This window comes from Streptomyces sp. MCA2, from assembly GCF_023544705.1.
GTDB classification, from domain to species: domain Bacteria; phylum Actinomycetota; class Actinomycetes; order Streptomycetales; family Streptomycetaceae; genus Streptomyces; species Streptomyces decoyicus.
The window spans coordinates 1-57,671 of the sequence record NZ_JAMJFM010000005.1; the positions used below are offsets into that span (position 1 = coordinate 1).

The window sequence follows — 57,671 nt, forward strand, 5'->3', positions numbered from 1 at the left end:
GTTCAGCCGGGCCGCCCGGCGGGCCGGCCAGAGCGCGGCCAGCACGCCCACGACCAGCGCGATCAGCAGGAACAGCCCGAGCCGGCCCCAGGGCAGCAGCAGTTCGTAGGTCGGGAGCCCCTGGCTGACCAGGTTGCCGCCGGCCCAGGAGAGGAAGACGCCCACGCCGATCCCCAGGACCGCGCCGAACAGCGAGATGACCACCGACTCCAGCCGGACCATCTGCTTGATGCCGCTGCGGGCCAGTCCGATCGCCCGCAGCATCCCGATCTCGCGGGTCCGCTCGAAGACCGACATGGCCAGGGTGTTGACGACGCCCACCACCGCGATGATCACGGCCATGCCCAGCAGCCCGTAGACGATGTAGAGCACGGTCTCGATCTGCCCGGCGTTCTCCTTGCGCAGGTCGGCGTGGTCCTGGACCTTCAGCAGCGGGCTGTCGCCGAGGGCGTGCCGGATCTGCTTCTCCAGCTCTTCCTTCGGGCCGTCAGCGGCCTTGACCAGCAGCTCGTCGTTCTTCAGCTCGGTCAGGTGCGGGTCCACCAGGGACGTGGCGCCGATCGCCTCGCCGATCACCGGGTTGTCCGCGTAGATTCCGACGATCTTCAGCTTCGTCTTCTTCTTGTCGAAGAAGGTCCCGTCGAAGGTGTCGCCGGTCTGCCAGCCGTGCTCCTTGGCCGCGGTCCGGGAGACCGCGATGCCGTCGGCGCCGGGTGCCGTCAACGAGCCGCTGGTGAAGTCCAGTTGGGCGACCTTGCCGATGGCCGCGAGATCGGTGCCGACCAGGTTCAGGGAGGAATCGCCGGTCTCGACACCGGAGTTGCGCAGCGGGGCCATCGCCTCGACGCCCGGGATCTGCGCCACCTTCTGCGACAGCTTGGTGTCCAGACCGATGAACGTCGAAGTCGCGATCTTGTAGTCGGCCTTCAGCCCGTTGGCCGTCATCTTGTCCATGGCCTGCTGCGCCGAGTTCCCGACGACCGTCATGCCGGTGATCAGCGTGAGGCCGATCATCAGGGCCGACGCGGTGGCCGCCGTACGGCGCGGGTTGCGCAGCGCGTTCTCCTTGGCCAGCTTGCCGCCGATGCCGAAGAGCCGGGTGGTGACGACGCCCGCCAGCGAGACCAGGGGCCGCGACAGCAGCGGCGCCAGGATGATGACGCCGGTCAGCGTCAGCATCGAGCCCGCCATGGCGACCGGCAGGTCGTCGGAGGACTTGAGGGTGGTGACGTAGAACATGACCGCGACGCCTAGGCCGGTGACGACCGTGCCGAGGGAGTTGCGGATCACCAGACTGCGCAGCGCCGGCGGCGCCTCGACGGTGTTGAGCGCCTCCACCGGGGCGATCTTCGCCGCCTTGCGGGACGGCAGCCAGGCGGCCAGTACGGTCACCACGACACCCACGCCGAGCGCGGAGAGCACCGCGGTCGGGCTGACGATGACCGGCCCGTCCGGGAAGCCCGCGCCGTTGGCGTCGAGCACCGCCCGCAGGCCCACGGCGATCCCGGCGCCCAGCCCGAGCCCGATGACGGACGAGACCAGGCCCAGCAGACCCGCCTCGGCGAGTACCGAGCGCACCACCTGCCGGCGGGAGGCGCCGACCGCGCGGAGCAGGGCGATCTCCCGGCTGCGCTGGGAGATCAGCATGGTGAAGGTGTTGGCGATGATGAAGATGCCGACGAACAGCGCGATACCGGCGAAGACCAGCAGGGTCTGGCTCAGCGACTTGTTCTGTTCGGTGATCATCCGGGACTGCTCGGCGGCGAGTGCGGTGCCGCTGGTCGCCTCGGCGCGGTCCTTGGGCAGTACCTCACGGACCTTGGCGGTCAGGGCCTGCTGATCGGTGCCGGGCGCGGCGCCCACCACCAGCTCGTCGAACTGGCCCGGGTGCAGATACAGCTTCTGTGCGGTGGCGGTGTCGAAGAGCGCGAGGCTGCCGCCCGCGGTCACCTGCGGGTCCTCGGTGGTGACGATGCCGACCAGCTTCTTCGTCAGCACCGGGCCGTCGGTGGCGAACCGCACCGAGTCGCCGACCTTGTGTCCGGCCGCCTTCGCGGTGGCCTCGTCCAGCGCGATCTCGTTCGCGGCGGCCGGTCCGCGGCCCTCCATCAGCGGATAGCGCTCGTCGTAGCCGTCCTTGTCCGGCTGGAAGTTGGTGGCGATGTTCTGCCAGCCCTTGCCGATCGGTATGCCGTCCGGGCCGGCGAGGGTCGCCGTGCCGGCGACGTTGCGCCGTACGGACTGCACGCCGGGCAGGGCGCGGACGGTGTCCACCAGCTTGTCGTCGAGGAGGGTGGTGCGCTTGCCGTCCTTGCCGGTCGGCGGGGCGTTGTCGTCGGAGACGGCCTGGACGGAGACGGCCACCCCCTTGAGGTTCTTGGCGGAGGCCTTCTTGATGGCCTCGCCGACGGTGTCGCTGAAGATGAGGGTGCCGGCGACGAAGGCGACGCCGAGCAGGACCGCGAGCGCGGTCATCATCAATCGGGCTTTGTGCGCAAGGACATTGCGCAGGGCAGTACGCAGCATGGTGGTGGTGTCAGTCCTGGGTCCGGTGGCTCGGGATGAAGGGCAGCGCCCCGGGGGGCGGAGAACGGCGGGGCGCGGTGCGCCGGGGTCAGCGCGTACGGCCCTTGGCGTCGAACAGCCGCATCCGGTCCAGGACGGCGTCCGGGGTCGGGTCGTGGAGCTCCTCGACGATCCGGCCGTCCGCGAGGAAGACCACCCGGTCCGCGTAGCCCGCGGCGACCGGGTCATGGGTGACCATCACGACCGTCTGCTCCATCGCCTGCACCGACTCCCGCAGGAAGCCCAGCACTTCGGCGCCGGAGCGGGAGTCGAGGTTGCCGGTCGGCTCGTCCGCGAAGATGATCTCCGGCTGGGCGGCCAGCGCCCGCGCCACCGCGACCCGCTGCTGCTGGCCGCCGGAGAGCTGGGCCGGCCGGTGCGCGAGCCGCCCGGACAGGCCGACGGTCTCGATGACGGCGTTGAGCCACTCGCGGTCGGGCTTGCGGCCCGCGATGTCCATCGGCAGCGTGATGTTCTCCAGCGCGGTGAGCGTGGGCAGCAGATTGAACGCCTGGAAGATGAAGCCGATCTTGTCCCGGCGCAGCCGCGTCAGCTGCTTGTCGTTCAGCGACGCCAGCTCCACGTCACCGATCCGGGCGGAGCCGGAGGAGATCGCGTCCAGGCCGGCCATGCAGTGCATCAGCGTCGACTTGCCGGAGCCGGACGGGCCCATGATCGCGGTGAATCGGGCCTTGCCGAACTCGACCGAGACGGAGTCCAGCGCGACCACTCGCGTCTCCCCCTGGCCGTAGACCTTGCTCAGATCCGTGGCGCGGGCGGCGACGGCGGCACGGGTGGGGGCGGGGGAACCGGGGAAACCCGGAAGGGCGGCCGCGTGGGACACGGGAACTCCTGGAGAGGGGACGGAAGATTCGATGTCCTCATTCTCGAATGCACAGGTCAGCCTGTGCCTCGGCCGCAAGGACCGAAAGCCGCACCGGCCGGAAGTGCCATCACCGTGCCCGGCGTCATTCTCTGGACGGACGGCCGTCCGACCTCTGGCCGACGGGGAGTCTCGGGGTCGCGCGGGCAACTCAGGGGTGCTCGGTGCCGGCCCGCGCCCAGAATTCCGCCAGAATGCCGTCGAGAAAGGCGCGTCCCGCCCTGCCGGATTCATCGGCGCTGCCCGAACCGCCCCAGTTGAGCGTAGCGGTCATGGTCGCCTGGTAGTCGGCGTGCAACTCCTGGAGCACGTCCTGGAGCCGGTGCTTGGGCAGCGGTACGACCTTGCCGACCGGCCGGACATAGGCCTGCCAGCGGGTGGTGGCGGCGCTGGTCAGCAGCTCGGTCAGCTTCCCGTCCTGGCCGGTGAAGCGGATCAGTGCCGGCAGCGGCAGGTCCAGCACCTCGGCGAGCGCCGCGGCCTGCCGGTCGTTGCCGCTCCACCTCCCGCCCGCCTCCAGACGCTCGTACGCGATCTGGTCCATGCCGGTCCGCAGCGCGAGGTCCGCCGGGGCGAGGCCCCGTGTCATCCGGAATTCGCGCAGCGTGTCCGGTGCGCCGAGGAGTTCGCCCGGCGCACACCACAGGGCGCCGGCCAGCGCGGTCAGTTCGGCCTCCGTGGGGGTGCTCCGGCCGTCTTCCCAGGACACCACCGTCGCGGGCGATATCCGTATGCCGAACGCGGCCCCTATTCCATAGGCGACATGGGCAGGGGTCATGCCGAGGGCCTCGCGGAGCCGTCGGGCGGCTTCGGCGTCGAAAGGGGGCCGGCGTGGCTCCCCGGCTTGCGTATTCACCGGCACACGGTAAGTGACGAGGCGGCTCCGCTCCTATCGTGCGGATACCCAAGCCGGAAAGTCGTAGGAAGCTACTAGCCGGCCGGTTTTCCGTCCCGGCCTCGCGGGCTTTCCCCGCACGAGCTGCGCTCAGCCCTTCACCGCGCCACCGAGCGCAAAGCCGCCGCCGAGCCGCCGGGAGATAAGGATGTACAGCACGAGCACCGGTGTCGAGTACAGGATCGAGAATGCCGACAGTTCACCGAAGGCAATGGCCCCGTAATTGCCGAAGAAATTGAAAATGCTCACCGAGGCGGGCAGTTGCTCCGGGGAGAGCAGCAGCATGAAGGGCACGAAGAAGTTGCCCCACATCATGATGAAGGTGTAGATCGCGACGACGGCGACCCCGGGGCCCATCAGCGGCAGGATCACCCGCAGCAGGGTCTGCGGCCAGGAGGCGCCGTCCGTCCAGGCCGCCTCCTCCAGCACCTTCGGGACCCCGTCCATGAAGTTCTTCATCAGCCAGATGGCGAACGGGAGTTGGGCGGCGGCCAGGAACAGTGCGGTGCCGTACCGGGTGTCGATCAGGTTCACCTGCACGAACAGCCCGTAGACCGGGACCATGACCGCGGTGATCGGCAGACAGGTGGAGAACAGGATCGTCAGCAGGTACGGGCGGGAGAAGCGCGAGCGGAAACGGGACAGCGGATAGGCGGCGAGCGCCGCGCAGAGCACCGTGAGCAGGGTCGCGCCCCCGCAGATCAGCAGGCTGTTGAGCATCGGGGTGAAGGTGATCTCGCCGGTCAGCACCGCCGAGAAGTTGTCCGGCGACGGGGACGTGGGCAGCCGCACCCGCAGCGTCGCCTCCGTGTCCAGCGACGACAGCACCAGCCACACCAGCGGAATCGCGAACGCCACCGCGACGGCCAGCAGCCCGGCGTCGGCGGCCAGCCGATGGCGGTTCCCCCTGCGCGGAGCGTGCCAAAGAGCCCGGGGCAGGAGGCGGCGGGAAGGCGGCACGGCTCAGACCTCCTCGCGCATCAGGCGCAGGTAGACCGCCGAGAACAGCGCGCCCACCAGCAGCAACAGCAGCGCCACCGCGGTCCCGTAGCCGATCAGGGACTTCAGGAACGCCTGGTCGTACATGAACACCGGCAGCGTCTGGCTGCGGTTGCCCGGACCGCCCCGCGTCATCGCCCAGATCAGCCCGAAGACGGAGAGTGTCTGGAGGGTGTTGAGCATCAGATTGGTGCCGATGGAGCGGCGGATCATCGGCAGCGTGATGTGCCACAGCCGCCGTACCCCGCCCGCCCCGTCGACCTCGGCGGACTCGGTGACCTCCTGGGGGATCTCGGCGAGCGCCGCGGAATAGATCAGCATCGAGAAGGCCGTACCGCGCCAGACGTTGGCGAACGACACGGCCAGGACGGGCAGCGTGAACAGCCAGTTCTGGGTGGGCAGATGGAGCCACTCCAAGAGGGCGTTGAGGGTGCCGCGCCGCTCGAAGAAGGTGTAGAGCAAGAAGCCCGCGACGATCTCCGGGAGCACCCAGGCGCAGATCACCAGCGCGCCGGTCAGCGACCGTACGGGCCGCGAGGCGCGGCGCATCAGACCGGCCAGCGCCAGGCCCAGGGTGTTCTGCCCGAGGACCGAGGAGAGCACGGTGAACACCAGGGTCAGCACCACGGCGTTGCGGAAGGCCGGATCGCCGAAGGCATGCCGGAAGTTGGCCAGACCGACGAAGGACGCCGACTCCTGGCCGGTCAGCTGGGTGTCGGTGAAGGCGATGAAGACGCAGTAGCCGATCGGGCCGACGAGGAAGAGCAGCAGCAGGACGGTGGCCGGGGCGAGCGGGGACCAGCGCAGCAGACGGGTGCGCACCCTGCCGGGCGACGGTGCGCCGGGCGTCCGGGCGCGGGCCGCGGCCTTCCCGGCGACGGCGCCGGTCATGGCTTGGCGACGGTCCGGCCGCCGACCAGGGACGTCAGCGCCGCGTCATAGTCCGCGGCGGCCTTGTCCGGCGAGGCGTCACCGGCGGTGACCGCCTCCATCGCCTCGCCGATCGCCGAGGCGACCCGGGGGTACTCGGGGAGTGCGGGCCGGTACTGGCTGATCTTGACCAGACCGGTGAAGAAGCCGATGCCGGGCACCGAGGTCCGGTAGCGCGGGTCGGCCGCGACGTCCTTGCGCACCGCGATCTGGGCGCCCCGTACGCACCATTCCAGGGCGTTCGGCTTCGACTGGAAGGTCTTGATCAGCTTCCAGGCCAGTTCGGGCTGCCGGGACTTCTGCGGCACCGACCAGGTCCAGCCGCCGGCCAGGCTGACCTTGCCGGGCGGGGTGCCGTGCTGGGTGGGGAACGGCGCCTGGCCGAGCGTGGCCGACCAGGCGGGCCAGGGGTTGCCGCCACCGGTCTTCTGCCACTGCTGGCCCAGCCACGAGCCGTCGAGGTCGATGGCGAGCTTCTCCTCGGGCAGCAGCTCGGCGGCCACATTGGTCTGGATGTTGGGGCTGAGCGCGTCGGAGACGTCGGGGCCGAGCTTCTCCTTGTAGACCGTGTCGAGGAAGCGCAGGCTGTCCTTGAAGCCCTTGGTGCCGGTGGCCCACTTCTCGGCCCCCGGGTCGTAGAGCTGGTGCTCGCCGGTCCCGTACAGCAGCATCTCGAAGCCCTGCATGACGGCGGCCTCGCCCGCGCCCTTGCCGGTGAAGACGTTCAGCGGGATGACGCCGGGGACCTTGCGCTTGATGGTCCGGGCCGCGTCCAGCACCGCGGCCCAGTCCCTGGGCCGCCAGTCCGCCGGCAGCCCGGCCTTCTTGAAGATCTTCTTGTTGAACCACAGCCCGCGGGTGTCCGTACCGTCCGGGACGCCGTAGGTCCTGCCGTCCTGTCCCTTGGCCGCGGCCTGCGCGGCCGGCTCGAACTGCCGCCAGTCGTCCCAGGTCCCGAGGCGGTCGTCCAGCGGACGCAACAGCCCCGCCTTGATATCGGAGTTGACCAGGAAGGTGTCCTCGTAGACCACGTCCGGCGCGGTCCGCGGGGAGCGCATCATCTGCTGGATCTTGGTGTAGTAGTCGTTCTCCGACGCCTGGATCGGGATCAGCCGGACCTTCTTGCCGGGGTGGTTCTTCTCGAACTGCCGTGCCACGAGGCGGACATAGTCGTCCCGGACGGTGACCTTGCCGTTGGTGTCCTTGATGAAGGCGAGCTTGACGGTGTTCTTGTCGCTCCCGGACCCGCTGCCGCAGGCGGTGAGCGTGCCGGCGGCCACGACGGCGGCGGCCAGAAGAATCAGCGGGGCGGTGGGGCGCACGGCGACCTCCAACTAACCACGGCGGGCTGCCCGCTGAAAGTAGGTCAGCTGTCACGGCCGGTCAATGGCCCGACCACCGATAGCGCAATTCGGGGCGGCCGACCTGGCCGTACTGGGGCGCGCGGGCGGCCCGGCCGCTCTCCACGAGATGTTCGAGATAACGGCGGGCGGTGATCCGGGAGATGCCCACGTCGGCGGCCGCCTCGGCCGCCGTCAGCCCGCTCCCCGCGGCCCGCAGCACTTCGGTCACCGCCCGCAGGGTGGCCGCGGTCAGCCCCTTGGGCAGCGAGGCCGGACGCGGTGCGCGCAGTGCGGCGATCGCCCGGTCCACCTCGTCCTGTCCGCTGGCCTCGCCCGTGGTGGCACGGAACTCGGCATAGCGGGTGAGCCGGTCGCGCAGGGTGGCGAAGGTGAACGGCTTCAGCACGTACTGCACCACCCCGAGCGAGACGCCCTCGCGCACCATCGCCAGATCGCGGGCGGAGGTGACCGCGATGACGTCCGCGGTGTGACCGGCCGCGCGCAGCGTCCGCACCAGCTGGAGCCCGTGGCCGTCGGGCAGGTAGAGGTCGAGCAGGAGCAGATCGACGGCGTGCTGTTCGAGGTGGCGGCGGGCGCCGGCGCCGGAGTGCACGGTGCCGGAGACGGTGAAGCCGGGCACCCGGCCCACGTACAGGGCGTGTGCGTCGGCGGCGACCGGATCGTCCTCGACGACGAGGACCCGGATGTCGGAGGGGGTCACCGGGCACATCCTCTCGCCGCCGGACGGGCCGCGCCCGCCGCCGCGCTCATGCCGTCGCCCCCGTGCGCAGCGGCAGCCGTACGGTGAACCGCGCGCCGCCCTCCGGTGCCCGGTCCAGGGTGACGGTGCCGCCGTTGCGGCGTACCGCCTGCTGAACCAGGGCCAGGCCCAGGCCGCGGCCCCGGGCGGGCGCGGTGGTGCTCTGCTTGGTGCTCCAGCCCCGCTGGAAGATCTCCTCGACGGCGTCCGCGGCCACCCCCGGACCGTTGTCCGCCACCCGCAGCAGCAGCTCGTCGCCGTCCGCCCGTGCGGTGACGTGGACCCGCGGCGGCTCGGTGGGGGTGTGCTCCGGGGTGGGTGCGGCGGCGTCGAGGGCGTTGTCGAGGAGATTGCCCAGCACCGTCACCAGATCGCGGGCCGGCAGACCGGGCGGCAGCAGCCCGTCGTCGATCCGGCTGTCGGGGGTCAGGGTCAGTTCGACGCCGCGCTCGTTGGCCTGCGCGGCCTTGCCGAGCAGCAGCGCGGCGAGCACCGGCTCGGCGACCGCGCCGACCACCTGATCGGTCAGCGCCTGTGCCAGTTCCAGCTCCGCGGTCGCGAACTCCACGGCCTCCTCGGCCCGCCCCAGCTCGATCAGCGAGACCACGGTGTGCAGCCGGTTGGCGGCCTCGTGCGCCTGTGAGCGCAGTGCCTCGGTGAAGCCGCGTACCGAGTCCAACTCCCCGGACAGCGCCTGGAGTTCGGTGTGGTCGCGCAGGGTGACGACGCTGCCGCGGCGCTCCCCGCCGGAGACCGGTGCGGAGTTGACGACCAGCACCCGCTCGCGGGTCAGCTGGAGCTCGTCGACGCGCGGTCCGGGCGCCAGCAGCGCCTCGGTCAGCGGCTCCGGCAGCCCCAGCTCGGTGACGAGACGGCCCACCGCGTCGTCCGACAGCCCCAGCAGCTCCCGCCCGCCGTCGTTGATCAGGGCGACCCTGCGCCGCCCGTCGAGCATCAGGAGCCCCTCGCGTACGGCGTGCAGCGCGGCCTGGTGGTACTCGTGCATCCGGCTGAGCTCGGCCGCGTTCATCCCGTGGGTGTGCCGCCGCAGCCGGGCATTGATCACATACGTCCCGAGGCCGCCCAGCGCGAGCGCCGCCGCGGCCACGCCGACCAGCGCGAGGACCTGGTCGCGCAGCTGCGCACTGATCGTCTCGATGGTGATCCCGGAGCTGACCAGGGCCGTGATCCGGCCGCCGCGCTGCGGGTCACGGACCGGCGCGACAACCCGTACGGACGGTCCGAGCACCCCCATGTGCGTCTCGGGGAAGACCCTGCCGTGCAGTGCGGGCCCAATGTGCCCCAGGTACTTCCGGCCGATCGCGGACGGCTCGGGGTGCGTCCAGCGGGTCCCGTCCCGGGCCATCACCACCACGAAGTCGACGCCCGCATCGCGCCGCAGCCGCTCGGCATAGGGCTGGAGCGCGGCCGTCGGGTCCTTGCCGCGCGCCGCCGCCACCACTGCCGGGGAGTCGGCGACGGCGGTGGCCGCCGCGGTCGCCTGCCGCCGCGCGGTCTCCTCCGCCTGCCGTCCCGCGCTGACGTACGCAAAGAGCGCGCAGCCCATGACGACCACCGCCACCAGCACCACCTGCATGGCGAAGAGCTGTCCGGCGAGGCTGCGGGGACCGCGCAGCCGGCGGGACGGGCGGGGTCGGGGGAGTCGCATACGCAACAGTCTGCACGGTCGCTTTCGGAACCGTCTGCACGGTCAGTTTTACGTGAACGAAATGTACGCAAGGGTGACGGGCGCCACAGCGGCGTGCATAGTCGCCGGAACTTGTTGTGTGACAGAGCCGCAGATCAGCGCACAGCCGTAGACCGAGGAGGCAGCCGTGGCTGCACAGACCCCGTCCACCGGGGGCACCACCGAGGAGACCGCACCGGCGAAGCGGGACCGGACCCATTTCCTGTACATCGCCGTGATCGGGGCGGTGCTGCTCGGCATCATCGTGGGGTTCGCGGCCCCCGGTGTCGCCGTCCAGCTCAAGCCGCTGGGCACCGGGTTCGTGAACCTGATCAAGATGATGATCTCGCCGGTCATCTTCTGCACCATCGTGCTGGGCATCGGCTCGGTGCGGAAGGCCGCCAAGGTCGGCGCGGTGGGCGGGCTGGCCCTCGGCTACTTCATGGTCATGTCCACCGTCGCGCTGGCCATCGGCCTGGTCGTCGGCAACCTGCTGGACCCCGGATCGGGTCTCCATCTGACCGAGACCGTCCGGCACGCGGGCCATGCCCAGACCGAGGGCGGCGGGGAGTCCCTGTCCGAGTTCCTGCTCGGCATGATCCCCACGACGCTGGTCTCCGCCTTCACCCAGGGTGAGGTGCTCCAGACGCTGCTGGTGGCGCTGCTGGTCGGCTTCGGGCTCCAGGCGCTGGGCTCGGCGGGCGAGCCGGTGCTGCGCGGTGTCGGTCACCTCCAGAAGCTGGTCTTCCGGGTGCTGTCCATGATCATGTGGGCGGCACCGGTGGGAGCCTTCGGCGCCATCGCGGCCGTGGTCGGCGAGACCGGCCTGGACGCACTGAAGTCCCTGGCCGTCATCATGGTCGGCTTCTACACGACCTGTCTGCTGTTCGTGATCGTGGTGCTCGGCGCGCTGCTGCGGCTGGTCGCCGGCGTCAACATCTTCCTGCTGCTGAAGTACCTCGCCCGGGAATTCCTGCTGATCCTGTCCACCTCCTCCTCGGAGTCGGCGCTGCCCCGGCTGATCGCCAAGATGGAGCACCTGGGCGTCAGCAGGCCGGTGGTCGGCATCACCGTCCCCACCGGCTACAGCTTCAACCTCGACGGCACCGCCATCTACCTGACGATGTCCTCGCTGTTCGTGGCCGAGGCGATGGGCAAGCCGCTCCCGCTCGGCCAGCAGATCTCGCTGCTGGTGTTCATGGTCATCGCGTCGAAGGGCGCGGCGGGCGTCACCGGCGCGGGCCTGGCGACGCTGGCCGGCGGCCTCCAGTCGCACCGCCCCGAACTGGTCGACGGCGTCGGCCTGATCGTCGGCATCGACCGCTTCATGAGCGAGGCCCGCGCCCTGACGAACTTCGCCGGCAACGCGGTGGCCACCATCCTGATCGGCACCTGGACCAAGGAGATCGACAAGGCCCGGGCCTCGGAGGTGCTGGCCGGACGGGTGCCGTTCGACGAGAAGACGCTGGTCGACGACGCGGCCGCCACGCCGGTCGCCGCGGAGGTCATCGAGCCGCGGGACGGGCTGGAGAAGACGTCCGTCAAGGTCTGAACCCCCGGCGCAGGAGGGGAGAAGGGGCGGGTGCCGGATGCGGCATCCGCCCCTTCGGCGCGACCGGGCGGCACACTGCCCCGCACCCTACGCCGCAGCCCCTCTCAAACCCCTCTGACCTGCGGTTTTCCTGACCCGGACCGATTGTCAGTGCCCTCTGGCAGTATGCAAGTGGCAGGGAAGGCGCGGCCGGTCGGGACCGGGTGCGCGGGGGTGCGAACGAGGAGGAAGCGGCCATAGCGACGTGGGGGACGGATCTGTTCGGCGGGGGTGCCGCAGTTGCGGGAGAAGGGTCCGACAGTCATCAGCCATGAGGTGGTCAGGAGGGGCGTAGCCAGAGGGTGGCCAGCGGGGGGAGGACGGGGGAGACGGACGAGGCGCGGCCGTTCCAGGGGGTGGGTTCGGCCTTGAGGACGTCGGCGTTGGTGACGCCACTGCCGCCGTAGCGCGGGTCGTCGGTGTTGAGGACCTCCCGCCAGGCGGGAACCGTGTCGGGCACGCCGATCCGGTAGGCGCGGCGGACGACGGGCGAGAAGTTGGTGACCGAGATCAGCGGAGTGCCGTCGGCGGCGAAGCGCAGGAAGGAGAAGACGTTGTCCTCGTGCGCGTCGCCGTCGATCCAGGCGAAACCGGCCGGGTCGGTGTCGCGCTCCCACAGCGCGGGGGTGGCGGCGTACCGGCGGTTCAGCTCACGGACGAGATCGCGTACGCCCCGGTGGTCCGGCTCCGCCTCGTACGACGGGTCGAGCAGCCACCAGTCCGGTCCGTGACTCTCCGCCCACTCCGCGCCCTGGGCGAACTCCTGCCCCATGAAGAGGAGTTGCTTGCCGGGGTGGGCCCACATGAACCCGAGGTAGGCCCGGTGGTTGGCGCGCTGCTGCCACCAGTCACCGGGCATCTTCGACACCAGTGCGCGCTTGCCGTGCACCACCTCGTCGTGCGAGATCGGCAGCACATAGTTCTCGGAGTAGGCGTAGATCATCGAGAAGGTCATCTCGCCGTGGTGGTACTTGCGGTGCACCGGCTCCTTGGAGACATAGCCGAGGGAGTCGTGCATCCAGCCCATGTTCCACTTCAGGCCGAAGCCCAGACCGCCGAAGCCGCCGGGGCCCACATGATGCGTGGCGCGGGTGACGCCGTCCCAGGCCGTGGACTCCTCGGCGATGGTGACGACACCGGGGCAGCGGCGGTAGACCGTCGCATTCATCTCCTGGAGGAAGGCGACCGCGTCGAGGTTCTCCCGGCCGCCGTGGACGTTCGGGGTCCAGTCGCCGTCCTCGCGGGAGTAGTCGAGGTAGAGCATCGAGGCTACGGCGTCCACCCGCAGGCCGTCGATATGGAACTCCTCGCACCAGTACACGGCGTTGGCGACCAGGAAGTTACGGACCTCGGTGCGGCCGTAGTCGAACTCCAGGGTGCCCCAGTCCGGGTGCGCGGCCCGTGCCGGGTCCTGCGGTTCGTAGAGCGGCCGGCCGTCGAACTCCGCCAGCGCCCAGTCGTCGCGCGGGAAGTGCGCCGGCACCCAGTCCATCAGCACGCCGAGGCCGGCCCGGTGCAGGGCGTCGACCAGGAACCGGAAGTCGTCCGGGGTGCCCATCCTGGCGGTGGGTGCGTAGAACCCGGTCACCTGGTAGCCCCAGGAGCCGCCGAAGGGGTGCTCGGAGACCGGCATGAACTCGACGTGGCTGAAGCCCAGGTCCTTGACGTAGGCGGGGAGTTGGACGGCCAGCTGGCGGTAGGTGAGGCCGGGGCGCCAGGAGGCGAGATGCACCTCGTAGACGGAGAACGGCGCCTCGTGCACCGGCCGCTCGCCGCGCCGGGCCATCCAGTCGCCGTCCGTCCAGCGGTAGTGCGAGGCGTCGACGACCGAGGCGTTGGCCGGCGGGCACTCGGTCCGCCGGGCCATCGGGTCGGCACGCACGGTCCGGGAGCCGTCCGGCCGGGTGATCTCGAACTTGTACAGCTCGCCCTCACCGATGCCCGGCACGAAGAGCTCCCAGACGCCCGAGGAGCCCAGCGAGCGCATCGGGTGGCCGGTCCCGTCCCAGTAGTTGAAGTTGCCGACGACCCGGACCCCCTGGGCATTGGGCGCCCAGACCGTGAAGCGGGTGCCGGTCACGCCCTGATGGTCCATGATCCGCGCACCGAGCGCCTGCCACAGCTGCTCGTGCCGGCCCTCGCCGAACAGATGCAGGTCCAGCTCGCCGAGCGTGGGCAGGAAGCGGTAGGGGTCCTGCACCGTCAGGGCGTTGTCGCCGTAGTCGACGAGCAGCTCGTACTCCGGGACGGTGCGCAGCGGCAGCACCCCGGCGAACAGCCCGTCGCCCTCGGCGGGCAGGTCGGCGCGCAGCCCCTTCGCCAGGACGGTGACGCGCTCGGCGTACGGCCGCAGGACCCGGATGAGCAGCCCGCCGCGGACGGGGTGGGCGCCGAGCAGCCCGTGCGGATCGTGATGGGCACCGCCCAGGAGCCGGCCGCGGTCCGCCTCGGACAGCGGGGCGGCGGCTCGGACACCGTGACTGCCGGACCCCGGCCGCGCCGCCTGTGACGGGCCCGCGGGACCGGCAGCCGGGCCGGGCGCGGCTGCCGTCTCGCGGGGCGCGGCGGCCGTCGGGCGGGGTGCGGCCGGCCGGGTGAAGGAGGCGGCACCGGCCGCGCTGCCGGCGAAGGTGCCCTGCTGGGCGGTGGCCGGCGGCCGGGGCGCCGCCGCGTGGCCGGGCCGCCCCGCCGCGCTGTCGTCGGTCGCGCCCGGAGCGGGTGCGGTGTCGGGAGTGGTGGGGCGGGACGGCGGGCGGGCGGTCACGAGAGGGCCTCCTCGGGCGGGGCGGGGCGTCGGTCGGGTTCAGGGGCGTACGGGCGGCGGATCGGCGGTTCGTCTGCGGCCCCTCACCCCCGGCCGTTGTCGGGCCCGGGGGACCGGGCCGGACCGGACCCGTCCGCGCCCACGGCCGGCTCCCCGCCGGCCGCCAGCCGCCGGATGGCGGCCATCGGGACGGACAGCCAGTCGGGCCGGTGCCGGGCCTCGTAGAGCACCTCGTAGACGGCCTTGTCGGTCTCGTAGGCGCGCATCAGTTCGGGTGCCGAGCGCGGATCGAGCCCGCCGGCCTCCGCATAGCCCCGGCAGTAGGCGTCGCGGGTGCGCCGGGCCCACTCCAGCGCCCAGGGGTCGCCGCCGGCCGGGCCGCTGCGCGCGGCGTAGTCGAAGGAGCGCAGCATCGCCGCGATATCGCGTACGGCCGGCTGCGGCCGGCGCCGCTCGGCCAGCGGGCGGGCGGGTTCGCCCTCGAAGTCGATCAGCGACCAGCGGCCCTCGTCGGCGGAGCGCAGCGTCTGGCCCAGATGCAGATCGCCGTGGATGCGCTGGGCGGCCCAGCCGCGGCCGTCGTGGCCGAGGGTGGCGAGCGCGTCGAAGGCGGTGCGCAGCCGGGCGCGGTAGGGCTGGAGTACGGGCACGGCGCGGGCGGTGGCCTCCAGCCGCTCGTTCATCTGGGCGGCGATCACATCGAGCTGCGGGCGGCGCAGCTCGGTGGTCGGCAGCGTCTGGGCGAGCGCGGTGTGCACCTCGGCGGTGGCATGGCCGAGCGCCCGCGCCGAGCCGGTGAAGTCCGCGCGGACGGCCAGCGCGTTCAGCGCCAGCTGCCAGCCGTCCGCCGAGCCCGGCAGGAAGGGCTGGAGCACGCCCAGCGTCGTCGCCTCGCCGCCCTCCTCGGCGGCCGCCGACTCGTACCAGGCGGCGGGCGCGGGCACCCGCGCGCACTTGGCGTCCGCCAGGGCCCGCGGCAGCTCCAGATCCGGGTTGATGCCCGGTTCGATCCGCCGGAAGACCTTCAGGATGAAGGAATCGCCGTAGACGATCGAGGAGTTGGACTGTTCGACGGCGATCGGCCGGCCCGCCAGTCCGGAGGGGATGTCGGCATCGGGCTCCCGGCAGAAGCGCAGCGCGCCGAGCCGGCCCGGCACCCGCAGCCGCTCCAGCAGCAGCCCGCACAGCCGGTTGTCGAGCAGCGCGTCATAGACGGTGCGACCGCGCAGCGGGCCGCCGCCCGGACGGCCGATCGCCGCGTGCGCCAACTGCGGCGACAGCGCCGGATGCACTCCCAGCAGGAGCTGGTAGCAGTCACCGCCGGACGGCGTACGGCTCGGTGGCGCGCTCTGCTGGGCGCGGACGAGCAGCAGCAGCAGGCCGGGCGCGCTCGCGTCGGTGCACGGCAGCAGCTCGGTCGCCGAGAGCAGAGTGAAGCCGGTGATCAGCCGTCCCTTGCCGGCGAACCAGCGCTGGCGTGGTACCCATGCGGCGAGCAGGGGCGCCAGCGAGGACAGCAGATCCGGTGCGGCGACGAGCGGGCGGTGATCAGGGGTGTTTCGGGTGGCACGGGTCGAGGCGGTGTCCGACATGGCGTCGCGTCCTTTCCCCGGGCACACGACATATAGGGCAAAGTGTCCCGGAATACGGCCTTGACTGTGCGGTGGCGCGGTGGGGGTACCCCCAGACGGGGGGTGCCGGCGGTGCCCCTGGACGGGGTCCGGGGGCGGGCACCGGGCGAGCGCGTCTGGTGCGGCAGCGGCGATTACCGGCGTGCCCTGCTCCGCTGCGCGGCGGTCTCCCTCCCGAGCCGGGGGGACCGACGATGGCTCACCCGGCCCGTGCGGTAGTAGGGAGACTGCCCGAACGAAAGGTCAAAAAACGCCCGTACGCGCCGTGCGGCCGCGTACGGGCGAGTCTGCGGCGCCCGTGCCCGGTCAGGGCACCGGCGGCCGGCCGGAATTCCTGCGCAGCCGGAACCAGTAGAACCCGTGGCCCGCGAGGGTCAGCAGATACGGCAGCTCTCCGATGGCCGGGAAGCGGACGCCGCCGATGAGTTCCACCGGATGGCGGCCGCTGAACGACCGCAGGTCCAGCTCCGTCGGCTGGGCGAAGCGCGAGAAGTTGTGCACGCACAGCACCAGGTCGTCGTCCGCGCCGCCGGTGCCCGGCGCCTCCCGCAGGAAGGCCAGCACCGCCGGATTGCTGGAGGACAGCTCGGTGTAGCTGCCGAGCCCGAACGCCGGGTTCTGCTTGCGGATCTCGATCATCCGGCGGGTCCAGTGCAGCAGCGAGGAGGGCGAACTCATCGCCGCCTCGACGTTGGTGACCTGGTAGCCGTAGACCGGATCCATGATGGTCGGCAGCGAGAGCCGGCCCGGGTCGCAGGAGGAGAATCCGGCGTTGCGGTCCGGCGTCCACTGCATCGGGGTGCGTACCGCGTCCCGGTCGCCGAGCCAGATGTTGTCGCCCATGCCGATCTCGTCGCCGTAATAGAGAATCGGCGAACCCGGCAGCGACAGCAGCAGGGCCGTGAAGAGCTCGATCTGATTGCGGTCGTTGTCGAGCAGCGGGGCCAGCCGCCGGCGGATGCCGATATTGGCGCGCATCCGCGGGTCCTTGGCGTACTCCGCGTACATGTAGTCGCGCTCTTCGTCCGTGACCATTTCGAGGGTCAGCTCGTCGTGGTTGCGCAGGAAGATGCCCCACTGGCAGCCGGACGGGATCGCCGGGGTCTTGGCGAGGATTTCCGAGACCGGATAGCGCGATTCGCGCCGTACGGCCATGAAGATGCGCGGCATGACCGGGAAATGGAAGGCCATATGGCATTCGTCGCCGCCGACGCCGTAATCGCCGAAGTAGTCGACGACGTCCTCCGGCCATTGGTTGGCCTCGGCCAGCAGCACGGTGTCCGGGTAGTGCGCGTCGATCTCCGCGCGGACCCGCTTGAGGAAGGCGTGCGAGGCGGGCAGGTTCTCGCAGTTGGTGCCCTCCTCGGCGTAGAGGTACGGCACCGCGTCCAGCCGGAAGCCGTCGATCCCCAGGTCGAGCCAGAAGCGCAGGGCGGAGATCATCTCCTCCTGGACCGCCGGGTTCTCGTAGTTGAGGTCCGGCTGGTGGGAGAAGAAGCGGTGCCAGAAGTACTGCTTGCGGACCGGGTCGAAGGTCCAGTTGGAGGCCTCGGTGTCGACGAAGATGATGCGGGCGTCGCCGTACTGCTTGTCGTCGTCGGCCCACATGTAATAGTCGCCGTACGGCCCGTCGGGGTCGGTGCGCGACTCCTGGAACCACGGGTGCTGGTCGCTGGTGTGGTTCATCACCATGTCGATGATCACCCGCATGCCGCGATGGTGTGCGGCATCCACGAATTCCACGAAGTCGGCCAGATCGCCGAATTCGGGAAGCACGGCGGTGTAATCGGCGACGTCGTAACCGCCGTCCCGCAAGGGGGATTTGAAGAACGGCGGCAGCCAGAGACAGTCCACCCCCAGCCATTGCAGATAGTCGAGTTTCGCCGTGATGCCCTTGAGGTCGCCGATGCCGTCGCCATTGCTGTCCTGGAAGGAACGCACCAGGACTTCGTAGAAAACGGCCCGTTTGAACCAGTCGGGATCGCGGTCCTTTGCCGGGGTGTCCTCGAACGTGTCGGGGACAGGCTCATTGACGATCAATTGGGTGACCCTCCGATCGGTGAGGACGGTCGCAGCGACAGCACATGGGCGGGCGCGAGCGAGCGGCCCGGCTCCAGGCGCACATAGTTGTCTCTGCCCCAGTGGTAGGTATCGCCGGTGAGCTCGTCGCGCACCGGAAAGGACTCGTGCCGGCCGAGGCCGAGTACCGGCATGTCCAACGACACCGTCGCCTCGTGGGTGTGGTGCGGGTCGAGGTTGACCACCGTGAGCACCGTGTCCGCCCGGTCGCCGTGCCCCTCGTGCTTGGAGAAGGCGAGCACGGCGTCGTTGTCGACCGGGTGGAAATGCAGATTGCGCAGCTGCTGAAGGGCAGGGTGCCGGCGCCGGATGCGGTTGAGCGTGGAGATCAGAGGGGCGAGGGTGCGCCCCTCTCTGGCCGCGGTATCCCAGTCGCGCGGCCTCAGTTGGAACTTCTCCGAGTCGAGGTACTCCTCGCTGCCGCGGCGCAGCGGCGTCGACTCGCAGAGCTCGTACCCGGCGTAGACCCCCCAGGTGGGGGAGAGGGTGGCGGCCAGGACGGCGCGTACCTCGAAGGCGGGGCGTCCGCCCTCCTGGAGGTAGGCGTGCAGGATGTCCGGGGTGTTCACGAAGAAGTTGGGGCGCAGGTAGGCGGCGCTCTCCCCGGACAGCTCGGTGAGGTAGTCGGTGATCTCCTGCTTGGTGTTGCGCCAGGTGAAGTAGGTGTACGACTGGTGGAAGCCGATCCGGGCGAGGGTGTGCACCATGGCGGGGCGGGTGAAGGCCTCGGCGAGGAAGAGCACATCCGGGTCGGTGCGGTTGATCTCGCCGATCACCTTCTCCCAGAAGGCCACCGGTTTGGTGTGGGGGTTGTCCACCCGGAAGATCCGTACGCCCTTGGCCATCCAGAAGCGCAGCAGGCGTTCGGTCTCGCGGACCAGCCCGCGGAAGTCGGCGTCGAAGGCGAGGGGGTAGATGTCCTGGTACTTCTTCGGCGGGTTCTCGGCGTAGGCGATCGAGCCGTCCGTGCGGTGGTGGAACCACTGGGGGTGCAGGGTGACCCAGGGGTGGTCGGGGGAGCACTGGAGCGCGAAGTCCAGGGCCACCTCCATCCGCAGCTCCTGGGCGGTGCGCACGAAGTGGTCGAAGTCCTCGAAGGTGCCCAGGTCCGGGTGGAGCGCGTCATGGCCGCCGGCCGGCGAGCCGATGGCCCAGGGGGAGCCGACATCGTCCGGGCCGGCCGAGAGCGCGTTGTTGGGGCCCTTGCGAAAGGAGGTGCCGATGGGGTGGACCGGCGGCAGATAGACGACGTCGAAGCCCATGGCGGCGACGGCCGGGAGCCGTTCGGCGGCGGTGCGCAGGTTCCCGCTGACGGCCGTCCCGCCCGGGGTGACGGTGGCGCCCTCGGAGCGCGGGAAGAGCTCGTACCACGAGCCGTACAGGGCCCGCCGGCGCTCGACGACCAGCGGCATCGGACGCGAGACGGTGAGCAGTTCGCGCAGCGGATGGCGGTCCAGTGCCGCGGTGACCTGGGGGGAGAGCGCCGCGGCCAGTCGGGTGGCGGCGGGCAGCTCGGCGTTGCGCAGGGTGTCCACGGCGGCGAGCACGGACTCCCTGCCGTCGCTCTTGGGGACCTCGGAGGCCGCCCGCTCATGGAGCTCGGCGCCCTCGGCGAGCACCAGCTCGGTGTCGATGCCCGCCGGGATCTTGACGGCGGCGTGGCGCCGCCAGGTGGCGACCGGGTCGGACCAGGCCTCGACGGTGAACGACCAGCGGCCCTCGATGCCGGGGGTGACCTCGGCGCTCCACCGGTCGGAGCCGGGTGAGTGCTCCCGCATCGGGGTCCACGGGCCGCAGCGGCCGGCCGGATTGCGCAGCACCACATTCGCCGCGACCGCGTCGTGCCCTTCGCGGAAGACGGTGGCCGAGACTTCGAAGGTCTCACCCACCACCGCCTTCGCCGGGCGGCGGCCGCAATCGATCTGCGGGCGGATGTCCAGAACAGGAATGCGACCGATCATGGGCTCACCTGGGCTTGTGACGCTTTGCGGGGTTTTGTCCTTTGTATCCGCTCCACGGCCAGGGGACCGGTTGCGGGCATGGGCGCTCCTGTCCGCTTTCACTCGGCTGGCGGATGGCACGGCGGGGCGGGTCGGTGCTCCGCCGGCCTCCGGTCGGTGGTTCCCCCGGTGGATCCTGTGCAGGTGTGCGACGCGGGCGAGGAACGGCGTACCCGACGGGCCTTCCCGCGGGCGGCGGCCGGGCGATCCGGCGGAAGGTGCACCACGGGTACGTGGCCACCGGTCCGTCGTGACCCGGCGGACACCTCCCCGTCCCCTCGCGGGAGACTGCGGCGCTGCGCAGACACGGTCGGCGTTCGCCTCCTCAACTCGTTGTGATCACAGCGGAGTTGCGGTGTGCGGATGTCCGGTGCCGGGCCGGGTTCCCTCGGCGCCACACGCAGCCTCCCTCTAGGAGGGAGTCCGTACAAGAGCGCATGAGGGGGTGGAATCAGCCATATCAGCTGATGCCGGGACCAGGGCGGGGTGCCGGTTGCGGAGAGTCGCCGAACTTCGCCTGTGAGCAGGTGAGTTGACGCGACGGCCGGTGCGCGGAGCCCGGCTCCAGGCGTGCTTCCGCCGCGGGAGGGCCGCGCCGGGCCGTGCGGAGCGGGCGCGCGGGGGGCAGGGCATACGGGTGACCGAGTGAGGCGGGGCCGGAGGGCGCGGGCCGCCGGCCGTGTTCGCCCACGGGATCCTGACCTGGGGAGACGGCGCCCGCTACGGCTTCGCCGCGCGGCGCCCGCTCGCCTGCCGTCGCCGCCTGCTCCTGACGGACCGCCGGGCCACGGCCGCGGTCCCGACGCCGCCCACAGCGACTACGGGGCGGACGCCGACGACCTGATCCGGCTCCCGCACCTTCCTCCGGCCGGGCGCGCCACGGCCCGCGGCCGCGCACCCGGTGGCCGCGGCCGCCCCGTGACGCGCGAAGGCGGTGCCCGGAGAAGTGCTCTCCGGACACCGCCCGCTCCGGGGTGGTTCACCCCGGGACGATCAGCGCGTTCCCGCGCGGTGCGTCACTTGACGGCGACGCCGTCCCACGCGGCCTCGACACCCTTGACCTCGGGGCTGCCGGCCTTGTACAGGTCGGTGGCCGCCTTGACGGTCGCCTCACGGGCGGCCTTGTAGTCGGTGTTCGAGGTCATGTACTCGGTCAGGGCCTTGAACCAGATCTTCTCGGCCTTGTCCCGGCCGATGCCCTCGACCTTGGTGTTGTCCTTCGTCGGGCTGTCGTACTTCACGCCACCGATCTCCTTCGGGCCGCTGCCCTCGGACAGCAGGTAGAAGAAGTGGTTGGCGACGCCCGAGGAGTAGTGCGGGTCGAGACCACCGGTGCTGGAGTCCCAGAAGTCCTTCGACTGACCGTCCTTGGACGGCTTGTCCATGTAGCGCAGCGGCGTGCCGTCACCGTTGATGTCGATCTTCTCGCCGATGAGGTAGTCGCCCGGGTCCTTGTCGTTCTTGGCGTAGAACTCGACCGAGGTACCGAAGATGTCCGAGGTGCCCTCGTTCAGGCCGCCGGACTCACCGCTGTAGGTGAGGTTGGCGGTGGCGGAGGTGACACCGTGCGACATCTCGTGCGCCGCGACGTCGATGGCGGTGAGCGGGGCCTTGTTGCCCTCGCCGTCGCCGTACGTCATGCAGAAGCAGTCGTCGTCCCAGAAGGCGTTCACGTAGTTGTTGCCGTAGTGGACGCGCGAGGAGGCACCCTTGCCGTCACCCTTGATGCCGGCGCGGCCGTGCACCGTCTTGTAGTAGTCCCAGGTCTCGGCGGCACCGTAGTGCGCGTCGACGGCCGCGGTCTGCGGGTCGTCGGGCTTGCCGGTGCCCCACTTGTCGTCCTCGTCCGTGAAGGCCTTGCCCTCACCGGACTCGGAGTTCTCCAGGTTGGTGGTCTTGTGACCGCCGCGCTCCTTGTCGGTCAGCGTGAAGCCGCTGCCCTCCTTGGTGGTGCCCAGCTCGACGCTGCCGCTGAACTCGCTCTCGCCCTTGCCGGTGTGAATGTCGTCGTACGAGAACAGCTTCTTGCCGCTGTTGGCGTCGGTGATGACGTGCATCCGGCTGGGGGTGCCGTCCTTCTTGACGCCCTTGACGATGGTGTCGTAGGCGAGGACGGGCTTGCCGGAGGCGGCCCAGACGACCTTCTTGGGGGCCTGCGCGTCGGCCTTCTTCGCGCTGAGCGACTTCGCCGCGGTGCCCTGCGCCGACTGTGCGGCGGCCGTCGGGGCGATCTTCGCCGTGGTGGAGGCCACCTTGACCGACTTGTCGGTCGACTTGGTGGTGCTCTTGACCGCGCCGCCCTTGGCGGTGTGCACGATCAGGTCGCCGCCCAGCACCGGCAGGCCGGCGTAGGTGCGGTCGTAACGGGTGTGCGTGGTGCCGTCGGCGTCCTTGATGACGTCCTTGACGACCAGCTTCTCCTGGGCGCCCAGACCGAGTTCCTTGGCGGTCTGCGCCTTGGTGGCGCCCGCGTCGCGCAGCAGTTCCGCGCGGTGCGAGGCACTGAGCTTGAGGGGCGAACCGTCCGCGGTGGGGGCCTGGACGGGCGAGGCGCCGGCGGTACCTGCGGTGATGCCGGCGGCCAGGAGGGCCGCTGCGGCTATGGCGGTACCGGCGACACGGGTCTTACGGGACATGTGGGGGGTCACGCGTGCTCCTTCAACTTTGCCAAGAGGTGGGGGTGCAAAGCGATGCGGGTGTGACGTGCGTTCGGGAAGACTGCCAGTTCGAACGCGTGCATGTCAGGAGGGTGTTCGGAGTTTGGCTGAAAAATGTCCGTAGAGAGGAGATCGCTGTTCGCATAACGGAGCTGGGCGCCACCCCCGAGGATCCGGGAGTGACGCCCAACAGGCTTGCCCTGACAGGTCAGTTGCGAGGTTCTCGAACCACCGGCCCGCCTATGTCACACGAGAGTGAAGGCCGAGTGGCGACGTCCGGTCAGAACGTCAGCTTCCAGCCGTTGATGTAGCCGGAGTCCTGAGAGTAGACGTCCTGGACCCGGAGTTTCCAGGTCCCGCTCGCCTTCTCCGAGGAGGCGTTGACGGTGTAGGTCGTCTTCACGTTGGCCGCCGAGTCGAAGGCGCTGGAGTTCTTCAGCCGGTAGGCCGTGCCGTCCGGGGCGATCAGGTCCACGACCAGGTCACCGCGGTAGGTGTGCACGATGTCCACCGCGACCTTCAGCGTGCTCGGTGCGTTGCCGGTGCGGCCGACATTGAGCGGTGAGGTGACCGCCGCGCCCGCGTCCGGGATCGCCACGTCGTCGGTGTTCTCGAAGACGTTGCTGCCGCCGGCCGGGTTGATGGTCCAGGTGAAGGCGGTGTTACCGGTCTTCTTCGCGGCGTCGGTGACCGTGACCGTCACCGTGCCGGTGCCGGCCGTGGTCGGCGTACCGGAGATCAGACCGGTGGTCGCGTTGAGCGACAGCCCGGCGGGCAGCCCGGTCGCCGCGTACGACAGTGCGCCCGCGGTGCCGCTGCTCGCCTTGATCTGGAGGCTCGCCGCCTGGCCCACGGTGCTGGTCTGGCTGCCCGGGTTGGTGACGGAGACCGCGCCGCTGTCCGGGACGCGGGATCCGACGTTGACCGCCGCCCAGGTGTTGGCGACCGTGTTGTACGAGGCGCTGCCCTCACCGAACAGGTCGGCGGCGGCCTTGAGGGTGGCGGTGCGGGCGGCCGCGTAGTTGGTGTTGGCGCTCATGTACTGGCTGAGTGCCTTGAACCAGACCTTCTCGGCGTTGGCCCGGCCGATGCCCGGGACCGGCAGATTGTCGGAGGTCGGGCTGTCGTAGTGGACGCCGCCGATGTCCTTCGGGCCGCTGCCCTCGGACAGCAGGTAGAAGAAGTGGTTGGCGACACCGGACGAGTAGTGCACGTCCTTGTTGCCGACGTTGCTCGACCAGTAGTCGGCCGACGCACCGTCCTTGGACGGCTTGTCCATGTAGCGCAGCGGGGTGCCGTCGCCATTGATGTCGATCTTCTCGCCGATGAGGTAGTCACCGGGGTCGGAGGAGTTGTTGGCGTAGAACTCCACCGCCGTACCGAAGATGTCGGAGGTCGCCTCGTTCAGGCCGCCGGACTCACCGCTGTAGGTGAGGTTCGCGGTGGCCGCGGTGACACCGTGCGACATCTCGTGGCCGGCCACGTCGATGGAGGTCAGCGGGGCGGAGTTGCCGCTGCCGTCGCCGTACGTCATGCAGAAGCAGCCGTCGTCCCAGAAGGCGTTGACGTAGCTGTTGCCGTAGTGCACCCGGGAGTACGCGCCGACGCCGTCGCCCTTGATGCCGCTGCGGCCGTGCACGTTCTTGTAGTAGTCCCAGGTCACCTGGGCACCGAAGGCCGCGTCGGCACCCGCCGTCTGGGTGTTCTGCGGGGTGCCGTCGCCCCAGGTGTCATCCGCGTCGGTGTACAGCGTGCCGGTCCCGGAGGAGCCGTGCTTGAGGTCGTAGGTCTTGTGGTTGCCGCGGGTGGGGTCGGTCAGCGAGAAGTTCGGCGCCGAGCCCGACGATCCGATGGTGACCTTGCCGCTGTACTGGGTGTTGCCGACGCCGTTCTCGATGCCCTGGTACTGGAAGAGCTTGGCGCCGGTCGTGGCATCCGTGATGACGTGCAGCTCGTTGGGGGTGCCGTCGTCCTGGAGCCCGCCGACCACGGTTTCGTACGCGAGCAGCGGCTTGCCGTCGGCGACCCAGACCACCTTGCGCGGCGCCTTCGAGGCCTCGGTCTTCTTCGACCCGAGCGCCTGCGCCGACTTGACGGCCTTCGCCTCGGCCGCGGCCGGCTTCACCTTCGCGGTGGTGCCGGCGACCTTGATCTGGGAGCGCACGGCCTTGGTGACGCCCTTGAGCGTGCCGCCCTTGCTCTCGTGCACCACGAGGTCGCCGCCGAGGACGGGCAGTCCGTCGTAGGTGCGCTCGTAGCGGGTGTGGACGGTGCCGTCGACGTCCTTCGAGACGTCCTTGACGACCAGCTTCTCCTTCGCGCCGAGCTTCAGCTGCCGCGCGGTCTCGGCGGTGGTGGCGCCGGCTGCCCGTATCAGCTCCGCACGCTGGGACGGGGACAGCTTGGCCGGCAGGGCGCCGGGATCGGGGGTGGCATGCGCGGTGCCCGGCCGCGGGGCGGCCGCCGTGCCGGTGCCGGCCTGGACGCCGACTGCCAGCATCGCCGTGACGGCGACGAGTGCGCCGGTCGCAACGGCGCGTCCATGGGGGGTGCGTCTCACACTGACTCCTTCTGCGGTGGCCGCTGCGTGGCGAGGCGGCCGAGGGGGACCGGGCGGCGAAGCGGCCGTCCGGGCAGAGCGAGGCAGAACTCTTGGAGCGTGTGGGGGGAGACGTACGGGAGGTGCTGGACGTACGAGAGGTGCTGGACGTACGGGTGGTGCCGGTGGAGCAGGCGGTACCTGCGGCCGCGGGATGTGGTGCTGTGGGGATCCGTGCGGCGGTTGCCGGGAAGAGTCCCACCACAAGTGGCTTGTTGTCAGGGTCCGTTCAACGATTGGCCGGAAACCGTCCGTTGCGCGAAATCGGTGTCCGGTAGCCGGACGGCCCGTGATCGGCCGCGCGACCCGTCCACGCCCTTTCAAACCTCCGGAAGCCGCTCCCACCGCAGCTCATAGCCGTCCGGATCCCGTCCCCGGAAGATCCGACCCGCCGGGCGCCTCGGGGCACCGGGGGCGTGACTTTGCCGACTGCCCTAGCTGTGCCAGGAGCGCCACAGGGCGGCATACGCGCCGTCCGCCGTCACCAGCTCGTCGTGGGTGCCGAGTTCGGTCAGCCGGCCGGCCTCCATGACGGCCACCCGGTCCGCGTCGTGTGCGGTGTGCAGGCGGTGCGCGATGGCGATGACCGTACGGCCCTTCAGGACGGCGGCCAGCGCGCGTTCCGTGTGCCGTGCCGTACGGGGGTCGAGCAGCGCGGTCGCCTCGTCCAGGATCAGGGTGTGCGGATCCGCCAGCACCACCCGGGCCAGGGCCAGTTGCTGGGACTGGGCGCCGTCTGGGTGGTGGCCGCCGGCGCCCAGTTCGGTGTCCAGACCGGCCGGCAGCCCGGCGGCCCAGTCGGCCCCCACGGCGGCAAGTGCGCCGCGCAGCGTGGCGTCATCGGCATCCGGCGCGGCGATCCGCAGATTGTCCCGGACGGTGCCGAGGAAGACGTGGTGCTCCTGCGTCACGAGGACGATCTGCCGGCGCAGCACCTCCGGATCCAGCGCGGCGACCGGCACCCGCCCGACGGTCACCGAGCCGCTGCGCGGCGCGTCGATGCCCGCCAGCAGCCGCCCCAGGGTGGATTTGCCGGCCCCCGACGGGCCGACCAGGGCGAGGCGTTCGCCGGGACGGACGGTCAGGTCCACACCGCGCAGGACATCGCGAGGGGCGGCGGGACGCGGGCCGCCGCCCCCGGGGTCGTAGGCGTAGTGGACGGCGGTGACGTCGATGCGGTCGTCGGCGGGGACGGCGGGGACGGGGGAGGGCTCCGGGGAGGGGCGGGGCAGGAGGGCCGCGGGGGCGGCCCCGGTGGTCCGCGGCGCCCGGCCCAGGCCCTCGACACGGGCGAACGCGGCGCCGCTGCTCTGGAGTTGTTCGACCCAGAGCAGGATCGTCTGAAGCGGTTCGGACAGCTGCCGCAGATACAGCGCCGCGGAGACCACCACGCCCAGGCTGATCCCGCCCCGTCCCTGCATCGCCCCGCCGACCAGCAGCACGCCGACCACCGGGAGGACGTACGAGAGGTCCACGGCGGGCAGCAGCACACTGCGCAGGAACAGCGTGCGGGTGCGGGTGCGGCGGCACCGCTCGATGGCCTGCTCGCTCGCCGCCGTCCGGCGCTCCTCGAGCCCCAGGGCCTCGACGGTCCGGGCGCCCGCGGCGGTGGCCGCCAGCAGCTCGGCCAGCGCCGAGGTCGCCGCCCCCTCCGCCAGATACGCGGTGCGGGCCCGGCGCAGATACCACCGGACCGCGACCAGGCCGCACAGCAGCCCCAGCCCGCACGCGCCGAGCAGCGGATCGAGCACCACCACCGCGGCCAGCAGGAACAGCGCCTGCGACGCGGCGATGAACACCTCCGGCGCGGCGTCCCGCAGCGTCTGTGCGACCGCGGTGACATCCGTCGTGCCGCGGGCCGTCAGATCGCCGGTACCCGCCCGCTCCACCGCCGCGGCGGGCAGCGCCAGCGCCCGGTCGACGTACTGCTCGCGGACCCGCGCCACGGTCCGTTCGCCGAAGCGGTGCCCGACGAACCGGGCGTACCGCGCCAGCAGCAGCTGCGCCACCGCGCACACCACCAGGGCCGCCGCCAGCCGGTCCACCGTGCGCACCCCGCCGCCGTCCCGGACCGTGTCGACGATCCGGCCGAGCAGCCAGGGCCCGGCCAGGCCGGCGCCGGCGGCCAGTGCGTTCAGCGCGAGCATCAGGGCGAAGGCCCGGCCGTCCCGCCGGACCAGTCGCAGCGCGGCCCGCCGGGTGGTGGCCCGATCGGCCACCGGGAGCGCCGCACCGTCCGGCAGGGCGTCATCCGCCCGTCCGGGCCTGCCGGGGGACGTCGTCATCGCGCACCCTCCTCCGCCACGGACTGCCCGGCGGCGCCCACGGTGCCGGTGCCGTCGACGTCGTCCTCCGCGCCCTCGCCACGGGATACCAGGCGGCGGTATCCGGGCTGCCCGTCGAGGAGTTCACGGTGGCTGCCGACTGCCGCGACCGTGCCGTCGACGAGGAAATACACCCGGTCGGCCCGGTCGAGCAGCAGTGGTGAGGTGCTGGTGACCACCGTCGTCCGGCCCGCACGGGCGGTGTGCAGCCGGGTCGCGAGGGCCGCCTCGGTGTGTGCGTCGACGGCCGAGGCCGGTTCGACGGCGAGCAGCACCTCGGGGTCGGCCAGCAGTGCCCGCACCAGGCGCAGCCGCTGTCGCTGTCCGCCGGAGAGATTGCGGCCCTGCGCCTCGACCGGGGCGCCCAGCCCGTCCGGCAGAGCGCGGACGATGTCCTCGGCCACGGCCGTCCGGAGGGCGCGGCCGATCGCCTCCTCGGACGGGTCCCGGCGCCCGGCGACCACCTCGCGCAGTGTCCCGGCGAACAGATCCGCTTCGTTGTCCGCGACCAGGATCCGCTCACGGAGCTGCCGTGGCGCGATCTCGTCGAGACGTACCACGCCCCAGGTCGCGGCCGAATCCGCGAACCGGCCGAGGCGGTCGACCACCGCCGCCGATTCGGCCGGCCGGGCGGTGACCAGTGCGGTCAGCAGCCCGGGAACCACCTCGACACCCGACGCCGGATCACGCAGCACGGAGGCGGCGCCGGGAGCGTCCCGTGCCGCACGGGGATCCCTCGCGCGCTCCGGCTCCAGCGCCAGGAACCGTACGACCCGCCGGGCGGCCACCAGCCCCCGGGTGAGGTCGTAGCCGCCCTCGATGAAGAACGACACCGGCACCACCAGGGCCGCCGCATAGCCGTAGACCGCCACCAACTCGCCCACCGTGATGGTCCCTTGGGCCGCCATCCGGGCCGCCGGCCAGGTCACCGCGGCCAGGAACAGCGTCGGCAGGCCGACCCCGAGGGCCTGGACCCAGCTCGTCACCGACCCGACGCGGTACCCCTCGCCGCGCAGCGCCTGGGACGCGCGCCGGTAGCGGTCGGCGAACACCTCTTTGCCGCCCAGGCCGTTGAGCACCCGCAGTCCGCCGACCAGGTCCGTCAGCCGTGCCGCCAGCCCGCTCTGCCGCTCGCGGTACCGCGTCTCCGCTCCCTGCAACCGCCCCAGCAGCGGCCCGACCAGCACCGCGAGCAGCGGCACACCCAGCAGCACCACGGCGGCCAGCAGCGGCGAGACGGCCAGCAGCAGCACGGCGACGACCGCATACGCCAGCACCCCGCCGACGCCGGGCCCGGTCATCGTCAGCGTCTGGCTGATCACCGCGACATCGCCGATCCCGATCGTGACGACCTCCCCGGCGGTCACCTTGTGGGGCAGCGACGCTCCCAGCCGCAGCGTCTGGGCCACCACGGCCCGCACCGTACGGAAGGTGGCGTCCATCCGGATACGGGTCATCGTGCGATGCCGCAGGACCGCCAGCCAGGCGTTCACCGCCCCGACCGCCAGCAGCACCGCCACCCAGCCGGCCAGTACCGGCATCCGGCCCGGCACCAGCCCGTCGTCGATGGCCCGCGACAGCACATACGGCGGCAGCATCAGCCCCACCATCCACAGACTTCCGTACGAGGCGCCCGCCGCCACCCGCCACCGCTGGCTCGCCACCAGCCACCACAGATACCGCCCGGCACCGCGAGGGCGGGGAACTCCCGGCCCGCCCGCCGTCTCCGTCATGCCGTCCGCCCCCTCATGCCGTGCGTCCCCTCACGCCGTGCCCCCTCATGCCGTCTGGGCCCCCTACCCCACGCTGTCCCGCCACGCCTGATGCAGCTCGGCGAACCGGCCCCGGTCGGCGATGAGGTGCGCCGGCGGGCCGTCCTCGACGATCCGGCCGTCGGCCATCACCAGGACCCGGTCGGCGATGTCGACGGTCGAGAGGCGGTGCGCGATCACCAGGGCCGTACGGCCGTGCAGCACCGTGGTCATGGCGCGCTGCACCGCACGTTCACCGGGGATGTCCAGGGAGCTGGTGGCCTCGTCGAGGATGAGCACGGCGGGGTCGGCGAGCAGGGCGCGGGCGAAGCCGACCAGTTGGCGCTGGCCGGCGGAGATCCGGCCGCCGCGCTTGCGGACATCGGTGTCGTAGCCGTCGGGCAGGGCGGCGATGAAGTCATGGGCGCCGATGGCCTTCGCGGCGTGTTCGATCTCCTCACGGGTGGCGTCCGGGCGGCCGAGGGCGATGTTGTCGGCGACCGTGCCGGAGAACAGGAACGCCTCCTGGGTGACCATGACGACGCCGCGGCGCAGCGTGGTGGTGGACAGCGCGCGCAGATCGACGCCGTCGAGCAGCACCTGGCCCTCGGTGGGGTCGTAGAAGCGGGCCAGCAGCTTGGCGAGGGTGGACTTGCCGGCCCCGGTGGCGCCCACCACGGCGACGGTGGTGCCCGCCGCAAGGGTCAGATCGAAGCGCGGCAGCACCTCGCCGCCGGTGCGGTAGGCGAACCGGACGCCGCGGAAGACGGCCTCGCGGCCCGGCCGGCCGGGCGCGACGGCCGGCAGCGTGGCGGGTGCCCCGGGCTCGGGGACGCCGGGGCGCCGGGCGAGCAGTCCGGCGATCTTCTGGAGGGAAGCGGCCGCGGATTCATAGGCGTTGAGGAACATCCCGAGGCGGTCGATGGGGTCGTACAGCCGCCGCAGATAGAGCACCCCGGCGGCCAGGACGCCGAGCGCCAGACCGCCCGTGGCCACGCGGTAGGCGCCCCACAGGACGATCGCGGCGACCGCGGTATTGGCCGCCAGCCGGGAGAGGACGACATAGCGCGCCATCTCCAGGAAGGTGTCGCCGTTGATCCGTGCGTGCTCGTGGTTGAGCCGGGCGAAGGCGGCGTCGTTCGGCCGCTCACGGCGGAACGCCTGCACCGGACGGATGCCGTTCAGGGTCTCGGTGAACTTCACGATGACGCCCGCCATCGCCGTGGACTTCGCGCTGTAGACCCGGTGCGAACGGCGCCGGAAGGAGCGTACGAGGAGGGCGAGCGGCACGGCGGAGGCGAGGGCGGCCGCGCCGAAGCCCCAGTCCAGGTAGACCAGGGTGGCGGTGATGTAGACCGTCGACAGGATGATGGTGACCAGCTCCTGGAGCCCCTCTTCGAGGAGTTCGCGCAGCGACTCCACGTCCGTGGTGGCCCGCGAGATCAGCCGGCCGGACGTATAGCGCTCGTGGAAGTCCAGGCTCAGCGCCTGCGCATGCCGGAAGATCCGCCCGCGGAGGTCGAGCAGGACTTCCTGGCTGACCCGCGCGGAGAGCTGGATGAAGCCGAACTGGAGCCCGCCGGACGCCCCCGCGCACAGCACCGCCGCCACCGCCACGGCGATCAGCGGCCCGTGATCGCCCGCCCGCAGCGCCGGGACCGCGCGGTCGAGCGCGTAGGCGACCAGCAGCGGCCCGGCCTGCACGGCGGCCTGCTGGAGCAGCAGCAGGACGGCCACCGCCCGGACCCGGCGCCGCTGCGGCGCCAGGAGCGAGCCGAGGAGGGTGCGCGAGGCGCCCTTGGGGGTGGGGAGCTCATCGAGGGCGAAGGAGTCGGCTGCGGGGGAGTTCCCGGCCTCCGGCCGCCGCGGTGCGGAAGGGGGCTGCTGCTGCGGGCCGGGGCGGCCCTCGGGGTCGTCGGGCGGGAGACCGGTCGCGGTGGTGGTCATCGGGCGGCCTCTCCCTCGCCGGACATCAGGGCGGTGTACTCGGGGTTGTCCCGCAGCAGTTGGTGGTGGGTGCCGACGGCGGCGATCCGGCCGCCGGAGAGCAGCGCCACCCGGTCGGCGAGCAGGACCGTGGACGGCCGGTGGGCGACGACCAGGGCGGTGGTGGTCGCCAGGACCCGGCGCAGCGCCGCCTCCACCAGGGCTTCGGTGTGCACATCGAGGGCGGAGAGCGGATCGTCGAGGATCAGGAAGCGCGGGCGGCCGACCACGGCACGCGCCAGGGCGAGCCGTTGCCGCTGCCCGCCGGACAGGCTCAGCCCCTGCTCGCCGACCTGGGTCGCACTGCCTTCGGGGAGCGCGCCGACGAAGCCCTCGGCCTGCGCCACCGCCAACGCCCGCCCAAGATCGCTCTCCTGGGCGTTCTCCCCGCCCATCAGCACGTTCTCCGCGACGGTCGCCGAGAAGAGCGTCGGCTCCTCGAAGGCCACCGCGACCAGCGCACGGACCTCGTCCCGGCCGAGCGTCGCCAGATCGCGCCCGTCGAGGCGGATCCGGCCCGCCGTGGGGTCGTACAGCCGCGGCACCAGCGCCGTGAGGGTGGTCTTCCCGCTGCCCGTCGCCCCGACCAGCGCCATCGTCTCGCCGGGCCGGATGTGCAGGGTGATGTCCTTGAGGAGGGGCGGGGAGTCCGGCGGCGCGTCGGGGTAGCGGAACTCGACACCGGAGAAGACCAGCCCGCCGGTACCGGCGGATGCCGGGTCCTGCGCGGCCGGTTCCTGTGCGGCCGGTTCCGTCAGGGCTGGTTCCTTCAGGGCCGGTTCCTTCAGAGCCGGGTCCTCCGGGATCGGTCTCTCCGTGGCCGATTCGCGCCGGTCCGGAGCGTCCGTACCCGGAACGCCCGTCCCTGGAGCGCCCGCACCCGGTGCGCCCGTACCGGGTGCGTCCGTACCCTGTGTGTCCACCGCCGGCACGTCCATGACCTCGAAGTACCGGTCGCTTGCCGTCGCCGCCTCGTTGCCCATGGCCAGCAGGAAGCCGATCGACTCCACCGGCCAGCGCAGCGCCAGCGCGGTCGACAGGAAGGCGACGAGGGTGCCCGCGGACAGCACGCCGTCGGCCACCTGGAGCGTGCCGAGCACCAGGGCGCCGCCGATCGCGATCTCCGGGAGCGTGGTGTTGAACCCCAGGATCCAGGCCAGCAGCCGCGCCTTGCGGAGTTCGGACGTACGCAGCGCGTGCGTCAGCTCCCGGAAGGCCCGGGCCTGGCTGCGATGGCGTCCGAAGCCCTTGATGATGCGGATGCCGAGCACCGACTCCTCGACCACCGTCGTCAGATCGCCCAGCTGGTCCTGGGTCCGGCGCGCGGCGCGACCGTACTTCGCCTCGAAGACCGAGCACAGCACCATCAGCGGCACCACGGGCGCCAGCAGCACCAGCCCCAGCGACCACCGCTGGACCAGCAGGAGCACCGCGCCCACCAGGATGGTGGTGGCGTTGACCAGCAGAAACGTCAGAGGGAAGGCGAGAAACAGGCGCACCAGCTGAAGGTCTGTCGTGCCGCGCGACAACAACTGGCCCGAGGGCCAGCGGTCGTGGAAGGCGACCGGCAGCCGCTGGAGATGGCGGTACAGCGCGTCACGCATCGCCGCCTCCACCCCGGCCAGCGGACGCGCCACCAGCCGGCGCCGCAGCCCGAACAGCAGCGCCTCCGCGACCCCGAGCAGCAGCAGGTAGGCGCCACCGAGCCACACGCCGCCCGGATCGCGCTCCGCCACGGGCCCGTCCACCATCCACTTGAGCACCAGCGGGATGACCAGGCCGATGCACGAGGCGAGCACGCCCACGAACGCAGCGGTGAACAGGCGCACCCGCACGGGCCGGGCGAACGGCCACAGGCGCAACAGCGAGCGCACTGCGGAGGGTTGAGGTAAGGCGGTCCGGTCGGGCGGGGGCGAGGTGTGCGCGGTATCGGCCATCACTCGCGAGCGTAAGGCGCGTCACTGACAACGCTCATGCGGTTTTTCCCGACCGGCGCCCCGCCCGCCGTTTCGAGCCGCCCCGCCGCTGGCCGGCCGGAGCCGCCCCCCTCGCAGGTCCGGCCGCCCCACCGCCGACGGCCCCATGGCGCCGCCGCCCTCGCCTCAGCCCGGCACCGCCCGGAACAGCACCACCGACCGCCCGGCCAGCGTGACCGTGCTGCCGGCCGCGTACGGCGGCTCCGCCGCCCCCGGCTGCTCCTCCCTGGCCGTGTCGACGAGGAGCTCGTAGGCGCGGGCCCAGGGCGGCCCCGGGAGGGTGAACGGGCGGGGGTGGGCGGCGGCGTGGAGCACGGCGAGGAAGCTGTCGTCGACGATGCGGATGCCGCGGGCGTCGCGCTGGGAGATGTCGTTCCCTGAGAGGTACATGCCCAGCGTGGCTCCCGGGGTGTACCAGTCCTGCTCGGCCATCTCCGTACCGTCCGCGGTGAACCAGGCGAGATCGCGCAGACCGCCCTGCTGATGCGGCCGCCCGGAGAAGAACGCCCGGCGGCGGAGCACGGGGTGGGCGCGGCGCAGGGCGATGAGCCGGGCGGCGAGGTCGGCCAGCGGCCGCCACCGGGGGTCCTCCAGCAGCGACCAGTCGAGCCAACTGGTCGCGTTGTCCTGGCAGTAGGCGTTGTTGTTGCCGTGCTGGGTGCGGCCCATCTCGTCACCGGCGACCAGCATCGGCACGCCCGTCGACAGCAGGAGCGTGGTCAGCAGATTGCGCAGCTGGCGGTGGCGCAGTGCGGTGACGTCCGGGTCGTCGGTCTCGCCCTCGGCACCGCAGTTCCAGGACCGGTTGTCGTGGGTGCCGTCGCGGTTGCCCTCGCCGTTGTCCGCGTTGCGCTTGTGCTCGTAGGTGACCAGGTCGCGGAGGGTGAAGCCGTCGTGCGCGGTGATGAAGTTGACCGAGGCGTACGGGCGGCGGCCGCCCCAGGCGTACAGGTCGCTCGATCCGGAGAGGCGGTAGCCCAGGTCGCGGACATCGTGCTGGGCACCGCGCCAGAAGTCGCGGACGGTGTCGCGGTAGCGGTCGTTCCACTCCGTCCACAGCGGCGGGAAGGCGCCGACCTGGTAGCCGCCCGATCCCACGTCCCAGGGCTCGGCGATCAGCTTGACCCGGCGCAGCACCGGGTCCTGGGCGATCACCGCGAGGAACGGGGAGAGCATGTCGACGTCGTGCATGGAGCGGGCCAGTGCGGCCGCCAGATCGAAGCGGAAGCCGTCCACGCCCATCTCGGTGACCCAGTAGCGCAGCGAATCGGTGATCAGCCGCAGGACATGGGGCTGGACGACATGCAGGGTGTTGCCGCAGCCGGTGTAGTCGGTGTAGCGGCGGGCCTCGTTCGCCAGGCGGTAGTAGCCGCGGTTGTCGATGCCCCGCAGGGAGAGCGTCGGGCCCAGCTCGCCGGCCTCCGCGGTGTGGTTGTAGACGACGTCGAGGATCACCTCGATGCCCGCGTCGTGCAGCGCCCGCACCATCCGCTTGAACTCGCCGACCTGCTGCCCCCGGGTCCCGGTGGCGGCGTATCCGGCATGCGGCGCGAAGTAGCCGAGGGAGTTGTAGCCCCAGTAGTTGCGCAGCCCCCGGCGCACCAGATGGTCCTCGTGCGCGAACTGGTGGACGGGCAGCAGCTCGACGGCGGTGACACCGAGCCGGACGAGGTGCTCCAGCGCGGCGGGGTGCGCGAGCCCCGCGTACGTGCCGCGCAGCCGCTCCGGAACACCGGGGTGACGCATCGTGAAGCCGCGCACATGCAGTTCGTAGAGGACGGAATCCGGCCACGGCGTCTTGGGCCTGCGGTCGTCCTCCCATTCGTCGGCGCCGCCCTCGTCCCCGGTGTCCTCGCCGACCACGACGCCCTTGGGGACGTACGGCGCCGAGTCCCGGTCGTCGCGCACGGTGTCGGCGGCCTGCTGCTGCGGCCAGTCGCGGACATGCCCGTAGAGCTGGGCGGGCAGTGCGGACCCCGCCCCGGACCGCTCCGTACGGGCGCCGAAGTCGCCGTCCACAGCCCTGGCATACGGGTCCAGCAGCAGCTTCGCCGGGTTCCAGCGGGCGCCGCTCCAGGGGTCCCAGCGGCCGTGCACCCGGTAGCCGTAGCGCTGGCCGGGGCGGACGCCGGGCAGGAAGCCGTGCCAGATCTCGTGGGTGAGCTCGGTCAGCGCATGGCGCGTCTCGCGCTCCGCGTCGTCGAACAGACACAGTTCCACGGCCTCGGCGCCGCCCGCCCACAGGGCGAAGTTGGTGCCGGCGATGCCATCGGGGCCGGTGCGGTATCGGGCCCCTAGGGGCGTGGGGTTGCCGGGGCGGATGTCAGCGGGTGGGGCGAGTGGTTCATCTGCCACCGCCTCCTGCTCGGGTGCGCTCGACACGTGCCGGCCTCCTGCGGCTCATGGCTCGGTCGGGCGGCGTCCCCGGCATGGGGGTACCGCCCAGCGTCAGCTGGAGGAGTCCCGGCCGTGCAGGTGTCCCCGCCCTCCCCGTTGTTCTGCCCGCAACCGGGCGTTGCCGCACGCTTCTCGCGGCGAGGGCTGATTGTTCCGCCTTACGTGTCCGTGACATTCCGTTACGCGGCATACCTCCTAACTTGAGCATCATCCGTCACAATCCGGTATATGACCGCCCATCAGCAGGACCGAGCAGGGGACCGAGCGAAGCACCGCCAGGGAAACCGTGTGCGGGGCCGGGTGCCGGACCGGGCGCAGGTCCGGACGGGCGGTCGGGCGGCGGCGCGGGCGGCCCGCCGTACCCGCGTCGTCCTCGCCGCCGTGGCCGGGCTCGCCGGGGCGGTGGCGCTGGCCGGCTGCGCGGACGCGGAGGAGTTCGTCGGCGGCAAACCGCGCTCCCCGGAGGAGACGATCAGGGTCATCCCGCACAACGGCGCGCACGGCGTGCGCGCCGACGGGCGGTTCGAGGTCCGGGTGCCCCAGGGGCGGCTGGAGCGGGTCGAGGTCAGCCGGACCGGTGACGCCGGCCGGCAGCCGGTCGCCGGGCGGATCTCGCCGGACGGCATGGCCTGGCGGCCGGTGCCCGGACGTCTCCAACTCGGCGCGAAGTACACCGTCGACGCGGTGGCGCTGGACGGCGCAGGCCACCGCTCGGCCCGCCACACCACCTTCACCACCTCCGTACCCGCCCGCCGCTTCACCGGCCACTTCTCCCCGCAGAGCGACGCCACGGTCGGCACCGGCCTGATCTTCTCGCTGGTCTTCAACCGGCCGCTCGCCGACCGCGCGGCCGTCGAGCGCGCCGTCAAGGTCAGCGCCCGGCCCGCCGTCGAGATCGCCGCCCACTGGTTCGGCCACCGCCGGCTGGACTTCCGGCCCCGTGAGCGCTGGCGCCCGGGCACCGAGATCACGGTGGAGCTGCGGCTGCGCGGGGTGAAGGCCGGACCGGGCGCCTACGGGACGCAGCGCAGGACCGTCCACTACCGGGTGGGCCGGGACCAGGTCAGCGTCATCGATGCGGCCCGGCACACCATGACGGTGCACCAGGGCGGCCGGGTGGTGGCGGTGCTGCCGGTCACCGCGGGCGACGACGAGAACCCCACCTACAACGGGAAGATGGTGATCCTGGAGCGGCACTCGATGACCCGGATGGACGGCGACACCGTCGGCTTCGGCGGCGAGTACGACATCCCGGACGTGCCGCACGCCATGCGCCTCACCAGGTCCGGGACCTTCCTCCACGGCAACTACTGGGCGCCGCCCGAGATCTTCGGCGGCCTCAACACCAGCCATGGCTGTGTCGGGCTCAAGGACATCAAGGGAGGCGGCCCGCACACCCCGGCGGGCTGGTTCTTCGGCCGCTCGATCGTCGGCGACACCGTGGTGGTGCAGCATTCCCCGGAGCGTACGGTCGCGCCGGACAACGGCCTCGGCGGCTGGAACATGCCCTGGGAATTGTGGCGGGCCGGGTCCGCGCTGGACTGACCGGAACACCGGCCCGCGGGACCGCCCGCCCCCTGCCCCCGCACCACCCCCGCACTTGGGACTAAACGGTGACGTTCACGGGGAGTTCACTGTCACCGCGGTGTGGTTATCTAACGGCAAGCGCGCGGCTGTCCGCACCCGCGCGCGGGGGACTGCGGGCCGTGCGAGGGGAAAAGGGGCCAGTTGTGAACGTCCAGCCGAATTCGGGGGAGCCGGCTCGCCGGCGTCGGTGGCCGCACAAGGGCGGGGGCCCGCTGGCCCTGGTGCTCGGAGCGGTGTTGCTGCTGGTGACCGCATGTGGCGGCGACGGCGACGAGGACAGTCCGGCCGGCAAGGCGGGCGGGGACAAGGCCGCCTCGCAGGCCGCCGTGACGATAGCGCCCAAGGACGGCGCGCATGACGTCGCCACCAGCGGCGCGCTGAAGGTGACCGCCCAGAAGGGCAGGCTCAAGTCCGTCAAGGTCAAGGACGGCAAGGGCAACGAGGTCGACGGGAAGATAGCGGGCAGCGGCGCCCTGTGGCAGCCGAGCGGCCATCTGGGCGCCTCGACGGAGTACACCGTCGACGCCATAGCGGTGGACGGCAAGGGCCGGGAGGCCGCCGAGCACTCCAGCTTCACCACCCTCGTCCCCAAGAACACCTTCATCGGCCAGTACAGCCCCGAGAACGGCCAGCAGGTCGGCGTCGGGATGCCGGTATCGATCCACTTCACCCGCGGCATCACCGACCCGAAGGCCGTCGAGGACGCCATCAAGGTCACCGCGAAGCCGTCGGTCCCGGTCGAGGGCCACTGGTTCGGCAACGACCGCCTCGACTTCCGCCCCGAGAAGTACTGGGCGCCCGGCACCAAGGTCACCCTCAAGCTCGACCTCAACGGCGTCGAGGGCCGGCCCGGTGTCTACGGCACCCAGGCCAAGGAGGTCTCCTTCACCGTCGGCCGCAGTCAGGTCAGCACGGTCGACGCCGAGTCGAAGGAGATGACCGTGGTCCGCGACGGCAAGAAGATCAAGACCATCCCGATCACCTCGGGCGCGCCGGGCACCGAGACGTACAACGGCAAGATGGTGATCAGCGAGAAGCATCTCGTGACGCGGATGAACGGTGACACCGTCGGCTTCGGCGGCGAGTACGACATCAAGGACGTCCCGCATGCGCTGCGGCTGAGCACCTCCGGCACGTTCCTGCACGGCAACTACTGGTCGGGCAGCGCGACCTTCGGCAACCGCAACGCCAGCCACGGCTGTGTGGGCCTCTTCGACCAGCGCGGTGGCGGCGACAGCTCCACCCCGGCGGCGTGGTTCTTCCGCAACTCCGTCGTCGGCGATGTGGTCATCGTCAAGAACTCGCATGACGAAACGATCCAGCCCGACAACGGCTTCAGCGACTGGAACCTCTCCTGGGAGAAGTGGAAGGCCCGCCAGTAGAGCGGCCGGAGGACGACCGGGCCCGGTGCACTGTGACGGAGTGCACCGGGCCCGACGGCGTTAACGCGTACTAACCTTCCCGCATGACTGTGAATCTCGAGGTCGCCGACGGCGTCGGCACCATCCGCCTGGACCGTCCGCCGATGAACGCACTGGACATCGCCACCCAGGACCGGCTGCGCGAGCTGGCCGAGGAGGTCACCCGCCGCGACGATGTGCGTGCCGTCGTCGTGTGGGGCGGCGAGAAGGTGTTCGCGGCCGGTGCGGACATCAAGGAAATGCAGGCCATGGACCACCCGGCCATGGTCGTGCGCTCCAAGGCCCTACAGGACTCGTTCACCGCCGTGGCCCGGATCCCCAAGCCGGTCGTCGCCGCGGTCACCGGCTATGCGCTCGGTGGCGGCTGCGAGTTGGCGCTCTGCGCCGACTTCCGGATCGCGGCCGACAACGCCAAGCTCGGCCAGCCGGAGATCCTGCTGGGACTGATCCCGGGGGCCGGCGGCACCCAGCGGCTGGCGCGGCTGGTCGGCCCGTCCAAGGCCAAGGACCTGATCTTCACCGGCCGTCAGGTGAAGGCCGACGAGGCGCTCACCCTCGGCCTGGTCGACCGGGTGGTGCCGGCCGCCGAGGTCTACGAGCAGGCGCACGCCTGGGCGGCACGGCTGGCGGCCGGCCCCGCACTGGCGCTGCGGGCCGCCAAGGAATCCGTCGACGCGGGCCTGGAGACGGACATCGACACCGGCCTGACCATCGAACGCAACTGGTTTGCGGGGCTGTTCGCGACCGAGGACCGGGAGACCGGTATGCGCAGCTTCGTCGAGGAGGGGCCCGGCAAGGCCAAGTTCCTCTGAAATTGCTGGTGTTGGTGAGACGTCTGAGGTTTGCCCGGGAGGCAATGCCTCGTGTGGGCGACAAGGAAAAGGCTTAATTGCGCCTTAAGGGCACCTTGTTGATCTCCTCGGTCGTTCCTTCGCGGGCCCGGTGTCGTCGCAGGTCAGCCGGGGCGCACCGGAACCTTAACTGCCGTTGGCATATGTCTCACCCGGGGGCTGGAACCGACGATTCCGGACAATCGATTCCGTCGGTTCCGCCCCCGTGGACGCCACGCAGCAGCCATGATGGGGGGCATGGCGGGCCTCGAAGGAATGGAGCAGCCGCGGCCGCGGAGGGATACGGCCGCCGCGCGATGGGGCATCCCCGAGGGGGGCGAGGACACCGCGCCGGCTCCTCGCAAACCGGTGTCCGCGGCCCTCGATCTGGTCGGTGACCCGACCCTCGGCGAGGTCCGGCTCCCCTCGCGCCCCCAGTCCGCCGGCATCGCCCGCCGGCTGACCGCCGCCGTACTCCTCAAACAGTGGTCCCTGACCCCCCAGCTCGCCGAGCACGCCGTGCTGCTGGTCTCCGAGCTCGTCGGCAACGCCGTGCGGCACACCGGCGCCCGCACGTTCGGGCTGCGGATGCTCCGCCGCCGTGGCTGGCTCCGTATCGAGGTGCGCGACCCGTCCCGCGGTCTGCCCTGTCTCATGCCGGTCCAGGAAATGGACATCAGCGGCCGTGGCCTCTTCCTCGTCGACAAGCTCTCCGACCGCTGGGGCGTGGACCTGCTGCCCCGCGGCAAGACGACCTGGTTCGAGATGCGGATCGCCGACCGCTGAGAACCGGTTTCCCCGCCCGGCCGCAGGGCCCCGGGCCCTCCGACCGCCCCCCGACGGCCCCGACGCCGGTCGGTGCTCCGCTCGCGCGGTGACGATCCGTAGGATGGGTTGTTCATGCTCGCGCAGGTACGGAGAGGAGGGACATGCACCACGTGCGCCGGTCGGCCACGCTGACGCTGCTGCTCCTCCTCGCCGTCACCTTCGGTCCGCTGCTGTGCCGCATCGGCGGCGACCAGGCCTGGCTCTCGGGCCGGGCGGCGACGGCCGCGGCGACATGGCGCACCGGTGGCGCACCGGCGGCCGCACCGGACGCGACGGCGGTTTCACCGGACACGGCGGCGGTTTCACCGGACGCCGCGAACCCGGCGGGCGGTGGCACACCGGCCCGGCCGGCCGCCGCCGACAGCGGCCCGCACCTCGATCCCGACGCCCCCGTCGCCGTGGCCCACGCGCCCAAGAAGTGCTCGGGCCGGCATGCGCCGGGGCCCGACGAGTCCGCCCCGCTGCCCACCCCGCACCGCGGTGAGCCCCTCGCCCCCGCCACCACCGGCCCGGGGCCGCTCTCCGCGGATCCGCCCGCGCAGTACGCGCTCGCCCGGCCACCGACCGACGGCGCGTCCGCCACCGACCCCACCACGCTCCTGCCCGTACTGCGGATATAGGCCGCTGCCCCGACGCACACGGCCTGAATTCCCCCTCCGTACGTCTGGAGCTTCCGCATGCCCGTTTCCGCCTCTCCCACCCGCAAACTGGCCGCCATCGGCGCGGTCATCGCCCTCGTCGTGGCCGTCATCGCCATCGGCGTCGCCATCGGCAAGTCCGCCGAGGGCGACCGCGGCACCGACCGCGGCGCCCCCGAGGCCGCCGCCTCCGTCGAGCCCGAGGAAGATCCCGCACAGCAGAAGATGTTCGACGACCTCGCCGAGCGGACCAGCCGGCGCCAGGACGGCGACCCACTGGCCGTCGGCAAGAAGGACGCCCCGGTGGTCCTGGTCGAATACGCCGACTACCAGTGCTCGTTCTGCGGCCGCTTCACCCGCGAGACCCAGCCCGGACTGATCAAGAAGTTCGTCGACGCGGGCACCCTGCGCATCGAATTCCGCAACTTCACCGTCTTCGGCGCCGACTCCGAGCGCGCCGCCCGCGCCTCCTGGGCCGCCGGGCAGCAGGGCAGGTTCTGGCAGCTGCACGACGCGCTGTACGCCAAGACCCGCAAGGGCAAGGCGCTCGCCGAGGACAAGCTCGTCGACCTGGCCCGCACGAGCGGTGTGCCCGACATCGAGAAGTTCCGTGCGGACATGAAGAGCGCGGACGCCGCGCGGGCACTGAAGAAGGACCAGGACGAGGGCTACCAGCTCGGGGTGCAGTCCACGCCGTCCTTCCTCATCAACGGCCGGCCGGTCGCCGGCGCCCAGCCCGCCGAAGTCTTCGCGCAGGGCATCAAGGACGCCGCGGCGCGCGCGGCCAAGAAGGGGCCGGAGGCCAAGAACGGGCCGGCGGACAAGGGGGCCGGGCAGTGACCGACATCGGCTACCTCGCGGCGTTCCTGGGCGGGGCGCTGGCCCTGCTCAGCCCGTGCAGCGCGCTGCTGCTGCCGGCCTTCTTCGCGTACTCCCTCTCCACCCCGGGCCGGCTGATGGCCCGTACCGGCGTGTTCTACCTGGGGCTGGCCACGACGCTGGTGCCGCTCGGCGCGGCCAGTACGGCGGCCAGCCGGCTGTTCAACGGCCACCGCGATCTCTTGATCGCCGTCGGCGGCTGGGTCGTCATCGCGATGGGGCTCGCCCAGATCCTCGGCCTGGGCTTCGCCTCCCGGCGTGCCCAGACCGCCGCCGCGCGGATCACCCCGCGGTCGGCCGTCTCCACGTTTCTGCTCGGCTGTGTCTACGGCCTCGCCGGCTTCTGCGCGGGCCCGATCCTCGGCGCGGTGCTGACGGTGACGGCGGTCAGCGGCTCACCCGTGTACGGCGCCTCGATGCTGGCCGTCTACGCGCTGGGGATGGCGCTGCCGCTGTTCGTGCTGGCGCTGCTGTGGGACCGCTGCAAGCTCGGCACCCGGGGCTGGCTGCGGGGCCGTGAATTCGCCCTCGGCAAGCTGCGGTTGCACACCACCTCGGTGCTGTCCGGGGTGTTCTTCATCGGCATCGGCGTGCTGTTCCTGCGCTTCAACGGGACCAGTGCGCTGCCCGGGATTCTCGACGCGGACGCCGAGTTCCGGGCCGAGGAGTGGGCGACGCGGATCGGGAACGGCGTACCGGACCAGGTGCTGATCGCGGTGGCCGCACTGGCCGTCGCGGCGGTGCTCGGCCGTATCGCGCTACGGCCGGAGAAGAAGCCCCGGGGCGGGACGGAACCGCCGCGGGGCGGGTCCGACCAGCCGGGGGAAGGGACGGAACAGGCCCGGGACGAGGCCGATCAGCCGGGGGGCGGCACGGAACGGCCCCGGGACGTGGCCGACCAGCCGCGCGGTGGGACGGAATAGCCACCGGCGGGGGGCTGGACCGATTAGCCACCGGCGGGCGGGACCGAATGGCCACCGGGCAGGCCCGAGTGGCCGGGCGGCGGGGCCGGGCCGTTGCGAAACGGCGCCGGCCTCCCGCCCCCGGGCTCACAGCCAGACGTTGTCGTTGACCGACCCCAGGCCCGTGCCGGACAGCCGCCGGTGCAGGGCCAGCGCCTGGTCCTCGGTCAGCGAGGCGACATGGTCCGCGGCGGCACGCAGCCGGTCGCCGTGCAGCGACAGCTCCTCGGCGCGGTCCGGCGGCAGCAGCTCCGGTGCGTCATGGGTCCAGCGCAGCAGCTCGCTCACCACCCGCCGCTTGCCGTGCTGCTGGGTCGCCAGCGCCGGGCGGTCGATGACATAGCACCACACCAGCTCCTTGAGCAGATCGCAGGCGGCCCGCCGCTCCGGCGGTATCACCAGCTGCGCCCCGTAGCGGATCGCGGCCGCGCCGCCCACCTCCAGCTCGATCCCGCGGGTGAAGTACGAGATCAGATCGGCCGTGCGGCGATTGACCGCGACCGCGTCCTCATGGCTGCCGCTGTACGGGGCGGGCACCGCCAGCCGCTTGCCGATGTCCGCCATCATCACCAGCGCCGCGGCACGGTCGAAGGCCTCGCCCTCCCGCGCCCGCTTGGCCTGGACGTAATCCAGGAAGCGGCGGATCTCCCGCTCGGTGTCGGCGCCCGCGGCACCGTCCGGCGGGAACAGCGCGGCCAGCGGGATCAGGCCCGTACGGTAGAAGTCCTCGACGTCATGGCAGGCGTAGGTGACATCGTCCGCCCAGTCCATGACCTGCTCCTCGACGGGCACGGCGGTGTCCGTACGGCCGGCCCGCACCCACGAGAACGCCTCCCGGTCGGCGACATACACCCCCCACTTCACATGCCGCGCCGGATCCTGGTCGACGGGCGCCCGCTCCCACGGGTATTTGGTGGCGGCGTCCAGACAGGCGCGGGTCAGATGCAGCCCGCGATGGCCCGGATATTTGTGGGCGGCGAGGAAGGTCAGCACCCGCAGGGTCTGCGCATTGCCCTCGAAGCTGTCCAGCACACCGTCCGCGAAGTGCAGCTCGTCCATCGTGGCGCGCAGCGCCAGCTCACCCGCGTGCCCGAAGGGCGGATGGCCGATGTCGTGGGCCATGCACGCCGCCTCGACGAGCGCCGGATTCGGCCCGCCGTATTGGCGCTCCAGGCGCTCGGCCATCCGCCGGCCGAGCTGAGCCACCTTCATCGAGTGGGTCAGCCGGGTGTGGTACGCGCCCAGCTCGGCGCTGGCCACCACCTGGCTCTTGCCGGCCAGCGCCCGCCACTGCGTCGAATACAGGATCCGGTCGACGTCGTGCTCGAAGCCGGACCGCTGCCCGTCGTCGGGCACCCGTCGCCGCAGGGAGTGCTGTTCCAGGTCCTCATCGCTGTATGTGGCAGGTCGCATGCGCGGATGGTAGTCCGGCCCTGGCCGCGGCGGTCCGGCCGGTGGGTCTCAAGCCCTCCCCGCCTAGGCGCTCAGCCGACGGCGCCAGCGCGGATGCGGGCGGGCATGCGGCCGGGGGTGCGGATGGTGGGCGTCCGCCCTGCGCCGGCGGTCGTTGCAGAGCAGGCACTTTCCGTAGCCCGGCGGGAGGGGGTCCTCCGGGTCGCCGTACAACGGGTCGACCGCGCCGTTCGGATGTATGGCGCAGCCGGTCGGGCCGGTCTCGGCGCCCAGTGAACTGGCAGCGGTCAGCGCTTGCCGGAGGACGTCGACGAGCTGGTCCGCATCGCGCCGGGTCGGCGCGGATTGCAGGGACGAGGCAAGGTCGGAGGCGGTGGTCAGCGCGGTCTGGAGTTCGCGCAGGTTTGCGTAACCCATGTCTTGGAGCCTAGGCGGCCCCACTGACAGTTGATCTTCCGATCGCATTTCGCGGCTTCCCATGGCCGCATGCATGCCCGCTCACGCCCACGATTTAGCACCGGGATGGTGACGGTCGCCTTGCCGGTCCATGACGGGCGGGGGCGGGGCCGGGGAGGTCACGGGGCGGGGTGCTCATGTCACGGCGGCGGGGCCCCATCCCCCCACCCCCGAACCCACCCCCGCCCCCTCCCCCGAAGGGGGAGAGGGGGGAGGGGGCGGGGGAGAGCTCAGAGGCCGTTGCGCGCAGCCGCAGCGCGGCCCCGCCGAAGCCCCCAGAGGCCGCGCAAAAGCCACTCCACAGCCCCCTCCGAAGCCGCCAGAAGCCGCCCCGCAGTCGCATGGACGGAGCCCCCGCCGCAGGCCGCCCCCGAAGCCGCTCCGCGCCCGCCGAAGCGCTCAGAGGCCGCGCAAAGCCACTCCACAGCCCCGCAGCCGCCCCGGACCCGCCCGCCCCCTCAGGGAGCCAGCGGGAACGCCCGCCCCTCAGGGAGCGAGCGGCAGCGCCCGCCCCTCCAGGAACGAGCGGCAGCCCCGCCCCCTCAGGGAGCCAGCGGCAGCGCCCGCTTGTGGTCCGTGAGGCGGTAGCGGCGGACGATGGCCTCGGCGGCCGCGGCGTCGACCGGCTCGCCCTCCAGGAAGGCGTCGATCTGGTCGTAGCTCACACCGAGCGCGTCCTCGTCCGGCTTGCCCGGGTCGAGCGTCTCCAGGTCGGCCGTCGGCACCTTGTGCACCAGCTCCTCGGGGGCGCCCAGCGCCGCCGACACCGCGCGCACCCGGCGCTTGGTCAGGCCGGTGAGCGGCACCACGTCGGCCGCACCGTCACCGAACTTCGTGAAGAAGCCGGAGACCGCCTCGGCCGCGTGGTCGGTGCCCACGACCAGGCCGTCGTGCGCACCCGCGACCGCGTACTGCGCGATCATGCGCTGGCGCGCCTTGATGTTGCCCTGGACGAAGTCCTGGTGGTGGGCGTCGCGGAAGGTGAGCCCGCCGTCCACCGCGGCCTGGAGGGCCGCGTCGCTCGCCGGGCGGATGTCGACGGTCAGCTCCCGGTCGGCGCGGATGAACTCCAGCGCCCGCTGAGCGTCCTTCTCGTCCGCCTGGACGCCGTAGGGCAGCCGCATCGCGTAGAACGTCGCGTCGTGCCCGGCGGCGCGGGCCCGCTCCACGGCGAGCTGGCAGAGCCGCCCGGTGGTGGTGGAGTCGACGCCGCCGCTGATCCCCAGGACCAGGGAGCGCAGGCCCGTGGAGGTCAGCCGTTCCGTGAGGAAGGTCACCCGGCGCTCGATTTCCTGCTCGGCGTCGAAGGACGCGGTCACCTGGAGATCCCGGGCGATCTCCTGTTGCAGGGCCTTGGACGCCGGGTCGGTCACGGCTGCTCCTCTTGTTCTCGTGCCGCGTCGTGCGGTGGGGGTGACGCGCTGCTCCTGTGCCGCCTACGCAGTGTTCCCCGCTGCGTAGGCGCGGTTCCTGGGGGCGCGGAAGGGCGCACCGGTAGGAAACCTTATGCCGGGTGCGCCCACTTCTTGAGGGCGGCCTTGGTCGAGAAGTCCGCGACGTCCTTGTCCAGGGGCCGGTCCGTGTACTGGTGGATACGCCACTTCGCCTTGATCCGCGGATGCCCGGCGGAGACGTAGTCGGCGATCCACAGGCCGTCGGCCGCGTAGGACGTGGTGTCGTGGTTGAGCCAGAAATCGCGGTTGCAGTAGAGCATCACCCGGTGGGTGGGCCGCAGCTTCTTCACCTCGGCCAGGAACTGGTCCTTCTGCGCGTTGCTCGCGTACGTCCCCTCGCCGGTGCGCTCCCAGTCGCAGGCGAGGAGGTCGCCCTGGACCGATACGCATTTCTCGACGAAGTATTTCGCCTGGGCGGCGATATTCCCCGGCCACAGAAAGTGGTAGAAACCGACCACGCAGCCCGCTTTACGGGCCTTTGACGCCTGCGCGGACTGATGCGGATTGATGTAGGAGCGGCCTTCGGTCGCCTTGACGAAAACGAAGTCCAGCCCCTCGGCGGAGTACGAAGTGTTGTAGGAGCTGACATCGACACCATGCAGCATGAACGGCCTCCTGCCGATCGGACCTGCGGATTCGAAGCGTCAACTGCTCGAAGCGTCCCCTGTGTTGCAGTGTGTTCCGGGCGTTCCCGGGTTCCCGGGTTCCCGGGTTCCTGGGATCTTGCGTTTCGGTGATCAGATTTTCCTGCGGGCCGGCGATTCTTCCTGCGGGCCCGCCTTGTTCCGGCGGTGATGCCTTTTCGCTTTCCAGCAGTTCAGCATGTTCGCTACCGGGGACGCCAGGCTGCGGTCGGGAAGTTCCTTGTGCTGCGGTCAAGTTGAGGCGGGCCGGTTTCGCCGGATGGACCGGCCCCGCGGGCCGGAAGGCGGCCGCTTCAGCGCCGCAGGGCGCGTCGTACCAGCCGTCGTGCGCGGGCGCGGACGCGGCCGAGGACGCGCTGCCGGGCGCGGCTTCCGCGCGTCGACCGCAGCTCCTGGAAGAGGAGTTGATAGCGCTCGGCGATCGGCTCCGGGTCGTAGCGGCGCGAGCTCTCCAGCGCGGTACGGGCCATCTCGCGGCGGCGCTGCGGGTCCTCGACGAGCTGGAGGAGAGCGGCGGCCAGCGCCCGGCCGTCGCCGCGCGGCACCAGCAACCCGTCCGTACCGTCGTGGATGATCTCGGCCGGCCCCAGCGGGCAGTCGGTGCTGACGACGGGCACTCCGCAGCGCATCGCCTCGACGATGGTCATGCCGAAGGACTCCGCGTCCGAGGCCGAGGCGACGATCGACGCCTTGGCGAACTCCGCCTCTATCGGGGAGCGCGGCCCGGTCAGGGTCGCCTGCTCGCTCAGCCCGAGCCCGTCGATCAGCCCTTGGAGCTGTGCGCGCTCGGCGCCGCCGCCGTGTATCCGCAGCCGCCAGTCGGGGTGCTTGGCGGCGACCGCGGAGAATGCCTCGATCAGCAGGTCGAAGCGCTTGCCGCGGACCAGCCGGCCGGCCGCCGCGATCACCTTCGCGGTGCCCTCGGACGGCGGCCCGGCCGGCGCGGGCACGATGTTGGGCACGGCCAGGACCCGTACGCCGGGCAGCGGCATCCGTGCGAGGTAGACGGAGGCATCCGCCTCGGTGGTGGTGACCACGGCGTCCAGCGTCCGGTAATGCGGGGCGAGTTCGGTCCGGAGCCGCTTGCTGTGGGCGTCGTAGCGGAGGTGCTCCTGGGCGATCCGCAGCGCCCGGCGGGGGCCGAACCGCGCCAGGTAGACATTGATGCCGGGCCGGGTGCCGATCAGCACGTCCGCGTCGGTGGTGCGCAGGAACTCCGCGGCGCGGAGGTCGACCAGCCGGCTGTACTGGTGGTGCCGCTTCTCGGCCAGCGGGAAGTCCCTGGCGGGCTCACCGAAGAGCGGATCGGCCATGTCCTCGCTGCCCACCCGGGTGTCCACCAGCGGTATCAGCCGCACCCGCGGATCCAGGGTGAACCGAGAAACCTCGCGGTGCCGCAGCATCGAGACGATCTCGACGTCATGCCGGTCGGCGAGCGCGGCCGCGAGGTTGAAGGTGGTGCGGATGGTGCCGCCGATGGCATAGGCGTTGTGCAGCAGGAGGGTGATCTTCATATGGTGTCGTGCTCTTCCCCGAGATGTGCCGAGTCGTTCGATCCGACCGGCCGGTACGTTCGCGGTGCGGTCGCCGCGTCCGGCCCGTCCGGCACGGGGCAACCGTGGCGGTAAGGGGTAAGCCGATGGCGTGGCGAGGGTGAGAGCCCGGTAAGAACCGCGGGTGAGATCCGGGTAAGAAAGCCACCGCCGGACCGGCCGCCCGCCGTAGCGCCTCCGGGCCCTTGGCAGACTTGCCCGGGTGACCCATTCCGTACTGCTCGCCGAGGACGACCGGCCCATCCGCACCGCGCTGGAGCGTGCCCTGACGCTGGAGGGGTACCAGGTCACCGCTGTCGCCGACGGCATCCAGGCGCTGGCCGCCGCGCACCGTGAGCGGCCCGATGTGATCCTGCTGGATGTGATGATGCCGGGGATCGACGGGCTCCAGGTGTGCCAGGTGCTGCGGGCCGAGCAGGACCGCACCCCGATCCTGATGCTCACCGCCCGGGTCGAGACGGCCGACCGGATCGCCGGTCTGGATGCCGGGGCGGACGACTACGTGGTCAAGCCGTTCGAGGTCGAGGAGGTCTTCGCCCGGCTGCGGGCGCTGCTGCGGCGGACGACGGCGGGAGCGGCGGCGGAGGAGGACGGCGCGGCCGCCGGTTCCGGCGGCGGCGACGAGGACGAGGCCGCCGAGGGGCCGTACGACGCCAGGGTGGCGGACAGCGGTGTCGTCGAGGCGGCGGATCTGCGGATCGACGGTCCCTCGCGCCGCGCCTGGCGCGGCGAGCGGGAGCTGGAGCTGACCCGGACCGAATTCGAGCTGCTGGAGCTGCTGGCCCGCAACGCCGGGATCGTCCTGGACCATTCGACGATCTACGACCGCATCTGGGGCTACGACTTCGGCCCCGGCTCGAAGAACCTCGCGGTGTACGTGGGCTATCTGCGGCGCAAGGTCGACGTCCCGGGCAGCCGCCCGCTGATCCACACGGTGCGCGGCGTCGGTTACGTGCTGCGGGAGGACTGAGATGTCCGGCCCCCGCGACCGCACCGGGACCGGTCCCCGCACCCGTCCCGGTCGCCGGCTGCGCGCCCGGCTGCGGAGCCGGCTGCGCTCCTGGCGGAGCGGCGGGTCGGCCGCCTGGCTGCGCACCCGTAAGCCCGCCAGCCTGCGCACGGCCTTCGCGGTGGCGTTCGCGGCGGGGGCCGCGGCGGTGACCCTGCTCGTCGGATTCCTCAGCTACGACGCGGCGGCCCGGCTGGTAAGGGTCGACGAGAAGTCGGTGTTCTCGCAGGTCGTACGGGATCTGCGCAGCCAGGTCCAGGAGAAGCAGTTCGTGCCGGCCGACTACACGAGCGCCGATCCCGACCACGACGGGCCGCGCGACGACCTCACCCGGCCCACCCGTACCGAGGTGCAGATCCTGGGCGCCGGCGGCCGGGTCGTGGAGCCGGGGCGCCCGGCCCTCCCGGTCGGTGCCGCGGAACGCCGGATCGCCACCGACGCGCAGGCCGGCCGGGACACGGAGCGGGAGGCGGACATCGGCGACGAGGAGTACCACGTCGCGACGGTGGCGCTCGGCGGCGGCCGTGGTGCGGTGCAGGTCGCGCAGAAGTTCAGCGAGACCGAGGATCTGCTCTCGGCGCTCCAGCAGCGCACCGCCCTGCTGGCCGCCGCGGTCATCGCGCTGTCGGGTGCGGGCGGCTGGTGGCTGGCGCGCCGGATCACCGGCCGGCTGGTGCGGCTGACCTCGGTCGCCGAGAAGGTGGCGGAGCACGGGCGGCTGGACGTGCCGGTACCGGTGGCGGGGCGGGACGAGGTCGCCCGGCTCGGGCGGGCCTTCGACGACATGCTCGGCCGGCTGGCCAGCGCCGTCCAGGACCAGCAGCGCCTCGTCCAGGACGCCGGCCACGAGCTGCGCACCCCGCTGACCTCGCTCCGGACGAACATCTCGTTGCTCAAGCGGTTCGACGAGCTGCCCCCGGACGCCCGCGACGAGCTGCTGGCCGATCTGGCGGGGGAGGCCCGTGAACTCAGCGATCTGGTCAACGAGCTGGTCGACCTGGCGGCCGGACAGCGCGACGACGACCCGCTCTCCGACGTGAGCCTGGCCGAGGTCGCGGAGAAGGCGGCGGCCTCGGCCCGCCGCCGCACCGGCCGAGAGATCACCGTACGGACCATCCGCCCGGCGGTGGTCGAGGGCCGGTCCGCCGCGCTGCACCGTGCGCTCACCAATCTGCTGGAGAACGCCGCCAAGTTCGACGCGGGCGGCACGGAGCCGATCGAGGTCCTCGTCACCGGCGCCCGCATCGAGGTCCTCGACCGCGGCCCCGGTATCACGGACGCCGACCTCACCCGGGTCTTCGACCGCTTCTACCGGGCCGCGACGGCCCGCGGTCTGCCCGGCTCCGGCCTCGGCCTCGCCATCGTCCGCGAGATCGCCACCGCCCACGGCGGCCATGCCTTCGCCACCCGCCGCCCGGGCGGCGGCGCCACCCTGGGCTTCACGGTCGGGACGGGGAAGGGCGGGGGGACGGGAGCGGGGTCCGCTACGGGGACCGGGGCGGGCGCGTAGCGCGGGGCGCTTGCCGCCTCGGTCCGTTGGCCGGCGCGGGGCGCTTGCTCTCCTGGTCCGTTGGCCGGCGCGGGGCGCCTGCCGCCTCGGCCCGTTGGCCGGCGCGGGGCGCTTGCTCTCCTGGTCCGTTGGCCGGCGCGGGGCGCCTGCCCTCCCGGCCCGTTGGTCAACGCGGGACGCCTGCCCTCCCGCCCCACAGTGCACAGCGCCAGGCAGCCCGACGACGTTTTCCGTGCGCGCCCGTCCCCCCCCGGCCCGTCAGCGCGCCGCCTCCCCCTGGGCGACCTCCACCGTCTCGTGCAGATCGGCCGCGGCGTCCAGGGCGGCGGCCGCGGAGAAGGTGACGCAGGCCAGCAGGCCCGCGGCGATCAGCCGGCGGCCGTGGAGACCGGCGCGCACCGGAGGGTGGTCCACGGCCCGCTCGGGGGCCAGCAGGGCGGCGACCCGGCGGGGTACCGGCCCGGCCGTCGCGGCGAGGACGGTGCCGGGACGGTGCGCCGCCGCGGCGGCGGGGCGGGCGGCCAGTGCGGCGCGGCCGATGGCGCGGGCCGTGACACGGCGGTCGCCCACCCGGGACGCGGCCGCTTCATCGGCCCAGCGCTCCAGGGCGTACGCGAGGGGCGCGCGCAGGGACCGGAGCAGCGGATGGCAGACCGCGGCCAGCGCGACCGTGAGCAGGAAGAGGTGGTGCCGGCCCGCGAGATGGGCGCGCTCATGGGCGAACAGCGCCTCCCGCTCGTCCGGGGGCAGCGCCCGCAGCATCCCGGCCGTGACCACCACCCGGCCCGGGCGGCCCGGCAGGGCGTAGGCATCGGGCGCGGAGTCCGGCAGGACGCACAGATCGCCCGACGGGGGATGGGCGTCGGTGGTGCGCCGGGCGGTGCGCAGCTCGGTGTGATGGCGGAGGGTGCGGTGGACCACGGCGAGCGCACAGGCGGTGAGCAGCGCCGCGGCGACACCGGCCGCGGGGACCGAGACGACGGGATCGCCACCGAGCAGCGGCAGGGAGAGATGGCCCAGGGCGGCGACCGGCGGCAGGCGCAGCGCCCCGGCGGCCGTCAGCAGGCCGAGCGCCGCGGCCGTGCAGGCGGCCAGCGCGGCCGCACAGCCCGTCAGCAGCCAGGCCGCGGCGCGCGGTGGCAGCGACCGCGCCAGCCGGCGGGCGGCCGGTACCGCGAGCAGCGGCATCAGCAGGGGAATCCATACGGCGAAGATCACGGCCCGGCCCCGGGACGGGGCTGCGGACCGGCTTCGGGTCCCTCGGGGGCGCCGCCCTCCGCGCCCTCCGCGTCCTCCAGAAGGGACCGCAGTACTTGCTCGTCCTCGCTGGTCAGCTGCGAGACGAAGCGGGCGAGCGCGGTGCCGCGGTCGTCCTGCTTGTCGAGCTCGCTGCGCATCCGCCGGGCGGTCAGCCCCGCGGAGTCCTGTATCGGCGAGTACGCGAACCCGCGGCCGGCCCGGGAGCGGGAGACCGCTCCCTTGTCGTGCAGCCGGGTCAGGATCGTGGTGACGGTGGTCCGCGCGAGCCGGCCGCCCAGCGCGCTCTGGACGTCGGCGGGGCTCAGCGGCCCCTCGGCCGCCCAGAGCGCCGCGAGCACGCTCGCCTCCAGCTCGCCTGAGGGGCGCCGCTGCACGGGTGATGTCTCCGACATGGATCGCCCTTGACCTTTTCGTCGTCTACAGTTCCGTAGACCGTCTACGTAACTGTAGTCGGTCGGGTCGACCGGAAGCCGGCCCGCAACCCATTATGTAAGGGGCCGCCGACATGTCTGCCGCCGCCGCATTTCCGCAGGTGACAGCGGTCAACCAGGCCGTGAACGTGCTCGATGCCGGGTCCCTGCTGGCCGCGTTCGGCGCGCTGGGCGTCGCCGTCGTGCTCTTCGCCGAGACGGGGCTGTTGGTGGGTTTCTTCCTGCCCGGCGACTCGCTGCTGTTCACCGCCGGTCTGCTGTGCGCCCCGGGCACCGGCGGCGGGGTCCACCTCGCGCTGCCGCAGGTGCTCACGGCCGCCGCCGTCGGGGCGCTCGCCGGCTCCCAGACCGGATTCTGGATCGGCCGGCGTGGCGGCCGCGCCCTGCTGGCCCGCAGCCGCGCCCGCCGGCTGCACGAGGGCGCCGCCCGCGCCGAGGCGCTCCTCGCCCGCTACGGCCACGCCAAGGCCCTCGTCCTGGCCCGCTTCGTCCCCGTCGTGCGCACCGTGCTGAACCCGCTGGCCGGCGCCCTGGGCGTGCCCGCCCGCACCTTCACCCTCTGGCAGATCGCCGGCGGCCTGCTCTGGACGCTCGGCCTCACCCTCGCCGGCTACGCCCTGGGCTCGTCCGTACCGAACGTCGACCGCTATCTGCTGCCGCTGGTCGCCCTGGTGGTGCTGGTGTCGCTCGCCCCGCTCGCCGTCGAACTGCTCCGCTCCCGCAGGCGCCCGCACCCGGCGCCCGACCCCACCCCGCCGCCCGGCGCCTGAACCACCGGCCGACCGCCCCCTCCGCACCCCCGCACCCAGCCGCCGAGCTGCCGATCCGCCAAGGAGAACCCCCGTGACCCACCTCGCCTTCGGGGGAGCCTCGATCGACGGCGGCCTCTACACCCGGATCACCTGGCTCGCCCGCCACACCCCGCACGACCTCAACACCCTCATCACGTACGGCACCGACTACGGCCTCGCCCTCTTCGCCGTCCTGATGCTGATCGGCTGGTGGCGGGCGCGGACCCGCGACGCCGGCGCGATGGCGACCGCGCTGGCCACCCCCGTCGTCGTGGTCACCGCCTTTCTCGTCAACGACCTCGCCAAGACCTTCTTCGGCGAACCACGGCCCTGCCGGACGCTCCACGCCGTCACCATCGAGGTCTGTCCCGGGCCCGGCGACTGGTCCTTCCCCAGCAATCACTCCGCCCTCGTGGCGGCGGCCGCGGTCGCGCTGCTGCTGTGCGACCGGCAGCTGGGCCGGATCGCCGTACCGGCCGCGCTCCTGATGGCGGCCTCCCGCGTCTGGGTCGGCGCCCACTACCCGCACGACGTCGCCGCCGGCCTGATCGTCGGCGCCCTCGTCGCCCGGGGACTCACCCCGCTCGGCCGCCGCGCGGCCCCCGCCGTCGACCGGATCCGCGCCACCCGGCTGCGCCCGCTGGTGGCCGCACGGTGACGGCGTCCGGGCAGGGACCGGGTCCGCGGCCGCGGCCGTCCCGGCCGGGTACGGAGCCGGTACCGCGCGCCGGGCCGTGGCAGCGCCCCCGTACGGCCCCGCTGCTTGTCTTCGCCGCGGTCTGCGCCGCGCTCTTCGCGGCCCTGGCGATCACCGTGTCCGTACGGCACGGAGCCCCGGTCGCTCCCGAACGGGCGGCCCTGCGCTGGTCCGCCGCCCACCACGGGGAGCCCCTGCGCTCCATGGCCGGTGCGCTGACCGCCACCGGATCCGGGCCGGTCCCCTATGCGCTGGCGGTACTCGCCGGCCTGCTGGCCGGCCGGGACGCGGCGGGCCGGCTCCGCGCGGTGCTCTGCGCCCTCGTCGTCCTCGCCGTCGGCCAGGCGATCCGTTACGGCCTGATGGAGCTGCTCGCCCGCCCCCGCCCGCCCGCCGCCGACTGGGCCGGGCGCGCCTCCGGCTACGCGTTCCCCTCCGGCCATGCCACCACCTCGGCGCTGGCGGCCGGAATCCTGGCCTGGGGCATCGCCCGACGGGCCCGGCCTTCCGTCGCCCGCACCTGGTACGCGGTGCTCGCCCTCTGGGCCGCCGGAGTCGGTCTCACCCGTGTCGCCCTGCGCGTCCACTGGCCCGGCGATGTCCTCGGGGGCTGGCTCCTGGCGGCGACCCTGCTGGCCCTCGCCCTGCTCCTGGAGCCGTTCGCCGTCCCCCGCCGGGACCCCTCCCGATGCGGGCCGGCAGGAGCCCCATAGCGCGCATCCCCCCTGCATATGCGCATTCCCATGAACAGATGACGATCGGACCAGGTCTTCCCCAAGGCGGGCATGGACGCGTCCCGCGCCGAGCAGCACTGTCCTGAGGTGCCGTGACGACGGAAGCGATTCCGCCACCGGCGCCGCTCACGGCACGTACCACCGCACGTACCACCGCACCACCAGGGGGACCCACCGATGAACCAGCCGCTCGACGCTTCGCCGCCGCGCCCGTCGGCCGACGGGACCGCCACGCCCGCCCCCCGCCGCTGCGCGGCCGCCGCCGCGAAGGACCCGACCCCGTGCGAGGGACCGCGGGAGGCCGCCACCCTCGTGGACCGCCAGGGCAGGGAGGTCGCCGGCTGCGTCCACCACTGCGCCCGTCTGCTGGCCGGCCTCGAAGGCGCCCGCGTCCACCCCTTCGTCCCCACGAGCCAGGCCCTGGAGATCTACTCGCGGGCCCGCGAACTCCCGCCCTTCGCCTGGGAGATCGGCAGGTAGCCCGCACCGGTGGGTCCGCCGGCCCGTTCACCCGGCCCGGCGGCGCACTCCTGGCGGGTGGCAGGCGCGGTCCTCGACCTCGCCGTCCACCCCCTCCTCAGCACTCGATGATGTTGACGGCCAGACCGCCGCGCGCCGTCTCCTTGTACTTGACGCTCATGTCGGCGCCGGTGTCCTTCATGGTCTTGATGACCTTGTCGAGGGAGACATGGTGGCGGCCGTCGCCGCGCAGCGCCATGCGGGCGGCGGTGACGGCCTTGACGGCGGCCATGCCGTTGCGCTCGATGCAGGGGATCTGCACGAGGCCGCCGACGGGGTCGCAGGTCAGGCCGAGGTTGTGTTCCATGCCGATCTCGGCGGCGTTCTCGACCTGCTCGGGCGAGCCGCCCAGGACCTCGGCGAGGCCGCCGGCGGCCATCGAGCAGGCGGAGCCGACCTCGCCCTGGCAGCCGACCTCGGCGCCGGAGATGGAGGCGTTCTCCTTGAAGAGCATGCCGATCGCACCGGCCGCGAGCAGGAAGCGGACGATGCCGTCCTCGTCGGCCCCGGGCACGAAGTTGATGTAGTAGTGCAGGACGGCGGGGATGATGCCGGCCGCGCCGTTGGTGGGCGCGGTCACGACGCGCCCGCCCGCGGCGTTCTCCTCGTTCACGGCCATCGCATAGAGCGTGGTCCACTCCATGGCGTGGGCGGTGGCGTCGCCCTCCGAGCGCAGCTGGCGGGCGGAGTGGGCGGCGCGGCGGCGGACCTTGAGGCCGCCGGGCAGGATGCCCTCGCGGGACATGCCACGGGTGACGCAGGCCTGCATGACCTGCCAGATCTCCAGCAGCCCGGCGCGGATCTCGTCCTCGGTGCGCCAGGCCTTCTCGTTCTCCAGCATGAGGGCGGAGATGGACAGGCCGGTGTCGTGGGAGAGGCGCAGGAGTTCGTCGCCGGTGCGGAAGGGGTGGGTCAGGGCGGTGTCGTCGGGGACGATCGGGTTCTCGCCGGCCACCGCGTCCTCGTCGATGACGAAGCCGCCGCCGACCGAGTAGTAGGTCTTCTCCAGCAGGGGCGCGCCGGTGGCGTCATACGCGAAGAGCGTCATGCCGTTGGCGTGGTAGGGCAGGGCGCGGCGGCGGTGGAGGATGAGTTCGGTGGCTTCGTCGAAGTCGATCTCATGGGTGGTGCCTATTTCCGCCCCGAGCAGGCGCAGGCGCTTGGTGGTGCGGATGCGCTCGACCTCGTCGTCGGCGGATTCGACGTCCACGGTGCGGGGGGAGTGGCCTTCGAGGCCGAGGAGGACGGCCTTGGGGGTGCCGTGGCCGTGGCCGGTGGCGCCCAGGGAGCCGAAGAGTTCGGCACGGACGCTGACCGTCTGGGCGAGCAGGCCGTCCTTCTTGAGGCGTCCGACGAACATCCGGGCGGCGCGCATCGGGCCGACGGTGTGGGAGCTGGAGGGGCCGATGCCGATGGAGAAGAGGTCGAAGACGGAGATGGCCACGGAGGCTGACTCCCTTGTCTGCTCGTGGTGGACGGTGGAGCAATGGGGCAGGAGGTACGTTTCTGCGCCGTTGTTGAGCGTAACGCGGACCCGGTCGGCTGCCGCCGGACGGAAACCGTCGGGTGCGCGGCGCCGGGGGTAACGGTCGGTGTCGGTGTGGATACGGCGCCGGGGCGATGCCGGGCGGCGCACGGGTCCCGGCCGGTCGAGGAGGCTGGTCCGGCTCTGATCCGCCGGAGCGGGGCCCGGCCGTCATGCCGCCTCCCCGTGGAAGGTCGGCTGCCCTCCGCCGCGCCGGCCATGCATGCGGCGACCACACCGGAGTGCACCGTGACAGCGCGAAAACGGGGAGAAGAACGGGCGGGCGGACAGCGAGCCCGGGACCGAGCGCCCCGGGCTCACCGGCTCGTTCCCTCCCCGGCCGGCCGGTCATCGGCGGCCGGGGAGGTCACTGCATGAGACGTGTCACAGGGACGGGTACAGCGGGAACTTGTCCGCGAGTGCCGTGACGCGGGCCTTGAGGGCTTCGGCGTCGTAGGCGGGCTTGAGGGCCTGGGCGATGACGTCGGCGACCTCGCGGAAGTCCTCGGCCTGGAAGCCGCGGGTGGCCAGCGCGGGGGTGCCGATGCGCAGGCCGGAGGTGACCATCGGGGGCCGGGGGTCGTTCGGGATGGCGTTGCGGTTGACCGTGATGCCGACCTCGTGGAGGCGGTCCTCGGCCTGCTGGCCGTCGAGCTCGCTGTTGCGCAGGTCGACGAGGACCAGGTGCACGTCGGTGCCGCCGGACAGCACGG

General features: G+C 72.1%; 42 protein-coding genes (1 of these 42 running past the window's edge). 14 read left to right on the forward strand and 28 right to left on the reverse strand.

The features are described from left to right. The 8 genes from M8I34_RS05485 to M8I34_RS05520 all read right to left on the reverse strand — a co-directional run. Positions 1 to 2,526 (reverse strand): ABC transporter permease (locus M8I34_RS05485; protein WP_250048168.1); only part of this gene is annotated, 2,526 nt, incomplete at its 3' end. Positions 2,527 to 2,614: 88 nt separating this feature from the next. Next, positions 2,615 to 3,409: an ABC transporter ATP-binding protein gene (locus M8I34_RS05490; RefSeq protein WP_250048169.1), complete on the reverse strand. Its 795-nt coding sequence runs from the start codon at positions 3,407 to 3,409 to the stop codon at positions 2,615 to 2,617. Positions 3,410 to 3,599: 190 nt separating this feature from the next. Next, entirely contained in the window at positions 3,600 to 4,310 is a 711-nt protein-coding gene (locus M8I34_RS05495) for a helix-turn-helix transcriptional regulator (protein ID WP_250048170.1), read from the reverse strand. Positions 4,311 to 4,433: 123 nt separating this feature from the next. Beyond that, positions 4,434 to 5,303 (reverse strand): carbohydrate ABC transporter permease, encoded by an 870-nt coding sequence (locus M8I34_RS05500; protein WP_250048171.1) that lies wholly within the window; start codon positions 5,301 to 5,303, stop codon positions 4,434 to 4,436. A gap of 3 nt (positions 5,304 to 5,306) precedes the next feature. Next, positions 5,307 to 6,233, reverse strand: coding sequence for a carbohydrate ABC transporter permease (locus M8I34_RS05505; RefSeq protein ID WP_250048172.1), 927 nt, complete (start codon positions 6,231 to 6,233; stop codon positions 5,307 to 5,309). Beyond that, positions 6,230 to 7,594, reverse strand: coding sequence for an extracellular solute-binding protein (locus M8I34_RS05510; RefSeq protein WP_250048173.1), 1,365 nt, complete (start codon positions 7,592 to 7,594; stop codon positions 6,230 to 6,232). Before M8I34_RS05510 ends, M8I34_RS05505 begins: the two co-directional genes overlap by 4 nt. 61 nt (positions 7,595 to 7,655) lie before the next feature. Continuing rightward, positions 7,656 to 8,345 (reverse strand): response regulator, encoded by a 690-nt coding sequence (locus M8I34_RS05515; protein WP_329173090.1) that lies wholly within the window; start codon positions 8,343 to 8,345, stop codon positions 7,656 to 7,658. Between the two features lie 37 nt (positions 8,346 to 8,382). Then, on the reverse strand, positions 8,383 to 10,044 hold the full coding sequence (locus M8I34_RS05520; RefSeq protein ID WP_250048175.1) for a sensor histidine kinase: 1,662 nt from the start codon (positions 10,042 to 10,044) through the stop codon (positions 8,383 to 8,385). Positions 10,045 to 10,210: 166 nt separating this feature from the next. Here M8I34_RS05520 and M8I34_RS05525 point away from each other — a divergent pair, with 166 nt between their 5' ends. Then, positions 10,211 to 11,614: a cation:dicarboxylate symporter family transporter gene (locus M8I34_RS05525; RefSeq protein WP_250048176.1), complete on the forward strand. Its 1,404-nt coding sequence runs from the start codon at positions 10,211 to 10,213 to the stop codon at positions 11,612 to 11,614. A gap of 319 nt (positions 11,615 to 11,933) precedes the next feature. Here the strand turns inward: M8I34_RS05525 and glgB are convergent, their stop codons facing one another. The 11 genes from glgB to glgX all read right to left on the reverse strand — a co-directional run bounded on the left by glgB (position 11,934) and on the right by glgX (position 35,802). After that, positions 11,934 to 14,417, reverse strand: a complete 2,484-nt coding sequence (glgB, locus tag M8I34_RS05530) for a 1,4-alpha-glucan branching enzyme (RefSeq protein ID WP_250048177.1) — start codon at positions 14,415 to 14,417, stop codon at positions 11,934 to 11,936. A gap of 83 nt (positions 14,418 to 14,500) precedes the next feature. Beyond that, positions 14,501 to 16,009: a phosphotransferase gene (locus tag M8I34_RS05535; RefSeq protein ID WP_250048178.1), complete on the reverse strand. Its 1,509-nt coding sequence runs from the start codon at positions 16,007 to 16,009 to the stop codon at positions 14,501 to 14,503. A gap of 345 nt (positions 16,010 to 16,354) precedes the next feature. Further along, the gene (gene treS, locus M8I34_RS05540) at positions 16,355 to 18,088 is read right to left on the reverse strand and encodes a maltose alpha-D-glucosyltransferase (RefSeq protein ID WP_244418631.1); all 1,734 of its coding nucleotides are present in this window, start codon (positions 18,086 to 18,088) and stop codon (positions 16,355 to 16,357) included. Next, a complete protein-coding gene (locus M8I34_RS05545; protein WP_250048179.1) occupies positions 18,085 to 20,088 on the reverse strand; it encodes an alpha-1,4-glucan--maltose-1-phosphate maltosyltransferase in 2,004 nt (667 codons plus the stop codon). The genes treS and M8I34_RS05545 overlap by 4 nt, the downstream gene beginning before the upstream one ends. Positions 20,089 to 21,143: 1,055 nt before the next feature. Beyond that, the gene (locus tag M8I34_RS05550) at positions 21,144 to 22,775 is read right to left on the reverse strand and encodes a M4 family metallopeptidase (RefSeq protein WP_308371918.1); all 1,632 of its coding nucleotides are present in this window, start codon (positions 22,773 to 22,775) and stop codon (positions 21,144 to 21,146) included. 289 nt (positions 22,776 to 23,064) lie between these two features. Continuing rightward, the gene (locus M8I34_RS05555) at positions 23,065 to 25,344 is read right to left on the reverse strand and encodes a M4 family metallopeptidase (RefSeq protein WP_250048180.1); all 2,280 of its coding nucleotides are present in this window, start codon (positions 25,342 to 25,344) and stop codon (positions 23,065 to 23,067) included. 473 nt (positions 25,345 to 25,817) lie between these two features. Further along, positions 25,818 to 27,668, reverse strand: a complete 1,851-nt coding sequence (locus tag M8I34_RS05560; RefSeq protein WP_250048181.1) for an ABC transporter ATP-binding protein — start codon at positions 27,666 to 27,668, stop codon at positions 25,818 to 25,820. Continuing rightward, complete coding sequence (locus M8I34_RS05565; RefSeq protein ID WP_250048182.1) at positions 27,665 to 29,440, reverse strand: ABC transporter ATP-binding protein; 1,776 nt, start codon at positions 29,438 to 29,440, stop codon at positions 27,665 to 27,667. The genes M8I34_RS05560 and M8I34_RS05565 overlap by 4 nt, the downstream gene beginning before the upstream one ends. 63 nt (positions 29,441 to 29,503) lie before the next feature. Continuing rightward, entirely contained in the window at positions 29,504 to 31,405 is a 1,902-nt protein-coding gene (locus M8I34_RS05570) for an ABC transporter ATP-binding protein (protein WP_250048183.1), read from the reverse strand. Then, the gene (locus M8I34_RS05575) at positions 31,402 to 33,381 is read right to left on the reverse strand and encodes an ABC transporter ATP-binding protein (protein WP_250048184.1); all 1,980 of its coding nucleotides are present in this window, start codon (positions 33,379 to 33,381) and stop codon (positions 31,402 to 31,404) included. The genes M8I34_RS05570 and M8I34_RS05575 overlap by 4 nt, the downstream gene beginning before the upstream one ends. 165 nt (positions 33,382 to 33,546) lie before the next feature. Continuing rightward, the gene (gene glgX / locus M8I34_RS05580) at positions 33,547 to 35,802 is read right to left on the reverse strand and encodes a glycogen debranching protein GlgX (RefSeq protein ID WP_250048185.1); all 2,256 of its coding nucleotides are present in this window, start codon (positions 35,800 to 35,802) and stop codon (positions 33,547 to 33,549) included. A gap of 243 nt (positions 35,803 to 36,045) precedes the next feature. On the opposite strand from glgX, the gene M8I34_RS05585 reads away from it, so the two are divergent. The 7 genes from M8I34_RS05585 (at position 36,046) to M8I34_RS05615 (ending at position 42,923) form a co-directional block, all read left to right on the forward strand. Then, complete coding sequence (locus tag M8I34_RS05585) at positions 36,046 to 37,362, forward strand: Ig-like domain-containing protein (protein ID WP_250048186.1); 1,317 nt, start codon at positions 36,046 to 36,048, stop codon at positions 37,360 to 37,362. Between the two features lie 185 nt (positions 37,363 to 37,547). After that, the gene (locus tag M8I34_RS05590) at positions 37,548 to 38,786 is read left to right on the forward strand and encodes an Ig-like domain-containing protein (RefSeq protein WP_250048187.1); all 1,239 of its coding nucleotides are present in this window, start codon (positions 37,548 to 37,550) and stop codon (positions 38,784 to 38,786) included. An 83-nt stretch (positions 38,787 to 38,869) separates the two neighbouring features. Next, complete coding sequence (locus M8I34_RS05595) at positions 38,870 to 39,637, forward strand: enoyl-CoA hydratase/isomerase family protein (protein WP_250048188.1); 768 nt, start codon at positions 38,870 to 38,872, stop codon at positions 39,635 to 39,637. Between the two features lie 264 nt (positions 39,638 to 39,901). Next, a complete protein-coding gene (locus M8I34_RS05600) occupies positions 39,902 to 40,441 on the forward strand; it encodes an ATP-binding protein (RefSeq protein ID WP_374210857.1) in 540 nt (179 codons plus the stop codon). Positions 40,442 to 40,584: 143 nt separating this feature from the next. Then, a complete protein-coding gene (locus M8I34_RS05605; protein WP_250048190.1) occupies positions 40,585 to 41,103 on the forward strand; it encodes a hypothetical protein in 519 nt (172 codons plus the stop codon). A 57-nt stretch (positions 41,104 to 41,160) separates the two neighbouring features. After that, positions 41,161 to 41,961 carry a DsbA family protein gene (locus M8I34_RS05610; RefSeq protein ID WP_250048191.1) on the forward strand — a complete coding sequence of 267 codons (801 nt, stop codon included), beginning with the start codon at positions 41,161 to 41,163 and terminating at the stop codon, positions 41,959 to 41,961. Further along, the gene (locus M8I34_RS05615) at positions 41,958 to 42,923 is read left to right on the forward strand and encodes a cytochrome c biogenesis CcdA family protein (RefSeq protein ID WP_250048192.1); all 966 of its coding nucleotides are present in this window, start codon (positions 41,958 to 41,960) and stop codon (positions 42,921 to 42,923) included. Before M8I34_RS05610 ends, M8I34_RS05615 begins: the two co-directional genes overlap by 4 nt. Before the next feature lie 126 nt (positions 42,924 to 43,049). Here the strand turns inward: M8I34_RS05615 and dgt are convergent, their stop codons facing one another. The 5 genes from dgt to M8I34_RS05640 all read right to left on the reverse strand — a co-directional run bounded on the left by dgt (position 43,050) and on the right by M8I34_RS05640 (position 48,443). Next, a complete protein-coding gene (gene dgt / locus M8I34_RS05620; protein ID WP_250048193.1) occupies positions 43,050 to 44,375 on the reverse strand; it encodes a dGTP triphosphohydrolase in 1,326 nt (441 codons plus the stop codon). 63 nt (positions 44,376 to 44,438) lie between these two features. Then, complete coding sequence (locus M8I34_RS05625) at positions 44,439 to 44,792, reverse strand: hypothetical protein (RefSeq protein ID WP_030089125.1); 354 nt, start codon at positions 44,790 to 44,792, stop codon at positions 44,439 to 44,441. 581 nt (positions 44,793 to 45,373) lie between these two features. Then, positions 45,374 to 46,204 carry an ammonia-dependent NAD(+) synthetase gene (nadE, locus tag M8I34_RS05630; RefSeq protein WP_250048194.1) on the reverse strand — a complete coding sequence of 277 codons (831 nt, stop codon included), beginning with the start codon at positions 46,202 to 46,204 and terminating at the stop codon, positions 45,374 to 45,376. Between the two features lie 131 nt (positions 46,205 to 46,335). Next, positions 46,336 to 46,890 (reverse strand): glycoside hydrolase family 25 protein, encoded by a 555-nt coding sequence (locus M8I34_RS05635; RefSeq protein ID WP_244418613.1) that lies wholly within the window; start codon positions 46,888 to 46,890, stop codon positions 46,336 to 46,338. A 332-nt stretch (positions 46,891 to 47,222) separates the two neighbouring features. Next, a complete protein-coding gene (locus M8I34_RS05640; protein WP_250048195.1) occupies positions 47,223 to 48,443 on the reverse strand; it encodes a glycosyltransferase family 4 protein in 1,221 nt (406 codons plus the stop codon). Positions 48,444 to 48,684: 241 nt separating this feature from the next. Here M8I34_RS05640 and M8I34_RS05645 point away from each other — a divergent pair, with 241 nt between their 5' ends. Both M8I34_RS05645 and M8I34_RS05650 read left to right on the forward strand, forming a co-directional pair. Continuing rightward, complete coding sequence (locus M8I34_RS05645; RefSeq protein ID WP_250048196.1) at positions 48,685 to 49,452, forward strand: response regulator transcription factor; 768 nt, start codon at positions 48,685 to 48,687, stop codon at positions 49,450 to 49,452. A gap of 1 nt (position 49,453) precedes the next feature. After that, positions 49,454 to 51,001 carry a HAMP domain-containing sensor histidine kinase gene (locus M8I34_RS05650; RefSeq protein WP_250048197.1) on the forward strand — a complete coding sequence of 516 codons (1,548 nt, stop codon included), beginning with the start codon at positions 49,454 to 49,456 and terminating at the stop codon, positions 50,999 to 51,001. Between the two features lie 258 nt (positions 51,002 to 51,259). Here M8I34_RS05650 and M8I34_RS05655 read toward each other — a convergent pair whose 3' ends face one another. Both M8I34_RS05655 and M8I34_RS05660 read right to left on the reverse strand, forming a co-directional pair. Continuing rightward, complete coding sequence (locus tag M8I34_RS05655) at positions 51,260 to 52,219, reverse strand: M56 family metallopeptidase (RefSeq protein ID WP_250048198.1); 960 nt, start codon at positions 52,217 to 52,219, stop codon at positions 51,260 to 51,262. After that, positions 52,216 to 52,653 (reverse strand): BlaI/MecI/CopY family transcriptional regulator, encoded by a 438-nt coding sequence (locus M8I34_RS05660; RefSeq protein WP_250048199.1) that lies wholly within the window; start codon positions 52,651 to 52,653, stop codon positions 52,216 to 52,218. The genes M8I34_RS05655 and M8I34_RS05660 overlap by 4 nt, the downstream gene beginning before the upstream one ends. Before the next feature lie 113 nt (positions 52,654 to 52,766). Between M8I34_RS05660 and M8I34_RS05665 the strand changes: the two genes are divergently transcribed. From M8I34_RS05665 to M8I34_RS05680, 4 genes are all read left to right on the forward strand, one after another. Beyond that, complete coding sequence (locus M8I34_RS05665; protein ID WP_250048200.1) at positions 52,767 to 53,462, forward strand: DedA family protein; 696 nt, start codon at positions 52,767 to 52,769, stop codon at positions 53,460 to 53,462. 73 nt (positions 53,463 to 53,535) lie between these two features. Continuing rightward, the gene (locus M8I34_RS05670) at positions 53,536 to 54,141 is read left to right on the forward strand and encodes a phosphatase PAP2 family protein (RefSeq protein ID WP_250048201.1); all 606 of its coding nucleotides are present in this window, start codon (positions 53,536 to 53,538) and stop codon (positions 54,139 to 54,141) included. After that, positions 54,138 to 54,893 carry a phosphatase PAP2 family protein gene (locus M8I34_RS05675; RefSeq protein ID WP_250048202.1) on the forward strand — a complete coding sequence of 252 codons (756 nt, stop codon included), beginning with the start codon at positions 54,138 to 54,140 and terminating at the stop codon, positions 54,891 to 54,893. Before M8I34_RS05670 ends, M8I34_RS05675 begins: the two co-directional genes overlap by 4 nt. Positions 54,894 to 55,091: 198 nt before the next feature. Beyond that, entirely contained in the window at positions 55,092 to 55,394 is a 303-nt protein-coding gene (locus M8I34_RS05680; RefSeq protein WP_250048203.1) for a hypothetical protein, read from the forward strand. A 97-nt stretch (positions 55,395 to 55,491) separates the two neighbouring features. On the opposite strand, the gene M8I34_RS05685 is transcribed toward M8I34_RS05680, so the two are convergent. Together M8I34_RS05685 and glyA are read right to left on the reverse strand one after the other, a co-directional pair. Further along, positions 55,492 to 56,877: an L-serine ammonia-lyase gene (locus M8I34_RS05685; RefSeq protein WP_030982101.1), complete on the reverse strand. Its 1,386-nt coding sequence runs from the start codon at positions 56,875 to 56,877 to the stop codon at positions 55,492 to 55,494. Between the two features lie 465 nt (positions 56,878 to 57,342). Then, a protein-coding gene (gene glyA / locus M8I34_RS05690; protein WP_250048204.1) for a serine hydroxymethyltransferase crosses the window boundary here: on the reverse strand, positions 57,343 to 57,671 show its end. Its footprint extends 931 nt past the window's final position; only the last 329 of its 1,260 coding nucleotides appear in the window; the start codon falls outside the window, past its right edge — the gene reads right to left on this strand; the stop codon is at positions 57,343 to 57,345.

Bases quoted from the DNA above. Each gene is read 5' to 3' on its own strand.
- M8I34_RS05575 (WP_250048184.1), bottom strand. From the start codon at position 33,381: ATGGCCGATACCGCGCACACCTCGCCCCCGCCCGACCGGACCGCCTTA.
- M8I34_RS05515 (WP_329173090.1), bottom strand. From the start codon at position 8,345: ATGTGCCCGGTGACCCCCTCCGACATCCGGGTCCTCGTCGTCGAGGAC.
- M8I34_RS05625 (WP_030089125.1), bottom strand. From the start codon at position 44,792: ATGGGTTACGCAAACCTGCGCGAACTCCAGACCGCGCTGACCACCGCC.
- M8I34_RS05600 (WP_374210857.1), top strand. From the start codon at position 39,902: ATGATGGGGGGCATGGCGGGCCTCGAAGGAATGGAGCAGCCGCGGCCG.
- M8I34_RS05650 (WP_250048197.1), top strand. From the start codon at position 49,454: ATGTCCGGCCCCCGCGACCGCACCGGGACCGGTCCCCGCACCCGTCCC.
- M8I34_RS05520 (WP_250048175.1), bottom strand. From the start codon at position 10,044: ATGCGACTCCCCCGACCCCGCCCGTCCCGCCGGCTGCGCGGTCCCCGC.
- M8I34_RS05570 (WP_250048183.1), bottom strand. From the start codon at position 31,405: ATGACCACCACCGCGACCGGTCTCCCGCCCGACGACCCCGAGGGCCGC.
- M8I34_RS05595 (WP_250048188.1), top strand. From the start codon at position 38,870: ATGACTGTGAATCTCGAGGTCGCCGACGGCGTCGGCACCATCCGCCTG.
- M8I34_RS05565 (WP_250048182.1), bottom strand. From the start codon at position 29,440: ATGACGGAGACGGCGGGCGGGCCGGGAGTTCCCCGCCCTCGCGGTGCC.
- M8I34_RS05680 (WP_250048203.1), top strand. From the start codon at position 55,092: ATGAACCAGCCGCTCGACGCTTCGCCGCCGCGCCCGTCGGCCGACGGG.
- M8I34_RS05605 (WP_250048190.1), top strand. From the start codon at position 40,585: ATGCACCACGTGCGCCGGTCGGCCACGCTGACGCTGCTGCTCCTCCTC.
- M8I34_RS05505 (WP_250048172.1), bottom strand. From the start codon at position 6,233: ATGACCGGCGCCGTCGCCGGGAAGGCCGCGGCCCGCGCCCGGACGCCC.
- dgt (WP_250048193.1), bottom strand. From the start codon at position 44,375: ATGCGACCTGCCACATACAGCGATGAGGACCTGGAACAGCACTCCCTG.
- M8I34_RS05585 (WP_250048186.1), top strand. From the start codon at position 36,046: ATGACCGCCCATCAGCAGGACCGAGCAGGGGACCGAGCGAAGCACCGC.
- M8I34_RS05640 (WP_250048195.1), bottom strand. From the start codon at position 48,443: ATGAAGATCACCCTCCTGCTGCACAACGCCTATGCCATCGGCGGCACC.
- M8I34_RS05635 (WP_244418613.1), bottom strand. From the start codon at position 46,890: ATGCTGCATGGTGTCGATGTCAGCTCCTACAACACTTCGTACTCCGCC.
- M8I34_RS05610 (WP_250048191.1), top strand. From the start codon at position 41,161: ATGCCCGTTTCCGCCTCTCCCACCCGCAAACTGGCCGCCATCGGCGCG.
- M8I34_RS05535 (WP_250048178.1), bottom strand. From the start codon at position 16,009: ATGTCGGACACCGCCTCGACCCGTGCCACCCGAAACACCCCTGATCAC.
- M8I34_RS05665 (WP_250048200.1), top strand. From the start codon at position 52,767: ATGTCTGCCGCCGCCGCATTTCCGCAGGTGACAGCGGTCAACCAGGCC.
- M8I34_RS05660 (WP_250048199.1), bottom strand. From the start codon at position 52,653: ATGTCGGAGACATCACCCGTGCAGCGGCGCCCCTCAGGCGAGCTGGAG.
- M8I34_RS05545 (WP_250048179.1), bottom strand. From the start codon at position 20,088: ATGATCGGTCGCATTCCTGTTCTGGACATCCGCCCGCAGATCGATTGC.
- M8I34_RS05560 (WP_250048181.1), bottom strand. From the start codon at position 27,668: ATGACGACGTCCCCCGGCAGGCCCGGACGGGCGGATGACGCCCTGCCG.